General features: G+C 54.4%; 35 protein-coding genes (1 of these 35 only partly in view). 12 read left to right on the top strand and 23 right to left on the bottom strand.

Annotated elements, in window-relative coordinates; all coding sequences use genetic code 11:
• The first annotated feature begins 206 nt into the window (after positions 1-206).
• The 3 genes from L2731_RS19595 to L2731_RS09865 all read left to right on the top strand — a co-directional run bounded on the left by L2731_RS19595 (position 207) and on the right by L2731_RS09865 (position 4,440).
• Positions 207-428 (top strand): phage integrase N-terminal SAM-like domain-containing protein, encoded by a 222-nt coding sequence (locus L2731_RS19595; RefSeq protein ID WP_415837068.1) that lies wholly within the window; start codon positions 207-209, stop codon positions 426-428.
• Positions 429-1,003: 575 nt separating this feature from the next.
• Positions 1,004-1,825: a DUF2797 domain-containing protein gene (locus tag L2731_RS09870; RefSeq protein WP_249252942.1), complete on the top strand. Its 822-nt coding sequence runs from the start codon at positions 1,004-1,006 to the stop codon at positions 1,823-1,825.
• Between the two features lie 482 nt (positions 1,826-2,307).
• Positions 2,308-4,440, top strand: a complete 2,133-nt coding sequence (locus tag L2731_RS09865; RefSeq protein ID WP_249252941.1) for a TonB-dependent receptor — start codon at positions 2,308-2,310, stop codon at positions 4,438-4,440.
• Between the two features lie 91 nt (positions 4,441-4,531).
• Here the strand turns inward: L2731_RS09865 and L2731_RS09860 are convergent, their stop codons facing one another.
• Positions 4,532-5,137, bottom strand: coding sequence for a DUF4136 domain-containing protein (locus L2731_RS09860; RefSeq protein ID WP_249252940.1), 606 nt, complete (start codon positions 5,135-5,137; stop codon positions 4,532-4,534).
• Positions 5,138-5,414: 277 nt separating this feature from the next.
• Positions 5,415-8,321 carry a M9 family metallopeptidase gene (locus L2731_RS09855; RefSeq protein WP_249252939.1) on the bottom strand — a complete coding sequence of 969 codons (2,907 nt, stop codon included), beginning with the start codon at positions 8,319-8,321 and terminating at the stop codon, positions 5,415-5,417.
• A 360-nt stretch (positions 8,322-8,681) separates the two neighbouring features.
• Here L2731_RS09855 and L2731_RS09850 point away from each other — a divergent pair, with 360 nt between their 5' ends.
• Genes L2731_RS09850 through L2731_RS09840 form a run of 3 tightly spaced genes read left to right on the top strand, consistent with a single transcriptional unit; the run spans position 8,682 to position 10,718 of the window.
• Positions 8,682-9,278: a LysE family translocator gene (locus L2731_RS09850; protein WP_239850318.1), complete on the top strand. Its 597-nt coding sequence runs from the start codon at positions 8,682-8,684 to the stop codon at positions 9,276-9,278.
• A gap of 32 nt (positions 9,279-9,310) precedes the next feature.
• Positions 9,311-9,886 (top strand): DUF1415 domain-containing protein, encoded by a 576-nt coding sequence (locus tag L2731_RS09845; RefSeq protein ID WP_345773696.1) that lies wholly within the window; start codon positions 9,311-9,313, stop codon positions 9,884-9,886.
• A 19-nt stretch (positions 9,887-9,905) separates the two neighbouring features.
• A complete protein-coding gene (locus tag L2731_RS09840) occupies positions 9,906-10,718 on the top strand; it encodes a ribonuclease H family protein (RefSeq protein WP_239850317.1) in 813 nt (270 codons plus the stop codon).
• Positions 10,719-10,741: 23 nt separating this feature from the next.
• Here L2731_RS09840 and L2731_RS09835 read toward each other — a convergent pair whose 3' ends face one another.
• A complete protein-coding gene (locus L2731_RS09835; protein ID WP_239850316.1) occupies positions 10,742-12,232 on the bottom strand; it encodes a GGDEF domain-containing protein in 1,491 nt (496 codons plus the stop codon).
• 196 nt (positions 12,233-12,428) lie between these two features.
• Positions 12,429-12,899 (bottom strand): HPP family protein, encoded by a 471-nt coding sequence (locus L2731_RS09830; protein ID WP_249252938.1) that lies wholly within the window; start codon positions 12,897-12,899, stop codon positions 12,429-12,431.
• Positions 12,900-12,996: 97 nt separating this feature from the next.
• Here L2731_RS09830 and L2731_RS09825 point away from each other — a divergent pair, with 97 nt between their 5' ends.
• The 3 genes from L2731_RS09825 (at position 12,997) to L2731_RS09815 (ending at position 15,476) form a co-directional block, all read left to right on the top strand.
• Positions 12,997-13,554, top strand: a complete 558-nt coding sequence (locus tag L2731_RS09825) for a TetR/AcrR family transcriptional regulator (protein WP_239850314.1) — start codon at positions 12,997-12,999, stop codon at positions 13,552-13,554.
• 59 nt (positions 13,555-13,613) lie between these two features.
• A complete protein-coding gene (locus L2731_RS09820; protein WP_239850313.1) occupies positions 13,614-14,042 on the top strand; it encodes an LETM1/MDM38 family protein in 429 nt (142 codons plus the stop codon).
• A gap of 72 nt (positions 14,043-14,114) precedes the next feature.
• Positions 14,115-15,476: a leucyl aminopeptidase family protein gene (locus L2731_RS09815; RefSeq protein ID WP_249252937.1), complete on the top strand. Its 1,362-nt coding sequence runs from the start codon at positions 14,115-14,117 to the stop codon at positions 15,474-15,476.
• Between the two features lie 270 nt (positions 15,477-15,746).
• Here L2731_RS09815 and L2731_RS09810 read toward each other — a convergent pair whose 3' ends face one another.
• The 10 genes from L2731_RS09810 to L2731_RS09765 form a co-directional block, all read right to left on the bottom strand.
• Positions 15,747-17,342, bottom strand: coding sequence for an ABC-F family ATPase (locus tag L2731_RS09810; protein WP_041511532.1), 1,596 nt, complete (start codon positions 17,340-17,342; stop codon positions 15,747-15,749).
• Between the two features lie 214 nt (positions 17,343-17,556).
• Positions 17,557-19,602 carry a S9 family peptidase gene (locus L2731_RS09805; RefSeq protein WP_249252936.1) on the bottom strand — a complete coding sequence of 682 codons (2,046 nt, stop codon included), beginning with the start codon at positions 19,600-19,602 and terminating at the stop codon, positions 17,557-17,559.
• 9 nt (positions 19,603-19,611) lie between these two features.
• Positions 19,612-19,869: a hypothetical protein gene (locus tag L2731_RS09800; RefSeq protein WP_249252935.1), complete on the bottom strand. Its 258-nt coding sequence runs from the start codon at positions 19,867-19,869 to the stop codon at positions 19,612-19,614.
• Positions 19,870-19,990: 121 nt separating this feature from the next.
• Entirely contained in the window at positions 19,991-20,749 is a 759-nt protein-coding gene (locus L2731_RS09795; RefSeq protein WP_011865472.1) for an SDR family oxidoreductase, read from the bottom strand.
• Positions 20,750-20,753: 4 nt separating this feature from the next.
• Positions 20,754-21,653, bottom strand: a complete 900-nt coding sequence (mmsB, locus tag L2731_RS09790) for a 3-hydroxyisobutyrate dehydrogenase (RefSeq protein WP_041511535.1) — start codon at positions 21,651-21,653, stop codon at positions 20,754-20,756.
• 35 nt (positions 21,654-21,688) lie between these two features.
• Positions 21,689-22,819, bottom strand: coding sequence for an enoyl-CoA hydratase/isomerase family protein (locus L2731_RS09785; RefSeq protein ID WP_249252933.1), 1,131 nt, complete (start codon positions 22,817-22,819; stop codon positions 21,689-21,691).
• Positions 22,819-23,592 (bottom strand): enoyl-CoA hydratase, encoded by a 774-nt coding sequence (locus L2731_RS09780; RefSeq protein WP_249252931.1) that lies wholly within the window; start codon positions 23,590-23,592, stop codon positions 22,819-22,821. Before L2731_RS09780 ends, L2731_RS09785 begins: the two co-directional genes overlap by 1 nt.
• Before the next feature lie 15 nt (positions 23,593-23,607).
• Complete coding sequence (locus L2731_RS09775) at positions 23,608-24,765, bottom strand: acyl-CoA dehydrogenase family protein (RefSeq protein ID WP_249252929.1); 1,158 nt, start codon at positions 24,763-24,765, stop codon at positions 23,608-23,610.
• A 141-nt stretch (positions 24,766-24,906) separates the two neighbouring features.
• A complete protein-coding gene (locus L2731_RS09770) occupies positions 24,907-26,412 on the bottom strand; it encodes a CoA-acylating methylmalonate-semialdehyde dehydrogenase (RefSeq protein ID WP_249252927.1) in 1,506 nt (501 codons plus the stop codon).
• 135 nt (positions 26,413-26,547) lie between these two features.
• Positions 26,548-27,738 carry a thiolase family protein gene (locus L2731_RS09765; protein WP_249252925.1) on the bottom strand — a complete coding sequence of 397 codons (1,191 nt, stop codon included), beginning with the start codon at positions 27,736-27,738 and terminating at the stop codon, positions 26,548-26,550.
• Positions 27,739-28,126: 388 nt separating this feature from the next.
• Here L2731_RS09765 and L2731_RS09760 point away from each other — a divergent pair, with 388 nt between their 5' ends.
• Positions 28,127-29,470, top strand: coding sequence for an alpha/beta hydrolase (locus L2731_RS09760; RefSeq protein ID WP_249252923.1), 1,344 nt, complete (start codon positions 28,127-28,129; stop codon positions 29,468-29,470).
• A 31-nt stretch (positions 29,471-29,501) separates the two neighbouring features.
• Here the strand turns inward: L2731_RS09760 and L2731_RS09755 are convergent, their stop codons facing one another.
• The 4 genes from L2731_RS09755 to cobB all read right to left on the bottom strand — a co-directional run bounded on the left by L2731_RS09755 (position 29,502) and on the right by cobB (position 31,885).
• The gene (locus L2731_RS09755; protein WP_249252920.1) at positions 29,502-30,161 is read right to left on the bottom strand and encodes a Type 1 glutamine amidotransferase-like domain-containing protein; all 660 of its coding nucleotides are present in this window, start codon (positions 30,159-30,161) and stop codon (positions 29,502-29,504) included.
• 53 nt (positions 30,162-30,214) lie between these two features.
• Entirely contained in the window at positions 30,215-30,502 is a 288-nt protein-coding gene (locus tag L2731_RS09750) for an antibiotic biosynthesis monooxygenase family protein (RefSeq protein WP_249252917.1), read from the bottom strand.
• Positions 30,503-30,542: 40 nt separating this feature from the next.
• Entirely contained in the window at positions 30,543-30,962 is a 420-nt protein-coding gene (locus L2731_RS09745) for an AAA family ATPase (RefSeq protein ID WP_249252944.1), read from the bottom strand.
• 176 nt (positions 30,963-31,138) lie between these two features.
• Positions 31,139-31,885 carry a Sir2 family NAD+-dependent deacetylase gene (gene cobB, locus L2731_RS09740; protein ID WP_239850299.1) on the bottom strand — a complete coding sequence of 249 codons (747 nt, stop codon included), beginning with the start codon at positions 31,883-31,885 and terminating at the stop codon, positions 31,139-31,141.
• A 310-nt stretch (positions 31,886-32,195) separates the two neighbouring features.
• On the opposite strand from cobB, the gene fur reads away from it, so the two are divergent.
• A complete protein-coding gene (fur, locus tag L2731_RS09735; protein WP_144198831.1) occupies positions 32,196-32,627 on the top strand; it encodes a ferric iron uptake transcriptional regulator in 432 nt (143 codons plus the stop codon).
• Positions 32,628-32,752: 125 nt separating this feature from the next.
• Here fur and L2731_RS09730 read toward each other — a convergent pair whose 3' ends face one another.
• Positions 32,753-33,253 (bottom strand): GNAT family N-acetyltransferase, encoded by a 501-nt coding sequence (locus L2731_RS09730; protein ID WP_249252915.1) that lies wholly within the window; start codon positions 33,251-33,253, stop codon positions 32,753-32,755.
• Positions 33,254-33,472: 219 nt separating this feature from the next.
• On the opposite strand from L2731_RS09730, the gene L2731_RS09725 reads away from it, so the two are divergent.
• Positions 33,473-35,146, top strand: coding sequence for an FMN-binding glutamate synthase family protein (locus tag L2731_RS09725; RefSeq protein WP_249252913.1), 1,674 nt, complete (start codon positions 33,473-33,475; stop codon positions 35,144-35,146).
• Positions 35,147-35,214: 68 nt separating this feature from the next.
• Here L2731_RS09725 and sucD read toward each other — a convergent pair whose 3' ends face one another.
• The 4 genes from sucD to sucA all read right to left on the bottom strand — a co-directional run.
• Positions 35,215-36,087, bottom strand: a complete 873-nt coding sequence (gene sucD / locus L2731_RS09720; protein WP_011865457.1) for a succinate--CoA ligase subunit alpha — start codon at positions 36,085-36,087, stop codon at positions 35,215-35,217.
• Positions 36,087-37,253 carry an ADP-forming succinate--CoA ligase subunit beta gene (gene sucC / locus L2731_RS09715; protein ID WP_011865456.1) on the bottom strand — a complete coding sequence of 389 codons (1,167 nt, stop codon included), beginning with the start codon at positions 37,251-37,253 and terminating at the stop codon, positions 36,087-36,089. The genes sucD and sucC overlap by 1 nt, the downstream gene beginning before the upstream one ends.
• A 103-nt stretch (positions 37,254-37,356) precedes the next feature.
• On the bottom strand, positions 37,357-38,547 hold the full coding sequence (odhB, locus tag L2731_RS09710; protein ID WP_249252911.1) for a 2-oxoglutarate dehydrogenase complex dihydrolipoyllysine-residue succinyltransferase: 1,191 nt from the start codon (positions 38,545-38,547) through the stop codon (positions 37,357-37,359).
• Between the two features lie 32 nt (positions 38,548-38,579).
• On the bottom strand, positions 38,580-41,245 hold the 3' portion of the coding sequence (sucA, locus tag L2731_RS09705) for a 2-oxoglutarate dehydrogenase E1 component (protein WP_249252909.1). Its footprint extends 157 nt past the window's final position; the window shows 2,666 of its 2,823 coding nt (coding positions 158-2,823); the start codon falls outside the window, past its right edge; it ends in the stop codon at positions 38,580-38,582.

Below are 41,245 nucleotides of genomic sequence, written 5' to 3'. Positions count from 1 at the left end.
TTACAGTCAGCTGAGACCACATCAATATAACGGTGGGCTAACACCTAATGAGTCAGAGCGAAGATACTGGCTTGAATACAAAACCGTGGCCAATTTTAGTTGACCACTACAGTTCAATTTACATAGTAGGAAGCAGAATTTTGCCTTTTTCACGACCTCCCATTACAACTGTATAAATATACAGTTGTTGATTTTGAGTGTCTCAGATGAGTAAGTCACCTTTCATTGAATCCATCCGTAATGTGTTGAGAACTAAGCGATATAGCTTAAAAACCGAAAAGGCTTACCTGTATTGGGTCAGGAAGTTTATCTATTTTCACCAGAAAAGACATCCTGCCCAACTGCGCGAAGCAGCCGTTGAACAATTCCTTACACACCTTAAACATCCAATACCGCCAAATCGAAGAGACGTTAAATACCGAGTGTAGATACGCCGGTGAGCTTCCGAAACAGGGATGTTTCGGCAGAGCCTAAAGGGACTTATTCACGGCGTCTCACAGGCGTATCTGCACACCCCCCGCCGGGCAGGCGTTAGATGGCGATGAAGGTACGACCTTCAACTCGCTTAATAGATGAGCATGTCGCCAAGTGCCAACCAAGCAAACTGTAGAAATGTCAAACCTTCATTCTAAGGGCTGCACACTTTGGGGCAAAAATCAGTTAGCTTTCACACCTTAAACATACCAATACCGCCAAATCGAAGAGACGTTAGATACCGAGTGCAGATACGGTCGCTCCATCACATCTGACCCATAAGAACATCAAAAATGTCAGTGTGATGTAGGCAGCATCACAGACCAAGTAATCACGCCATTGATATTTCCATACAGGGCGACGGCCGGCCAGGCCCTTACAATGAAACTCCATCTGACAACAACCTTGATTAACCGGCATTCAGTTAAGCCCCTCCCTTTTTATCTTCTCCCCTATAACTGTTACACTCATCACAAATTAACGAAGAGTCGGCGCCGCGGCGAATGACTCCAACGCAATTGAGAGTGCAATGCAAGGAACTTTGAAGAAAATGCGCACCAGGCTCGATGAGCAGGGCCTGGCCAATTATCAGCTGCTTGTGGGCGACAATGAAGTCGAACTCAACCCCTTTATCGGTAGCAATATCAAACTGGTCCATACCGGTAATATCTTCTGTTGTAACTGCGGCAAGAAGACCAAGAAGAGTTACTCCCAGGGCCACTGCTTCGTCTGTATGAAGAAGCTGGCGAGCTGCGATATGTGCATCATGAAACCCGAGACCTGCCATTTTGCCGAGGGGACCTGCCGCGAACCCGAGTGGGGCGAGGCCAACTGTTTCGTGCCCCACTATGTCTACCTCTCCAACACTTCTGGGCTCAAGGTGGGGATCACCCGCCATACCCAGCTGCCGACCCGCTGGATAGATCAGGGCGCCACCCAGGGCCTGCCCATCCTCAAGGTATCCAGCCGTCAACTCTCTGGCCTGATCGAAGTCGAGCTGGCCAAGATGATTGCCGATAAGACCAACTGGCGCGCCATGTTAAAGGGCAATGCCAACCCCTTACCGCTCAAGGAGCACGCCGAGGAGCTGCTGCCGCAGATCGAGCAACATCTGCATAGCCTGATGATGACCCACGGCGAGTATGCCATCGAACGTCTGAATGAAGAGATAGTCGCCATCGACTATCCTGTGAGCGAGTTCCCCACCAAGATAGCCTCCCACAACTTCGACAAGGAGCCTGTGGTGAGCGGCAAGCTGATAGGGATCAAGGGTCAGTACCTGATCTTCGATACCGGCGTGATTAACCTGCGTAAGTTCACCGCCTACGAGGTCAGCTTCGAAGCCGAGTGAATCGGGTGACAGTTTTACTAGATAAAGCTCGACTAGAATAAATCTCGGCTAGTACCTATCTCGAATAGATTAAATCTCGGCTAGAATGAGCCTCTCTCAAATAAAAAGCAGCAAGCGCCTGCATACGAAAGTGTGCAGGCGTTTTTTTTAATACAAGTTAGAGTGTAAAGGCTTATACAAGTGCTTATACAAGTGCTGATGTAAATGCTACTCCCCCCTCTTCTACAAATGCTTAGGCGCATTCTTAGACAGCATTGTGTGCCAAGTCAAAGGAAAACAGCGCGGCTTTGTTACTTCGAGTAATGATTCCCCCCATCGCCAATCACGCTTACTTTTACAAGCGGTGCCAAGGCTAAAGGCCTAATCAGTTCGACACAAAAATGTAACATATGTAAATCTTGAGCAAACACAAATGATAATCTATATCATTCGCATCAAATTGTTGTTCAACCTTTTTTCCTACATAAACCAAGGATAATTTGATGCCCGCTCACCTTGCTTTAAAAAAATCACCTTTGGCCCTCTATACCAGCCTCTTCTGCCTCGGGCTGATGAGCCAGCAGGCCGTCGCCGCCGATGACAGCATAGAACGTATCATAGTCACGGGGAGCCGCAGCGCCGAGAGCATCGAAGAGGTGCCCTCTTCGGTGACCCTGATCGACAACAAGACCCTGGCCAAGGATATGTTGATCACCTCCGAGCTACAAAACATGCTGGCGTTTCGCGTACCAGGCATGGCGCCCAGCACAGGCACCTCAAGTAATGCAGGCCAGACACTCCGTGGCCGTAAGGCCCTGGTGATGATCGACGGTGTGCCCCAGTCTACCCCGCTACGCAACGGCAGCCTGGGCATTCGCTCCATCGACCCTAGCGCCATTGAGCGCATCGAGGTGATCAAGGGTGCCACCTCCATCTATGGCAACGGCGCCTCGGGTGGCATCATCAACTACATCACCAAGACCCCCAGCAGCGATGCCAAGGCCAGCGTAGAGCTAGGCGCCTCGAGCAAATTCAGCGCGGTGAAGTTTGAAGACAGCGCAGGTTATCGCTACCACGCCAGCATCGACGGTACCCTGGATAAGGTCAGCTACGTGGTCAGCGCCTCCGAGGAGGAAACCGGGCTCGAATATGACGCCGAGGGCGACATCATAGGCCTGATCTACGGCCTGTCAGAAACCAAGTCGCAAAACCTGTTTACCAAGCTGGCCTATGAGTTTGACAGCGAGAAACAGGTACAGCTGACCTACAACTACTATGAGGCGCAGCAAAACGCCGAACTCATGGACGTTACCGGCAGCGTCAACAGCGGCGTGAAAACTTACGCCATCAAGACCAACCAGCCTAAGCCCGGCGTGCCACAGGGTCCGCGAGGCAGCCACAACCTGATGCTGAAATACACAGATCAGGAGATCTTTAACCAGACGCAACTCACCCTCGACGCCTACTATCAGAAGATAGAAAACATGTTCTTCTACTCTGCCGCGCTGGCCAACCCCAGCGAAGGCTACGATGGCGGCCAATCGCTAATTCGCTCTGAGAAGCGCGGCCTGCGGATTAACCTCAACAGCTACGCCGACTGGGACAATGTCTCTGCCAGCTTCATCTATGGTATCGATGCCCTCAACGACGTCAGCTCACAGCCACTGCACGATGGCCGCATCTGGGTACCCGAGATGGACATGAGCAACCTGGCGGGCTACCTGCAAACCAAGTTGACCCTGTTTGATGACTGGATCCTCAAGGCGGGCGTGCGTCACGACAGGGTCGACATCAATGTCGATGACTATAAGACCCTCAAGGTGTGCCGCACCGCAGCGACCTGCTCCGTGCCCTTCGATGTTAAGGGCGGCGAGCTAGACTTTACCTCGACCACCTATAACCTGGGCCTGCGCTACCAGCTAGACGATGCCTTCAGCCCGTTTGTCAGCTTCTCTCAGGGCGCGGATATCTCAGATCTTGGCCGCCTGCTGCGTACCGCCACGGTAAACGATATCTCGCTTATCCAGACTGAGGCCTCTATCGTCGATAACTATGAGGTGGGCTTCTCGGGTCATTATGACAAGCTCAGCTATGAACTGGCGGCTTATCGCAGCACCTCAGAGCTTGGCACCAGCAACGCCTATGACGCGGCAACCGGTGTCTACATGCCGGTGCGCGCACCACAGAAGATCTGGGGCTATGAGGCGCAGCTGGCCTACCAGTGGCTGGATAACCTGAGCACAGACATGAGCTACAGCTGGGTCGAAGGTAAGGACACAGAGAAAGATACCTACTTGGACGGCCAGGTGATCTCGGCGCCTAAATTTACCGCCTCCCTCAACTGGCAGCTGATTGACGATGCGAGCATCGCCATCAACTACCTGTATGTGGGCGATCGCAAGCGGTTCGACCCGGTCGACGGCCAGTACGTTGGCGCTCAGGGACCGATAAGCAACTACCATCTGGTCAACCTCAGCAGCAGCTATCGGCTCAACAACTGGCAGTTCAGCCTGGGGGTAGAGAACCTGTTGAATGAAGACTACTATTCGGCGCGCTCTCAGGCCTTTACCTATTCGGGCTACAACACCAAGGGCCTTGGCACCACCATCAACCTTGGCGTGAAGACACGTTTCTAACCGATACAGCAGCGCCGCCCAAATATTGAGCGGCGCTTTTTTTCTAACTAGCTAACCCTACAGCCTTATCAAGCTTTCATTTCAGGCGAGATCAAGGCTGCCGAGGCAGCGCACCTAGCATCTTATTGATCACCCGGGCAAGCCTTTCATCGGCCTCTTCGCTGGCCAAGGTATTGTCTGAATTTAATGGCGTAAAACCTTGGGCCAATACCCGCCAGCTTGGCGATGCCTGCCTGGGGTCGAACACCAGCAGCAGTACAGAGCCCTTCTCGAAGCGGCCCATATCCACGCCTTGCTCAGATACGCCCGGCACCAGGCCTGCTTTTTGTAAGATCTCACCGTCGCTCATGGTCTCGCCGAGAGCCACACCATAGCCGATCAAGAGATTAGGCGACTCATTGTCGGCCACCTGCCGATAACCCTTGGCCTGCATCACGGCATTAATGGCGCTGCGCATGCGCGATTTAAGCTGATCTGGCTCCACCTCTCCACTCACATTGAGCAGCTCGATATCGGGATGCAGAGCAAAGGCCTGATGATGACTCGCGATAAAACTCAAGTCGCCACTGGCCACCATGGTCAGACGATCCTCGGGTGCCATGGGCAGTTGCAGTGGCTCTTCCTGACTCACGCTGCAGGCGGTCATCCCCGTTATCAGCATCAGACTCAGGCTCAAATTCAGCAAGATAGATTTCATTTCGGCTCCTCGTCCTTAATGGGCAGTCCTTGATGGGTGTTCGATTAGCGGCAGCGTTAATCGGCATGGCAAAGTATAGGCCAAAGATCATGAACCTAAGCTGACAAAGTGTTAACAATCATCTCCCTAGACGCTCCTTGGGAGCTCACTGGACACTCCCTAAACGCTCCCTAGAAGATAGTAGTCCGGCAATAAACAGACTGATAATGGCGATAAGCGACAGATAAAAAAACGCCGGCACCGGGCCGACGTTTTGGCTTTAAATCTACCCTGGGGCTTAGTTGGCCTCTATGGTCACCACCAAGCTGGCACCACTGCTAGAAGGCGCGCCATCGGCACTGACATAGAACCAACCTTCGGCGGGCGATTCGACACGAATATGCTCATCGTTGCCGACATTTTCCGACTTGACCTGATAGGCCGTCGGGCTCGCCCAGGTGGTGGCATTAGCATAGAGATTCAGATCGCCGCTACCATGGGCCGTGTCGATCTCGATAGCCGAGGTATTGGCCGGCACATAGAAGTAATAACTCGAATGCCCGTCGGCCACACACACCGCCTCGCCAAACTCTACCCCACCATAGCTGTATGGGCTTTGACTTAGGCAAGCATCGGCTACCTGGGGCGAACCCTTATCGGGCGCACCGCCCGCACTCTGGCTTATCTTGAGGCTAACACCTTCGAACGGGGTGACCGCTACTGTGGTGAGATACACCCAGCCACGATTGGCTACCACACTGATCAGCTCCTCATTGCCGCTGTTTTGTGACTTCACCTCATAGTCGCTCGGGCTCGCCCAGGTCTGCTGGTTAAAGTAGATGTCCAGATCCCCCTCGCCACCCGTGGTGCTGATGTAGAGCTGGGTATTGTCCTGCTCCACATAGGTATAGTAGTAATTCACCCCAGTGCCCGCCACACACTCGGCCTGCTCCTGAGTGAGGTTACCGTCGCTGAGGGTCGCCGCGCCGCAATGGCTCACCTCTCCACCACCATTGGCCGCATCGGCGTTGTCGCCTATACCGTTGCCATTTTCATCGGCCCACTCGGTCGGATCGTTCGGGAAGGCATCTTCACTGTCTATGACGCCGTCACCATCGCTGTCGACCGGCGGCACCACGCCCCCTTCGAGCGGCGTGTCGTTGCTGGTCACCGTCAGCAGCCAACTGCTCCACTGCGCGTCATAATTAGTAGCGATAGTGTTGTCGATATAGCTGAGCCAGGCCGACGCATCACCAGCGCGGGCATGCACCAACAGCGCATCGACATCGCTTCTGTGCTGCTCAAACAGGAAGCGCACCGCCAGATAACCCCAGCGATAAACTCTGTCGGTGCCGCTGTCATAGGTGTTGGCCAGGATCTCACTCAGGCTGAAGGCCTGGCTGCGGCCTATGTCGATCGCCTCATCGTAGCGATTCTGATGAGAGATATATTCGGCCAGGCCCTCGGCCCACCAAACTGACTTGCCGGTATCGATATCGAAGTAGTTAAACGCGCCATAGAGGTTGAAGCGACCATCTAGATAGTGCACATATTCGTGTCTCAGGTTCCATACCAAAATATCGTCTGTCCAGGTCGCCTCATGGGCGATGAAACGGGCCTGGTTGTTGGGATCCGACGGTGTCCCCTCCAGATACATGCCGCCGTTATCGGTATTGATGCCGAAGATGATCCCCGCATAGGCATCATAGTCTTCATAGCTGTCGAAGATGTTGACCTGTAGATCCTCGTTATAGTCATCGGCCACAGGCACCCCTCCGGTCGCCAGGATCTGATGAAACAAGCCCTCTTCCTCAGCCATGAGATCGCAAGAGGCTTGCAGCTCTGAGTCGGTCAGCTGCTGGGCGCGGATCTTGATGGTATCCGAGCAGCTGTAGTGAATCGCCAGTACGCTGCTCTCTAGCTCATCCTGCCAGCCACAGATCCCAAAGCTGTCACACTGACCCGGGTTGTAATAATCCAGGTAGCCGGCGCCATCGGCCCACTGCTTCGACAGACGGGGGAACTTAGCCATATATTGCTGCACCCCCATGTTAAGGCTGGTTTTAAGGCTTTCGGGAAGCTGCCAGTAGGACTGATACTCATAGAATCGGCCAAACTCGTGGAAGGCATCGGTCGACTCGAAGGCATAGCTTGAGTTGATGATATAGTCTGAGGTCGCCACCTTAAGCAAGGCAGCGCGCAGGGCGTCATATTCCATCGACGCCTTGATATAGGTCTCGTTCCAGCTGCCACGATAGAGGGTGGTCAGCGCCTTGGTCAGCGCCGTCCTGTGATACCAGGAGGCCAGGTGCTGCTCGCTGAACCGATTAAGGTAGTCGGTGATCACCGCCGCCGAATCATAATAGTTATAGGAGCTGTCCCAGGCGATAAAATACTCCTGCAGCGTGTTGCCCTGCATGTCGCTCAGGCTGTTAAACGCCGGGTTCTTGGCATATTCCAGCAACAGGTCGCGCATGGCATTGCTGGCACGACTGTCGCCATAATTAAGGCCGTCGTTGTAGTACTCTATGTAGAAGGCGCCGCGCAGAAAATAGAACAGATTAAGGAATTCACTGCCCGTGCTGCTGTCGTAGCTTGCCGCGTCTGCCTTGGCCAAGTTCGCCACGGCCACCACATTGTCCGCCTGATAGACCTTGACCGCGGTGGCATCGTTACGGGAATAGAGTTCGGAGATGCAGGAAAACTCCGCCTGACGCACAAAGTCATGCAGCGCCTGGCCGCTTAGGTTATCGAACTGACTGTAGCCGTTACAGGGATCGGCCTCGGCCGCAGGCCCCTTGGCTCCCAAGTTGCCCTGCAAACCCATTAGCGCCAGGCTGCCCTGCATACCCGTTAGCCCCGAGCCGCCCTCCACTCCGTGCTCGCTGATCTTATCGGCGTTTTTGGGGCTGGCTTTCTTAAGTACCGAGGGCGCTTGCTCGCCGACGACAACATCCCGTGCGCCAGCGGGCTGAGGCGCCGCCTTTTTAGTCGCATGATTTGAACGAGCCCTATTCTGACCTTGGTTGCTTGGCGACTGCTGCGCCTTAAGCGGAGCTGCTTGAGTCGGTGGCGCTACCTTTGCCGAGTGCGAGTCTTGGGCTTGAAGCGCCCAGGGTGTGGCCAGCAGCGAACAGGCCAGAGCGAGCGCCGTGGGCGTGAAGCGGCGTGCATGCGCGCCGCGGGCTAATCTGTTGATTGTCATAGTGGTAGTCATAGTAGGTGGTCTCCAGACCGACAGGCCCATTAAGGCCTGACATTACTCAGGTTGATGAGACTCGACTCACCTTCTTCGAGGCGTCCTGCCGAGCGATTAGCACATCCTTGTTAACCTAGAGTTAACAATTTATGGCAAGACTGTTATATTTTATACAATATATTATTGCAAGTGCTCGGCAGGAGATTTACTTTAGCAAAGTACAAATTACCTAGGGGATAATCTGACAAAATCAATTTTTACAGTGAGTTATAACGAAATTGAGATAATGAAAAAAATTTGCTGGTCAGCAGAGACGCTGCCTGAGATCATAGCGATTCGACTCATCACCCGAGAGACACGCCGTTAATGGAACTGGTTTTCGCCATCGCCCTATTTGCCTTCTCCTCTGGCATCACCCCAGGCCCCAACAACATCATGTTGATGACCTCTGGGGTAAACTTTGGCATCCGCCTGAGCCTGCCCCACCTGGCGGGGATCTGCATCGGCTTTCCCTGTATGGTGCTAGCCATCGGTCTGGGGCTGAGCGCCGTGTTTCAGACCTATCCCCTGCTGCACCTGGTCATCAAGTATGTCGGCATCGCTTATCTGCTTTATCTGGCGTGGCTGATCGCCAACAGCAGCAGTCGTATGGAGGGGAAACAGACGGCAAAACCGCTCTCTTTTCTGCAGGCCGCAGCCTTTCAATGGGTCAACCCTAAGGGCTGGATCATGGCCGTCGGCGCCATCGCCACCTATACGGTGATGGACAAGCCGCTCACCCCCCAGGTGATCACCATCGCCAGCGTCTTCCTGAGTGTCGCCCTACCCTGCGCCTTGGTATGGCTAGGGTTTGGGGTAGCGCTCAAGCGACTACTTAAGCATCAACGCCAGCAAAAAGCCTTTAACATCACCATGGCGCTCTTGCTTGTGGCCTCTATCATCCCTATGATCGCTCCTCAATAACACACAGAAAAACCAGATCATACGGAGCAGCCGTGGCAGCGACAGAGTGCAATCACAACGCCGAAGATAGAGGCGTCGCCTTAGCCACCCAGAATTGGGTCGAGAAGGTGATCATGAAATACAATATTTGCCCCTTCGCCCGCCGAGAAGTGGAGCGCAACAGCATACGCTACAAGGTGGCCGAGCAGCATCAGCTGGAGGCCGTGTTAAACGAGCTGGTCGACGAATGCCACTACCTCGAGGAGCATCCGCAAACCGAAACCACACTGTTTATTCTGCCGCGTGGCTTCGAGGGGTTTTATCAGTATCTGGATCTCGTAGATATCGCCGATGCCCTGCTGATCGATCAGGGATTCGAGGGGGTATTCCAGCTGGCCAGCTTCCACCCCGACTACTGCTTCGAGGGCGAAGAGTCATCCAGCGCCGCCAACTACACCAACCGCGCGCCCTATCCCACCTTGCATATCATACGTGAGGCCAGTATGGAGCGTGCGCTAGCCGACTATGACGACCCCGAGTCGATCCCCGAGCGCAACATCGCCTTCGCCGAACGTAAGGGCGAGGCCTTCTTCGTCAAGCTGCTGCAAAGCTGTAAACAGGCCGATTAATTCAAGGGAAGAGCATCCGATGGCAAGCAAATATTATGTGGTGTGGGCGGGACGCGAGACAGGCATATTCACCAGTTGGCCCCAGACCAAGGCCTTGGTCGACGGCTTTGCGGGCGCGCGCTACAAATCCTTTAAGACACAGGCCGAGGCCGAGGCCGCCTTTAAGGGCGGACAGAGTAAGGCCGGCAGTGCAAGATCTGCCTCCTACAAGGCCAGCTCAACAGCCAATTCAACAGCCAATACAACAGCCAATACAACAGCAAGTAAGCCAAAATCGGGCGCGAGCAGTCAGCAAAGCACGAGCGAGCATCCCGACAGCGATATCGATATCTATACCGACGGCGGCTGTGAGCCCAATCCCGGTGAGGCCGGTTCTGGTCTGGCACTCTATCGCCAAGGCGAGTTGGCCGAACTCTGGTATGGACTCTATCACCCCATGGGCACCAACAACACCGCCGAACTCAACGCCCTGCATCAGGCGCTGTTGATGGCCAAGCATTATCTGCAGCAGGGACAGAGCGTTCATATTCACAGCGACTCCCAATATGCCATCAAGTGTATCTCAGTGTGGGCCTATGGCTGGAAGGCCAATGGCTGGCGTCGTAAGACGGGGGAGATCGCCAACTTAAGCGTGATCCAGGAGGCCCACGCACTTTACGATAGCTTAAAGGCGAAGCTGAAACTCAGTCATGTGGCGGCCCATGTGGGGATCGAGGGGAATGAGCTGGCCGATCGCATGTCTATCTACACCCTGGAAACCAAGCAAGCCCAATTCTGTCGCTACCAGGAGCCGCTGGATATCCCGGCGCTGCTAGCACTGCGCGCCGGGTAGACACCTTGCTCTTAGTGGTCGTTTTAAATCACGACCACACAATCGCGGCCACTCTCCTTGGCGCGGTAGAGTGCCTGATCGGCGTGATTGAACAGGCACTCCTTGTTATCGTCGCGGCAATAGACAGACACTCCGGCGCTTAAGGTAATGGCGACGGGGAAGTCGCTCTCTAGGCTGCGGCGCTTCACCTCTTCTCTGAGCTTATCGGCAAAGTGCAAGGCGCCGTCTCTGTCTGTGTCTTCCAGGATGATCACAAACTCCTCGCCCCCCCAGCGGCCGACAAAGTCCGTCTTACGCACGGCATCGCTGAAGATCTTGGCCACTCGCTGCAACACATCGTCACCCACCAGGTGACCATGTTTATCATTGACCGATTTGAAGTGATCGATATCGAAGATACACACGGCGAGCGGGGTCTGCTGACGATTGCTGCGACTGACGGCCGCCGACAGCTGGCGGTTGATGGCACGCCGATTGGCGACCTTAGTGAGGGGGTCGGTATTGGCCTGGGACTTATATTGCATCTCGTCGCTGAGATCTTTGATCACTACAATGCTGTGCTTCTCATCCCCCACCCCATAGGTGGCGATGGAGATGCTGGCGGGAAACACGTCGCCATTGAGCTTCTTGCCGTAGAAGATGGTGTTGCGCTGAGACATGGGCTGTACCCTGTCGGACTTTTGAAACTCCAGGCGCAGCTTCTTATGCTTCTCCTTAGTGCCGCTGGGCACCAGATCGTCCACATTAATTCTGTTCAGCGCCCGCTTAGAGAAGCCAAATAGGCGCATGGTCTCGCGATTGGCGGAGATGATGGTGCCGTGCTCATCGACCGAAAAGATGGCGTTAGGCGCGCAGCTAAAGATCACCTCGAGATCCTTAAGCTTGATCGCCAGTCGTTTGTTGACATAACGAATAAAACTAAACACCAGGATGCTCACCAACACTAAGGCGCAGAGGATCACCAGCAGCATCTGATTCACCCTCTGGTGGGCGCTGTCGGCATGGGCAAAAAGCTGATTCGGGCGCTGGGCATGGCTGGCAAGTATGGTCTCTATCGCCGCTATTGCCGGGGCATCGTCGACCCTGACCACGGCGTCGATCGCCTCCGCAGACTGCTTTTCCTCCAGCATATGCCTCAGACGCGGCAGGTTGTTACGGTACTGGCTCACCACAGACTGTATGGCTCTTACCTCGGCCTCATGCTCAGGCGAGTGTTGCAGGTACTTTTGCAGCGAGTCTAACCCAACTTCAATCTCGGTTTCGGCCCTTCTCAGGTAACTTAAGTCCCGGCGAATCACCGCATTCTTAAAGTCATGAATAAAGCCGCCATAACCCAAGACCACCATGGCGTCATTGAAATAGGCGGTCTTTTCCAGGGCCTCATAGGTATGGCGTTTCCAATCCTGCTGAGACTGATTGATGCTGGCCATCAGAATATAGAAGGCCGCCACAAGAAAGACGACATACAAGATGGCCAGACTAAAGATTTTGAACGGCTTAAATGGGTGACGCATTCACTCTTCATCCTTTTGCCAAGCAACCCGCGCTGACACGCTCATCCCTAACGAGCCTGGGTACACTCAGCCCCACCCAAGCTCGACGTCAGGCCCGAACCACTCACTGCTCACGAATGAAAAGTATAGTCTATACCAATCTAGCCTACTGAAATTACGCACAAAAGTTGTAACAAGTAGGATTCGTAGGAAAAAACTAGTCCAGTGCCGCACGCTGTTGCCGCTCGAGACGCTTGTGCATCAGGGCGATAAGCTTACCCACTGCCACGATAATCAAGGCGCCGGATAATACGGGCGAGATCAGAAAATCCCAGTCCTGACCCGTTAACATCACTAGCAGCGGCGTGGCACCTGCCGGTGGATGAGTCGTCTTGGTCAGCAGCATGCCACTGACCGCGAGCCCTGCCGCCAGCGCCAGGGTCAGCGGGGTCACGCCGACGAAATGGACAAAGTAGAGGCCGATGGCGCAGGTCAACAGGTGACCGAAAATCACATTCTTCGGCTGAGCCAGGGGGCTGTCCGGCACCCCAAACACCAATACCGCGGTGGCGCCAAAGGGCACCATGAGCAACACAACCTCCGACTGCAAGGTTTCCGCGAAGGATAATAGCCCTATGGCTAAGGCGGCGCCCAGGCCGGAGATTAACGCAAATGCCAGTTTATTCATCTTGATCTCTTTACTCCCTTATGTAGACAAGTCTGTCTACCCGCAAGAGTAGACAACTTGGTCTACCAATGTCAAGATATAAAAAAGCGAGGAAAAAATGACAGATAAGAGACAACTGCTAATCGACACCGCCCTCAGCCTCTTTACCGAGCGGGGCATCAATCTGGTGGGGATCAACGAGGTGCTTAAGGTATCCGGGGTCGCCAAGAAGACCCTGTACCATCACTTCAGCAGTAAAGAAGCCTTGATCGTGGCGGTACTGGAGACACGCCACCAGATCTTCATCCACTGGCTGGAGGAGCGATTGGCGCAGGCGCAGGACGATCTTAGCCTGATCGACGCGCTGTTTAGCGCACTGGATGACTGGTTCAACGACCGCGTGCCGCAACTGAGCCAGTTTCACGGCTGCCTGTTTATCAACTCTGCCATCGAATGTGGCGACTGTCGCTGCCAGGTATCACGCTTCGCCAAGTTTCACAAACAGGCCGTCAGAGAGTTGATTGAGCAGCGTCTTAGCCAGCCAAATGAGTCCCTGGTGGATCTGATCTGCCTGATGAAAGAAGGCGCCATCGTCTCTGCCATGGTGAGCCAGGACAAGGCCGCCGCCCTTCGCAGCCAGGCCCTCTTGAAACGACTGGCCCCCTCCCTTATTTAGGCATAAAAGTGCGTCAGGAAAAGATAGGTCTTAAGCTGGGCTTGTGAGACAATCGCGCCATGAAAATTTATCGTAAATTACACAAGGCCCCCTTCAGGGTGCTGCGCATCAGTCGCCGCCGCTTCAGTCTGCGTTTAAAACGTGACATGTTGGTGCTTAAAGATGCCCTGGCCCAGGAGAAACAGGAGACCAAGGATATGCTGGTCGCCTATGGTCGCTACACCCGCAAGCAGGCCAGCAAGGAAGAGCTGCGACTGGCCAACCAGCAACTGGCAGACCTCATCAAGGGCCTGGGCCTTGGCGTGTTTGCCGTGCTGCCCTTTGCCCCCATCACCATCCCCGTGGTCGTCAAACTGGGTAAACTGGTCGGCGTCGAGGTACTCCCCAGCTCCTTTAACAATCTCTCCGAGCGCAAGGCCCAGCTGAGCCGCGAAGCCCAGGCCAACAAGCGTGCCCTGGAGGCTGTCGAAAAAGTCAGCAACGAATAAGGCGCCGCTTTCACCGACAGGGGCTAACATGCTAGTCTAAGTTGAATTTTGACCTCAACAAGATGATGCCCAATGACTCAATTACTCCTCTCTGGTTCCGAAGGGATCCCACTGACGCTGCTGGCGGCAAGTGACTACAACGACTGGCTAAACAGCCAGGAAAAACCGGTACAAAACTGGCTTTCAAGCACCCAATATCAAGGCAAAGGCCTGAGCCTGATCCCAGGCAATGACGGCGCCCTCAGTCAGGTGCTATTTGTCACCGAGAACAAAGACTCCCACTGGATGTGCGGCGATCTGGTCAACGAGCTACCAGCGGGCCAGTACCTGCTCGACAGCGACGGCCAGACCTGTAAGCTGGCGGCCTTTAGCTGGGCCATGGGCGCCTACAAGTTCGATCGCTACAAGGCTAACGAAAAGGTTTACCCTCAACTGGTGCTGCGCGATGCCGAACTGGTTGAGCAGACACTTAAGATGGTGCGCTCGGTCGCTATCGTGCGCGATCTGGTCAACACCCCAGCCGCCGACATGATGCCCCAGCACCTGGGCGAAACCATGGAGTCACTAGCGGCCGAGTTTGGCGCCAAGGTCACCCAAATCGTCGGCGACGACCTGCTGACCCACAACTACCCCACTATCCACATGGTTGGCCGCGCCAGCCATAACGCGCCGCGCCTCATAGACCTCACTTGGGGTGATGAAGATGCCCCTAAGGTGACTCTGGTCGGTAAAGGCGTCTGTTTCGACTCCGGCGGCCTGGACCTTAAACCAGGTGCCGGCATGCGCCTGATGAAGAAAGATATGGGCGGCGCCGCACATGTTATCGGTCTGGCCCATCAGATCATGGCCGCCAAGCTGCCGGTGCGCCTGCGCGTATTGGTGCCTGCGGTAGAAAATGCCGTCTCGGCGAACGCCTTCCGTCCTGGCGATGTGATCACCACCCGCAAGGGCCTCACGGTTGAGATAGACAACACGGACGCCGAAGGCCGTCTGGTGCTGTGTGATGCCCTGGCCGAGGCCAACAGCGACAAGCCTGAGCTGCTGATCGATTTTGCCACCCTGACAGGTGCCATGCGTATCGCCCTAGGCACTGAGCTGCCTGGCTTCTTCAGTAATGACGATGAAGTCGCTGCAGGCATCACTGCCTCGGGCCTGAACGTTGAAGATCCTGTATGGCGCATGCCGCTGCACAAGCCTTACTTCGAGTTGACCGGCAGCGATATCGCCGATCTGGCCAACTGCGGCAAGGTGCCTTTTGGCGGTGCGATCACGGCGGCGCTTTATCTGGAAGCCTTCGTCGATGAGGAGATCAGCTGGACCCATTTCGACGTCATGGCCTGGAACACCCGCAAGCTACCGGGTCGCCCCATCGGCGGTGAGGCATTCGGCATCCGCGCCGTGTTCGGCTACCTGGCAGAGCGCTTCGGTAAGTAACGCCCGCTCTAGTCGCGCCCTAGTCACTATCCAGTCACTGAGAGTGAGATCAAAAAAGCCCGAGCTATGACTCGGGCTTTTTATTTAGAAACATCTAACCGGCGTTATTATACCAATCGTAATAAATAATTAATCATTCTAGCTTGTTAAAACGCTCGATAACTGTATTAGTATTTTTAATTGTAGAATAACTACTTATCTAAAAATCCTGCTTTGTTCTCAAGCGTTTTTCCTGCGCTATTTCTGATCACATATTTACTGTGATTGGTATTACTCTTCGACGCCCTTGCTGCGCAGGAACTCATCATAGCTTCCCTTGAAGTCGTTCACGCCCTGCGGGGTGATCTCTATGATACGAGTCGCCAGTGATGACACGAAGGCGCGGTCATGGCTGACAAAGATCAGCGTGCCCTGGTACATCTCGAGTGCGTTGTTGAGCGACTCGATCGACTCCATATCCAAGTGGTTGGTTGGCTCGTCCATCACCAGAATGTTCGGCTTTTGCATGATAAGCTTACCAAACAGCATACGGCCCTTCTCACCACCCGAGAGCACGCGTACCGACTTCTTGATGTCGTCGGCGCTAAACAGCATACGACCGAGGTAGCCACGCACACTCTGGTCGTCATCTTCAGGTTTACGCCACTGACTCATCCACTCAAACAGTGTCATGTCGTTTTCGAAATCGGCTTCGTGATCCTGAGCATAGTAACCAATGGATGAGTTTTCAGACCATTGAATGGTACCTGTGTCCTGAGGGATGTCGTGGATCAGGGTACGCAGCATGGTGGTCTTACCCACACCGTTTTCACCCAGCACGGCGATACGCTCACCCACTTCGGCGATCAGGTTAAAATCTTTAAACAGCGGGCCTTCGTCATATCCCTTAGAGAGATCCTCAACCACCAAGGCGTTACGGAAGAGTTTCTTCTCTTGCTCGAAACGAATGAAGGGGTTAACACGGCTAGAGGCCTTAACCTCATCAAGCTTGATCTTCTCGATCTGCTTGGCACGAGAGGTCGCCTGTTTCGCCTTAGAGGCGTTGGCTGAGAAGCGCGCCACGAAGCCCTGTAGCTCGGCGATCTGCGCCTTTTTCTTGGCGTTGTCAGACAACAGACGCTCGCGAGCCTGGGTCGCCGCCGTCATATATTCATCATAGTTACCCGGATAGATGCGCAGCTCACCATAGTCGAGATCCGCCATATGGGTACACACAGAGTTGAGGAAGTATCTGTCGTGCGAGATGATGATCATTGTGCTGTTACGCTGGTTAAGCATCTCTTGCAGCCAGCGGATGGTGTCGATATCCAGGTTGTTGGTCGGTTCGTCGAGCAGCAGCACATCGGGATCGCTAAACAGCGCCTGAGCCAGCAGCACACGCAGCTTGAAACCTGGGGCAATTTCGCTCATCAGGCCGAAGTGTTGCTCCAGTGGAATACCCACACCCAACAGCAGTTCACCGGCGCGGCTTTCGGCGGTGTAACCGTCCATCTCAGCGAACTCCATCTCAAGCTCGGCCACCTTGATACCATCTTCTTCGCTCATCTCAGGTAGCGAATAGATGCGGTCACGCTCTTGCTTCACCTTCCACAGCTCGGTATGACCCATGATCACGGTATCGACCACGTTAAACTCTTCGTAACCAAACTGGTTCTGACTCAGCTTACCCAGGCGCTCGTTCACATCCAGAGAGACGTTGCCCGATGTTGGCTCGAGTTCACCGCCAAGGATCTTCATGAAGGTTGATTTACCACAACCGTTGGCACCGATGAGGCCGTAGCGGTTACCGCCGCCAAATTTTACTGAGATGTTTTCAAACAGCGGCTTAGAGCCAAACTGCATGGTGATGTTAGCTGTCGTGATCAATGTGAAATTCCGAAAATAGTAGTTAAGCGAAGTGACGCCTGTTTGAGTCTAGTACCCAGCCTCAACAAACACCCTATCGGCTGCCGATGACAAGCTGATGAAAAACTGCGCTAAAGGGATATTTTAAAGCGCGCTACTATAGCCACTTTGGGGCATTTTATCAACTTAAGCGGGCGATTTTCCGCCGCTAACATGGGTGAAAACGGCGGTGCTCTTATTGCGCTAGGGCAGATGCGTTGTCTATAGCTAATCGGGTCTGTTCATCGGCAGGCATAAAGCCAAACACCTGACTGTAGAACGATAATTCTGCGTTGAGCGCGGCGATACGATTCAGGGGTTTCTTCACCCCATGGCCCTCATCGTCAAACTCCAGATAGGCCACAGGCACGCCGCGCCCCTTGAGGGAGGTGTAGATTGCCTCTGACTGACTCGCCGGCACGATAGGGTCTTTCGCGCCCTGCACCAGTAGCAGCGGCGCCTTGAGGTCGTCCAGATGATATAGGGGCGAGCGCTGGCGATACAGAGGAGAGTTGGGCGTTAGCTCGCCCACCAGATGATGCAGGTAACCCTGCTCAAACTTATGGGTTTCTCTCTCCAGCGCCTCGAGATCGCTGATCCCCGAATAGACTACGCCGGCCTTAAAGGTCTGATAGAAGGCCAGCGCCGACAGCACGCTGAAACCGCCGGCGCTCATGCCACGAATGGCCACCTTATCCGCATCGACCCAGCCCCTGTCGGTCAGATATTCGGCCGCCTCGATGGCATCTTCCACCTCCGCCCGGCCCCACAAACCATAGAGACTCTGACGATAGGCCCGGCCAAAACCCGAGCTGCCGCGATAATTGACATCCAGCACGGCAAAGCCACGACTGGTCCAAAATTGAATGTCACGGCGAAAACTCAGGCTGGCCTGCCAGGTCGGGCCACCGTGCAGCATGACGATCAAGGGCGGACGCTGGTCGTTTGGCGCAATATACTCTGGATTCATGGGACCATAAAAATAGCCATAGACGGGCAGTCCACTGATATCGGAGATAAACTGAATCGGCTCGGCGCGGGAGATATAGCGAGGATCCAGCGCCGTGACCTTAGGCGCATACACCAGCTCGACGCCCCGGCCGCGAATGCGATAGATCCCCTTCTCCGGCGTTGTCTTACTGCCGATGAAATAGATGCCGTCCGGCCCCTTGACCAGCTGTTTCACCTCGGCAAACTCGGCGGCGATCGACTCTGTGACCCCAAGTTTCATATAGAAGCGCAGCAAATCAGTCTTACCTTCATGCTGCACACTGACGATCAGTTGATCCTCTGTCTCAAATGCATAGCTGTGATTACCCAGCTGCCAATCTGGCTTGGCAAACTCCCCCGCCAGCTCGAGCACAGCTTCGGCCTTGCCCTCGGGCGTTACCCGATAGAGGTTCCACCAGTTATTGAAATCGGCCACCACAAAGAGCTCGCCACTTGGGCTGTAAACAGGCTGAGTGATCGCACCTTGCAAATTGCTAAGCAGTCGTCTCGGTTGCGTGATGCCGCCCTTGGGGTCGAGAGCGGCCACCCAAAGCTCGGTATTGTCCCAGGGCATGTTGGGCTGCTGCCAGCTGATCCAGGCCAGCTGACGATTATCCGGTGAGACCCGCGGCGCGGCGTAAAAGTCGCTGCCGCTGACCAGTGTCTCGCCTTCATTTTCAAAGTTGAGGTTTAAGGCCACTATGCTGGCGGTGGGCGCGCCCGTCTTGCGGTGATCTTCGCGCACACAGATAATCCGTGAGCCCTTAGGGTAAGAGACACAATCGGCGTGGCGAGTATTAATAGGGGTTAAGACCACAGGCGCCTGATTGGGGGCGATACGGTATAGGCGCTGATCGTCGCGTTTCACCGCAAACAATGTGCTGCCGATGGCCAGCATAGGCGCGCCACCATACTCATGCACTCGGCTTTTCACATCGAATTCGGGATTGATGATGCGTGTCACTTCACCCTCTGGGGTAAGCTTATTGACCCCCACCTTACCGCCGTGACTGGCGTCGGTCTGGGTGAAATAGAGGCCGCCCTCTATGGGTCTCAGCACGCCAAAGCTGTCTGAGGGGGCGTAGACCAGTTTGGCCGAGAGCACTGAATGCCAGCTGCCGTAGTCGGCGATCAGCCGGCCGCTACGTTTATCACGAGGCAGCTCGGGAGTCTCCCCCCGAAAAAGATGCATAGCAAGCATGACGGCCACGGCCACCATTACCAGAATCAGGTTTTTGAACCGCCGCGTCATAAACTTAGTTCACTTGAATTTACGCCAAAAGAATAACTTACGTCGCAACCACAGAAGCGTGAGCCTCTGCTTCTCTGCGCTCAGGCCAAAGTAGATGCACAGCCAGGGGGAGATCAGAATATACCAGGGTAAGAAACTGGCCGAAGACTGAGTAACCAGCAGAAAGAAGAAGCCCGCGTAGATCACCACCCCCCCAAGGACACCCACAATCAACATCAGCGTCTTGGTTGCTTGTTCAAACCATATCATCTTTCTTTTCTTACTCATAAGGTTAGATTACATCAAGTGGCGCACCTTCGCACATTGCAATTTCGCACAATGATTAAGGATAGGGGCCGCAATAAAAAAACGGGCACTGGGCCCGTTTTACACTGGGATAAGCCAGCGATTAGATGCGGATACCGCCGTCGATCTCGAACACACGACCGTTGACATAGTCGTTTTCGATGATGAACTTAACGGTAGAGGCGATTTCGCTTGCCTGGCCCAGACGTCCAACCGGTACCATCTTCTCTAGACGCTCTAGCGCCTCTGGCTTCATGGCCGCCGTCATCTCTGTCTCGATCACACCCGGCGCAACGGCGGCACTACGAATGTTGTAGCGCGCCAGCTCCTTCGCCCAACCCACAGACATGGCAGCAACGCCAGCCTTAGAGGCCGCGTAGTTGGTCTGGCCAATATTGCCCGCCTTCGCCAGGCTAGAGATGTTGACGATCACACCTTGCTGCTTCGAGGTGATCATGGCCGCCGCCGCTTCACGACCACAGAGGAATGAGCCCGTCAGGTTAACATTGATCACCGCCTGGAACTGCGCCAGCGACATGCGATCTGTTACCTCACCCTCTTTGGCCTTCACCAACATGCCATCGAGCAGGATACCCGCGTTGTTAACCAGCACGTTGACCTGGCCGAAATCTTCGAGGATGTAACCGAAACCCGCTACCACATCTTCTTCATCTGTGATATCGAAGGCGTAGCCTTGTACCTCGGTGGTATCGCCGATATCGGCACAGGCACGCTCTAACTTCTCCTGATCCACATCGATAAGCGCCAACTTGGCACCCGCAGCGGCAAGTTCTTGTGCCATCGCAAAACCTAAACCACCGGCACCACCTGTGATGACTACAACCTTATCTTTTAAATCCATCAACTTACCCTTTTTTATTAAACTGCTCAAAAATACTGGAGAAATCACGCTTACCATTTCCCTGACGGGCATGATTCACGTACAGGCTACGGGCCAAGGCGCCCATTGGGGTGCTCGAATTAGAGAGCAGGGCCGCCTCCTGGGACAGACCTAAGTCTTTCACCATGAGATCAACCATGAATCCACCCTGGTAACCATTTGATGATGGCACGTTTTCCATCACATCTGGACAAGGATTATATTTATCTAGCGTCCAATTACCACCACTACTGACCTTCATGATCTCAGAAAGCACCTTAGGGTCCAGTCCATGGTCTATCCCCATCTGGATTGACTCGCTGGTGCCAACCATGAGCACAGACAGCAGCATATTGTTACAGATCTTGGCCACCTGACCGGCACCCGGGCCGCCGGCATGGAAGATATTGGCGCCCATCACATTAAGTACGCCCTGAGCCTGCTCGAAGGCGGCATCGCTGCCGCCGCAGATAAAGGTCAGGGTGCCGGCCGCCGCACCTGCAGTGCCGCCCGATACCGGCGCATCGATAAATTCGAGTCCCTTGGCCTTGGCCTGCTCGGCGACGAAACGCGCACTCTCGGCGTCTATGGTAGAACAATCGATAAGCAAGGTGCCATCGGCCACTACATCGATGATCCCCTTATTCTGCTCATCTCCCAGATAAAGACTGCGCACATGCTTACCCGCAGGCAACATGGTGATCACCACATCGGCCGCAGCCGCCGCGGCGCAGGCGCTGGGTGCCTGCATGGCGCCCTGCTCGACCACATGGTTCAGGGCCGCCTGAGAGAGATCGAAGGCCTTGACCGTATAGCCAGCCTTCACCAGGTTGACCGCCATAGGGCCACCCATGTTACCTAATCCGATAAATGCAACTGTATTCATGTTTTGCTCCTTTTCCTCAGGCTTTACCTGAAAAATTATTGGCCTAAGGTGCGCAGTGGATCGTTTTGCGGATCCCATGGCGAGGTCATCAGTGACTTGACCATCTCTTGAGGCACCGCCTCGACGGTCTCATATAACCAGTTTGGCTGACGGTCTTTGTCGATAAGCAGCGCTCTAACCCCTTCGGCAAAATCGCCGATAGCGCAGCAGTTACAGCTCAGTCCCAACTCCAGTTGGAACACCTGGCTCAGACTCAGCTCAGTCCCCAGCAGCGACTGCTGATACACCAGGTGCAGACTCAGCGGGCTGCCGGCCAGCATAGTGCTGAGGGCGCGCGCCAGCCAAGGCTCGGCATCTTCTACCGCCTTCACTCTGGTCATTATCTCATTGAGTTCACCGTCCATCAGGGCATCGATCTCGGCTTGATGCTGCTCGAGGATACTCTCGCCCATTGGCTGGGCGCAGCGGCTCGACATCGCCTCAAGCAGGGCGTTTAGCTTGCCGTGGTTGGCGCAGACATCGCTTTCCCAGTCGATGCTTGAAAGCGCATCGAACAGCGGCTGCTTGTCACTTGAATTCAGGTAGTGATTACCCAGGCCAACATAGAAGGCGTCGGCGCCATCCATGTTGTAGGCGGTCATGCCCAAGAAACGTCCCATATGACCCGGCATACGGTTGAGGAAATAGCTGCCGCCCACGTCGGGATAGAGGCCGATAGTCACCTCTGGCATGGCGATGCGAGAACGCTCGGTCACCACGCGGTGGCTGGCACCGGCCATCAGGCCCAGACCGCCACCCATGACGATACCATCACCCCACACAAGCACTGGCTTGTCGAAGGTATGCAGCAGATGATCGAGAAAATATTCTCGGGTAAAGAAGTCCTGGGTCACCTCTGGGATCTCGCCCGGCAGCTCACGGGCGGCCTGATAGAGGGCGCGCACGTCGCCACCGGCGCAGAAGGCCTTCTCACCCGCACCGTCCAGCACCACCATGGCGATGGCGTCATCGTCGGCCCAGGCGGTCAACTGACTAGTCAGCGCGCGCACCATATCCATGTTGAGGGCGTTGAGCGCCTTCTCCATGTTGAGGGTCGCAACGCCCACCAGCTTACCCGATAAGGTCCCTAAGGTCTGAAAGACCACACAATTTGTCTGTTCAGTCATTAGCGATTCTTCCAGTTTGCTTTGCGCTTCTCCAGGAAGGCGTTAACCCCTTCGGCTTGATCTTCTGTGTCGAACAGACCGACAAACAGCTCACGCTCCAGCGGCAAAGCCTGGGTGCGCGGCATGGCGCGGCCAGATTGGATCAGCTGCTTACATACTGTCACGCTGCTTGGGCTCTGATTAGCCACCTTCTCGGCCAGCGCCATGGCGGCATCTAAGGCTTGACCCTTTTCGACCACCTCTTCGATAAGCCCTATGCTGAGCGCCTTGTCGGCGTTCACCCGCTCGCCGCACAAGATCATGCGCTTGGCCCAGCCCTCACCTACCATGGCGGTGAGGTTTTGGGTGCCACCGGCACAAGGCAGCAGGCCAACAGTGGCTTCAGGCAGTGCCATCACGGCCAGCGCCTCGGCGATGCGGATATCACAGGCCAGCGCGACTTCCAGGCCGCCGCCCATGGCGTAACCATTGATAGCCGCGATAGAGACGCCGCGAAATGCGCTCAGCGCCTCGAAGGCCTCACCAAAGTGTTTTGCTATGGTGGCCGCGTTACCCTTGTCACCGTCGGCAAACAGCTTGAGATCGGCACCGGCGCTGAAAAACTTCTCGCCTTCCCCGGTCAGCACCAGGGCATAGATCTCCTTGTTGGCGTTAAGCTCGGTCACCTTCTGCTTGAGTAGCGCCAGGCTATCGGCCGTCCAAGTATTGGCCGGTGGGTTGTTCATGGTCAGTACGGCGGTATGGCCGATGATCTGTTCAACTATCGCTGTCATCTTTGTTCTCCCTGACTATAAGATTGGGCTGGCGTTTTCGTCGAGTAGACGGCGGGCGATGATGAGACGCATGATCTCATTGGTGCCCTCTAGGATCTGGTGGACGCGCACGTCGCGGAAGTGACGCTCCAGCGGGTATTCGCGGATATAGCCATAGCCACCGTGTAGCTGCAGCGCGCTGTCACACACCTTGAAGCCCACGTCGGTGGCAAAGCGTTTAGCCATGGCGCAGTAGGCGGTCGCCTCTGGATCACCAGAGTCGAGTTTGAAGGCGGCCAGACGTACCATCTGACGGGCGGCTACCAGCTCGGTTGCCATATCGGCCAGCTTAAATTGCAGCGCCTGGAAGGCGGCAATCGGCTTACCAAACTGCTGACGCTCGTTCATATATTGCTGGGCACGCTCCAGCGCCGCCTGGGCGGTACCGACCGAGCAGGTCGCGATGTTGATACGACCACCGTCGAGCCCCTTCATGGCGAAGGTAAAGCCCTGGCCCTCTTCACCCAGAAGGTTAGTCACAGGCACGCGCACCTTGTCGAAGGTGATCTCGCGAGTCGGCTGGGCGTTCCAGCCCATCTTGTCTTCCGCCTTGCCGTAGCTGATGCCCTCGGCATCGGCTGGAATAGCAATCGCCGAGATCCCCTTAGGGCCAGCGTCGCCTGTGCGGCACATGACGACTAATAGCTCGGTAGAGCCTGCCCCAGAGATAAACATCTTGGCGCCTGAGATCACATACTCGTCGCCTTCGCGTACCGCCTTGGTCTTGAGTGATGCCGCATCGCTGCCCGCACCCGCCTCGGTCAAGCAGTATGAGGCCAGTTTGTTACCTGTGGTCAGCGCCTCAGACCACTCATCGCGCAGTGTCTGAGAACCGAAGCTGGTCACCATCCAGGTGGCCATGTTGTGAATGGTCAACATGGCGGTGGTGGCGGTACAGCCCATGGCGAGCTGCTCGAAAATAATGGAAGAGTCCAGACGCGACAGGCCCATGCCCCCTTCCGACTCGGGCGAGTAGAGTGAGCAGAAGCCCAGCTCACCGGCTTTTTGAATCACGTCTTTGGGAAAATGATGTTCTTCGTCCCACTTGGCGGCAAAGGGTGCCAGCTCTTCCTGGGCAAATTGGGTAGCCAGTTCGGCAAACTGACGTTGGTCGTCATTCAGATTAAAATCCATCTGATCTCTCCTTTCGCGCCTTTGTATTTGCCTTAGTCGGCTTATTTATGGCGGCGCGTTAACTTGTTGTAGGCTAGTAATGATAAAAGCGATTCGGCCCCGGCCTTATCGCTTTTACCTTGCAAGGTCTCTTGCTATCCCTTATTTCAGGGCAATGGTCATGTTAGGCGCATGGTGCTCCGCCTCGACGATATCTGTCTCGAACCAACGAGCGGTGATCGTCTTGGTTTCTGTATAGAAACGCACCGCCTGCTTACCGTAGGCGTGTTGATCGCCGTAGAAGCTGCCCTTCCAACCGGTGAACGAGAAGAAAGGCAGTGGCACAGGAATAGGCACGTTGATCCCCACCTGACCCACTTCGATGTTGTGTTGGTACTTACGGGCCGCGGCGCCGCAAGCGGTAAAGATTGAGGTGCCGTTACCGTATGGGCTGGCATTGACGACCTCGATAGCCTCCTCAAGCGTCTCGGCTTCCATGCAGCACAGTACAGGGCCGAAGATCTCTTCCTTGTAGATGCTCATGTCGGTGGTCACATTGGTAAACATGGTTGGGCCAACCCAGTTGCCGTTTTCGTAGCCTTCGACGGTAAAGTCGCTGCCGTCCAGCAGACACTCGGCGCCCTCTTCCTTACCTTGGGCGATTAGCTTGAGCACGCGCTCCTTGGCCGCCGGGCTGATAACCGGGCCATAGGCCGCATCTTTATCGTCCCACACGCCGGGTCTAACCTTGGCGATGGCATCACGCAGCTCTGGGATCCACTTCTTGGCTTCACCGACAAATACCGCTACCGACAGCGCCATACAGCGCTGACCGGCCGCACCCACAGAGGCACCTACCAGGTTGTTGATCACCTGCTGCTTGTTGGCATCTGGCATGATGACACAGTGATTCTTGGCACCGGCGAAGGCCTGTACTCGCTTGAGGTTGTCGGTACCCGTCTTATAGATGTACTGACCCACACCCACAGAGCCGACGAAAGAGATCGCCTTGATATCCTGATGGCTCAGCAGCACGTCTACGGCCGTCTTGTCGCCATGTACCAGCTGCAGTACGCCCTTAGGCGCGCCAGCCTCTTCGAACAGCTCAACCAGACGCTGCGGTGTCATAGGATCTTGCTCAGACGGCTTAAGCACGAAGGTGTTACCACAGGCGATAGCCAGCGGGAACATCCACAGCGGGATCATCGCAGGGAAGTTAAAAGGGGTAATACCGGCGCACACACCCAGGGGCTGAGTGTAGCTATAGGTATCTATGCTGCGGGCAACGTTTTCAACAGTTTCACCCATGATCAGGCTGGCGATATTACAGGCATGCTCGGCCACCTCGATACCGCGCCATACATCGCCCTTGGCATCTTCGAACGTCTTACCGGTTTCCTGAGCCAGGATGGTGGCGATCTCATCATGATGCGCCTTGAGCAGGTGCTGGTAGCGGAACATCACACGCGCACGCTCAGACACAGGCACCTCTTTCCAGGCAGCAAAGGCTTGCTTGGCGCTGGCGATCGCGGTTTCAACTTCTTCTACCGTAGCGGCGTTGATGGTGGCAATCACCTCGTTGTTCGCCGGGTTGGTGACAGAGATCTGTTGCTGGCCGCTACCTAAAATAAACTGACCGTCGATGTAATGTTTTACTTGAGTTGTCATATCGCTTTCCTAAATACGTCTAACAGGCCTGGGCGAATGCCGCTGCCTGATGATCTGCTATGTAAGTGACAGCAAAAAACTCACATAATCATGGGTGAATGCATGGGCTCGCGGTAGCGAGCCCAAATAACGGGATTAAACTTCGATTGCCATGGCAGTGGCTTCGCCGCCACCGATACAGAGCGAGGCCACGCCGCGCTTAAGACCTCTGGCCTTCAGGGCGTGAATAAGCGTCACCAGTACGCGGGCACCCGAGCAGCCGATAGGATGGCCAAGTGCGCAGGCGCCGCCGTTGACGTTAACCTTGGCCTCGTCTAGCCCAAGCTCAGAGATAGCCAGCATGGTGACCATGGCGAAGGCTTCGTTGATCTCAAACAGATCCACCTCGTCTTTCGACCAGTTCACCTTATCCAGTAGCTTATTCATGGCGCCGACCGGGGCTGTGGTGAACATCGAAGGCTCTTGTGAATGTGTGGTATGCCCCTTGATGGTGGCCAGCACCTCCAGGCCACGCTTGCAGGCCTCTTCGGCGCTCATCAGCATCAATACCGCCGCGCCATCTGAGATAGAGCTAGAGTTAGCGGCCGTGATGGTGCCATCTTTGGCAAAGGCGGGACGCAGAGTTGGGATCTTCTCGGGTCTGGCGTTACCTGGCTGCTCGTCGGTATCGACAACAAGATCGCCTTTGCGGCTCGCCACGGTAACCGGCACTATCTCGTCCTTAAAGGCGCCAGATTCGATGGCAGCGTTGGCTTTTTGCAGCGAGCCGAGGGCAAAGTTATCCATCGCCTCTCGGGTAATACCGAAATCATCGGCCGTCTTCTGGGCGAAGGTGCCCATGGCGCCGCCCGTGTAGGCATCTTCGAGGCCATCTAAGAACATGTGATCCAGCACCTTGCCATGGCCCATACGCATGCCGCCACGAGCCTTATCCAGCAGGTAAGGCGCCTGGCTCATGCTCTCCATGCCACCGGCGATCACGACATCGGCGCTGCCGGCCTTAATCAAATCATGGGCCAGCATGACTGTCTTCATGCCTGAACCGCACACCTTGTTGACCGTTGTGGCGCCAACAGACAAAGGAAGATCCGCACCTAAGGTTGCCTGACGCGCAGGGGCCTGACCCAGGCCTGCCGGCAATACGCAGCCCATCAAGACTTCGTTAACCTCATCGCCCTGAACGCCGGCCGCGTCCATGAGTCCCTTGATCGCCGTGGCGGCGAGTGTCGGTGACGGCACGCTGGAAAGGGCTCCCTGGAATCCGCCCATAGGGGTGCGTTTTGCCGCGACAATCACGATTTCTTGGTTAGTTTGCTCTGTACTCATCTTCCGCTCCATTCAAGGTACTTATGCGCTCACATCACACGACTCCCTCAGGGAAGCGTGATCATGTTCAAATAATATCACTCTGACGTTTACGCGAACGTAAAGCAAGCATTAACTGGTCGAATTTCACTAACTTTAGTCTAATGTCTTGTCAGGCTGCATTTACAGCGTGGAGACAAGATACTGTTTTTGGTGGTATGCGCAACAAGGGGAATAGGCTAGCATGCTGCTGCAAAACAAGAGTAAAGTTGTTAAAAACAATGACTAATGAATAGCAAAGGCAAGGTGCAGCGTTTTTTGGCAAGACATATGCGACTATTTACTGGTAAAAATAAGGTTAAAAATATAAGGCTATCGGCCTACTAGTTTCACATGGACGGGACGAATTATGACACCAATACCTACGGCATCAGTACCTACGACATCAGTACCTACAACACCAGAACCAATAAGAACAAATACCCCTACAGCCCTGGGAAAATGCCTTTCCCTCTGCGTCTGCCTACTATTGACCCTGACCCTCACCCAGGCATGGGCCGAGTCGCCAGCTAATGTAGACATCACAGCAAGTGGCAATGCCATCATCGCGGGACATGAGTTCAGCCATGACTCGCGCGAGTTTAAGGCGCCAAGGCGCTACATGGTCTCCCTGCCCGAAGGCTACTATGGCAACACGCGGCACTACCCCGTGCTCTATGTGGTGGATGCCGACTTTCAATTTCAACATGTATCGGCCCTGGCACTGCATCTGGCGCGCATGGGCAAGATAGCGCCCATGATAGTGGTGGGCATCGCCAATCAAGGCCAGAGCGATTATCTCTACACCACCACCTGGAAGAGCGACGAGGGCGAGGCCTTTGGCGGCGCAGACACCTTCTATCGCTATCTGACCAAGGAGCTAGTACCCACTATAGACAAGCAGTTTCGCACCAATCCCCACAAGGCGCTGGCGGGCTACTCCATGGGCGGCCTATTTACTCTCTATGCCATGACACAAGCAAACAGCCCCTTCGATGCCTATCTGGCCATGAGCCCGAGCGTTTGGTATGACAAGATGAGTTATATCGAGCGACTCGATGAGCGGCTCAAGCAAGGTGCGATAACGGCGCCACTCTTTCTGACCTTGGCCAACGAGCAAGAGATGGGCGTGGATGAACTGGTAACTGCGCTCAAAGGCTATGACGCACAAAAGATCCGCTGGCAATTTAAGCACTACCCCGACGAGAACCACTTCACCACCGCCCTGCCGGCACTCAATGACGGCCTGCTATTCTTATCCCCCGACTATGGCCTGGATGGCGGCGAGATGCTGGCCCTTGGCGACTACCGCGCAGTGCTGGATTATTTTGCCAAACGCAAGGCTAACTGGGCCGGCTTTCATATCGAATGGCTACAAGCCTACCAATTTGCCAAGTATCTGTTCTGGTCCAAGCAGCTCGATAGACTCGATGAGGTTTTACAGGCGGTAAAAGCCGAGTTTCCCGACTCGCTCACCATGGTGACGGTTCAGGTGGCCAAGGGCTTTAACATCAAGGGGCAAGCCGAAAAGGCCAAGGCCATGCTCGATAGCGTGGCCAAACAGGGAGAGGCCTCGCCCTACTGGCACAGAGAGATGAGCCTCTACTATCAAGGCATGGGGGACGAGGCGAATGCCAAGCGCCATCAGGACAAAGCCTTAGCACTCGCCGAGGAGTATCGCCTCAACACCTGGGAACTTTGGGAGCTGCAGTAGCGTGCCTATCCGCCGATATCCTAGCTTTGTTCTAGGCCAGTGCCATTAAGCCCACACCATCAAACAGCAGTGGCTGCCCGAAACCGCGCAGCCCTGTCTTGGTGGCGATGACGGCGTCCTCATCGCTACACAGAATCAAGGGATACTCGGCCAGCGTCGACGCCTCCAGTAGGCTGGCGGCCTGCACGCTAAGCGCTACCCCGCCATCGCTGAGATCGCTATGGGGCAGGAATTGATAAGGAAGCAAGGCTAAAGCCCCTAAGTCGCTCAGTCCCAGAGGATTCACATCACCGCACAGGGACGCACTGGCGATGGTCGGCGTCATCAGCATGGCCCCGGCGCTAAGACCAATTAGGATCCCGCCGCAATTAAGATAGGCCTTAAACGACTCCATCAGGCCGCGCGCCTGCAGCTGAGCTAAAAATTGAAAGGTATCGCCACCGGCGAGGTGGATAGCCTGGCAACTCAACAGTGTATTCAGCCCCGCCAGCGTATAGCCCTGCTCGAGATCCAGATAGTGACACAGGCTCACCCCCAATTCGGCATATTGTTTCTGAGTCGCACCGTAGTAACTTAACTCTGGTTCATGGCCTGAGGCCAAATAGCCCAGGCTGGCGCCTTCACCGAGCACTTCTGTTATCGCAGCTTGACTTGCTGCGCCGCTAAGATCGCTAATCAATACCAGTGTCACCTGACTTCTCCTTGTAAGTTGTTTGCCTTCCCAGCGCGACTTCGACTTCTAGGTTAGCCCTGATATTGACGCTTTATCTCGACCACCTCGACCTGATAACGCTCATACCAGGTGCTGCGGCCGAGTTCTTGGGCGATTTGATGTTCGCTGTCTTGTTTCCAGGCCAAAATGTCGGCCTCACTTTGCCAATAGGAGATGGCAATCTCCTGCTCCCCTTCGGTCACGGCGACAAAATCGACGCAATGATATTTATCCATCGCCACCTGACGCATCTTAGCAGCCATCTCTGAGTATCTGGCATCTAACTTGGCCACCTTGGCCCGAAATATCACGGCAAACATCTTGCTCCCTCAATGGATTAAAAATAGAAGATTGCAGCCATTACAGCTGCTGGAATTGACTCGCCATCGCCTGGATCTGCCTGAGCCCTAGGCCATGTTGATTACGCTCGGCGCACAGTGCTTGATGAGCCTTATCGAGAGGATCACCAATCAACAAGATGCGCACCTGGTAACCCATCGCCTTGGCGGCGGCATCGTAAGCCATAAACTCCCAATGAGCCATGTTGGTGTTATCGCAGATCACCACAGGTTCATGGCGAGACAATGCCTGAATAAATCCGGTGAGATTAAGCTGATGATATTCAGACAGCTTGCTGGCGTCGAAACGGTACTCACCCTCGCAGATAAAACGATCATCGGTAGAGAAGTAGCCGCGACGGCGAATCGCCTCGCCGTCGCGGCGAGCGGCAATGAAGCAATCGACCCAATGGCTCTTGCCGCTACCCGGCAGCCCCCGCATGATGATGGCCAGTGGACAGTTAGGACTGTCTTCGCCCCTTATCGCTTCTTGTGTCTGCGCTTCTTGTGTCTGCGCTTCTGGTGCCTTCTCTTCAGGTGCCTTCTCTTCAGGTGTTTGCGCAGCTTCTATCTGAGACAACTCCCCTGCTGGGCTCGCCTCAGTGATCACGCGATGACTCACGCCTTGGAGACGCCCGGTAAGGGCTGGTCGCTTATCACCTCACCAGCCAGGATCTGCTCCACCAGTTGTGGCACTATCTCGCTGGCCTTACCCTGCAGATGATACTGAAACTGGCTGTGGCGATCGGCTGGCATCAGGTTAACCTCAACCGTCTGGGCACCATGATGATTGGCGGTATCGACAAAGCCGGCGGCGGGATAGACGGTGCCCGAGGTGCCGATGGCGATAAAGAGATCGCAGGTATCCAGCGCATGCTGTATCCGATCTAGGCCGATAGGCATCTCGCCAAACCAGACCACGTGGGGGCGCAGGCGCTGGGCGGGAATACAACAGGTACAGGTATGGTTGACGCCGAAGTGATCGGTCAACAGAAAGGTTTGGTGAGAACGTGGGCAACGACCCTTAGTCAACTCACCATGCATGTGCAGCAAGCGACGCGAGCCGGCGCGCTCATGGAGATCGTCGATATTTTGCGTCACCACCAACAGCTGACCGTCGAACTCCTGCTCTAGCCTCGCCAGCGCCTTATGGGCGGCGTTGGGTTCAATTTCACCATTATGGAGCTGCTGCCAGCGCTCGTTATAGAAGCGCTCCACCATTTCGGGATCGCGGGCATAGCCTTCAGGCGTCGCCACGTCTTCAATTTTATGCTCTTCCCAGAGCCCATCTTGATCCCTAAAGGTTCTCAAGCCAGATTCAGCTGAGATCCCTGCCCCAGTTAACACTACGATCTGCCGATACATCCCTCTTCCTTATTTTAATGCTTATGCGGGCGGCTGGCACCCACAGGATACAGGTTAACCAGATTTCATCCTGCCTGATAAGTCGCCGTTGGGCTATTAGGCATTAGTCTCAATAACATTACAAAAAGTACGCGTTAAATTCAGCCTAAATCACACAGGTAGGGCCAATTTAGAACAAATTTCTGCCGATGCGAACAATATGCAAGATCAAAGGTTTAAGTTTTCAATTTCACCCCCTATAATGGTTCTCAACATCAACTACTGAACCACTATTGGCATTGCTAATGGTTCTTCAATCCAGAGATTAATGATGACAGATGGAAATCAAGCGCTAAAGAAAGCGGGATTAAAGGTCACCTTACCACGAGTCAAGATCCTCGAGCTGATGCAGGAGCCCGAAAACCAGCATATCAGTGCAGAAGAACTATATAAGAAACTGCTCGATATTGGCGAAGAGATAGGACTGGCAACGGTTTACCGTGTACTGAACCAGTTCGATGACGCGGGTATCGTCACCCGTCACCATTTCGAAAGCGGCAAGGCGGTGTTTGAGCTGGCCTCGACCCACCATCATGATCATCTGGTGTGTCTCTCTTGCGGCAAGGTGATCGAGTTCTCTGATGAAGTGATCGAGAGACGCCAAGACGAGATTGCCATGAAGCACAACATCAAGCTGACCAACCACAGCCTATATCTCTACGGTGTCTGCACCAACGACGAGTGCGACCACGGCGACGAATAATTCGCAGGCATACAGCCGATACAAAAAAACCAGCATCATGCTGGTTTTTTTGTATCTTTTTTGTATCAAAGGTTTATCTCTGGCGAGGACTAACGCCTTCATCACAACACCTTAGCCAAACCGTATCACAACACCTTGTGAAATACGTTCACCTTGTGGCCCATAAACTTGCTGCGTTCACGCTCAGCCATGCCCAGCTTACGCGCCACCCCTTCGGAGCCCTTGTTGCCCAGCAGAATGAGCGCTATCGCCTCATCGATGCCGTGATCCTTAAAACGTGACAGCGCCGCCTGCCCGGCCTCGCTACCTATCCCCTTGCCCCAATATTCAGGCAGATAACGATAACCCAGCTCCACCTCATCAAATTCTTTAATATAAGTCGGGCCACAGAAACCTATTACCTTGTTATCGGCCTTATGCTCCACCGCCCAGCGGCCAAAGCCACGTTCGCGATAATTTTTGAGCAACACGTTTTCAAGAATATCCTCTGCCTGTGAGCGACAGGTCATGGGCGCGCCAGGAATATAGGTCAGCACCTCAGGAATGCTATTGAGCAGGAATAGGCTCTCCACATCCTTGGCCTCGAATCGACGTAATATCAGCCTCTCTGTTTCCGCGATGAACACAACTTACTCCTTTTTTCTCCCATCCAGCTCACCAATATACCCACTACAGGGTAGATTAGAAAGTATTAATCTAAGCTTTTGTCGACACAGCTTTACACTAAGCCCGCTTAAAATAAGCAAAATTCATCTAGCACCTACGCCATGGCCGATTGCCAAAGCCGCCGCAATAACGTTCAATAGATGGATAAATGATAAGTGTCTGCAATACAGGAATGCGTTATGACAATCATGCAAAAGGTCTTTTGGCTTATCGCCACCCTAGGCAATGGCGCCGGGCTCTATTTCTATCTCAATGACGGCGGCATGGGCGCGGCCATTTTTCTGGGCTTTACTCTGCTCTACACCTTGGTCGGCACCTATGATCTGCAATTTAGCTCACACACGCTTAACCGCCTCTACCCCGTGGTCGCCTACCTGCGCTACTTCCTCGAGTCTTACCGGGTAGAGATACAGCAGTATTTTATCGCCAGCGATACAGAGGAGACCCCCTTTAACCGCGAGCAGCGCTCCTTGGTCTATCAAAGGGCCAAGAACGTACGCGATACCATCGCCTTCGGCACCCAGCGCGATCTGTTAGAGGAGAACTATCTGAGCCTGTGGCACTCGCTGTCACCGAAACATATCGATGAGCAAGCCAAGCGGGTGCGTATCGGCGGACCTGACTGCACCCAGCCCTATGACGCCTCCTATTTTAATATCTCGGCCATGAGCTTCGGCTCCCTCAGCGCCAATGCCATCGAGGCTCTCAACTTGGGCGCCAAGAAGGCGGGTTGCTATCACAACACGGGCGAAGGCGGGGCCAGCCCCTATCACCTCAAACATGGCGGCGATCTGGTATGGCAGATAGGCTCTGGCATGTTTGGCTGTCGTGATGATGAGGGTAACTTTAATCCGGACAGCTTCGAGAAGATGGCCAAGCGTCCACAGGTCAAGATGATAGAGATAAAACTCAGCCAGGGCGCTAAACCCGGCCATGGCGGCGTGCTACCCAAGGCAAAGATCACCCCGGAGATCGCCATGATCCGCCATATCCCCATGGATAAAGACTGTGTCTCCCCCGCGGTCAATCCCGAGTGCACCACGCCCATCGCCCTGCTTAACTTCGTCAAACGCCTGCGGGAGCTCAGTGGCGGCAAGCCAGTGGGCTTTAAGCTCTGTATCGGTAATCCGGTAGAGTTTCTCGCCATCTGTAAGGCGATGCTAAAGACAGGCATCACGCCAGATTTCATCACCATAGATGGCGCCGAGGGTGGCACCGGGGCGGCGCCGGTAGAGTTCAGCAACCGTCTGGGCATGATGTGTCTCGAAGGGGTCTACTTTGCCAATAATGCCCTGGTTGGCGTAGGGCTGAGACACAAGATCACCCTGATCGCCTCGGGTAAGACAGCCTCCAGCTTCGATCTGCTGACCAAGATTGCCATGGGCGCAGACTTAGTCAACGCCGCCCGCACCATGATGCTGTCTCTGGGTTGTATTCAGTCGAGACATTGCAACACCAACATGTGCCCCACGGGCATCGCCACCCAGGATCCGGCCCGTTCCAAGGCACTGGATGTCGAGGTGAAGAGTGAGCGGGTAAAGAACTTCCACCATAACACCTTAAAAGCCTTCTATGAACTAGTGGGCAGCATGGGACTGGATAACCCCAACAAGCTAAAGCCGAGGATGATCAAACGCCGCTCTCCCTATGGCCTACTGATCTCCACCGGCAGCCTGGTGGCTCCCCTCACCCACAACGCCATCATAGAAGAGAAGCTGCAAGGCACCGCCTGGGCGTCATGGTGGCAGCAGTGCACCGCCGAAGACTTTTACTGCGAGGACACCTATATCCTGACCCCGGCCGAATTCGGCCTCTCTCGCCGCAGAGACAGCACATTCAAAGACAGGGCTTGAGCGATATTTTACAGAGATCAAAAAAGGCGCCCTAGGGCGCCTTTTTTAATGCTTACCGACTCGCTTGATTACCAACCAGTCTTAGCACGCAGTGCACTGCCGATGTCGGCCAGTGAACGTACGGTAGTCACGCCTGCCGCTTCTAGTGCAGCAAACTTGTCTTCAGCCGTACCTTTACCGCCAGCGATAATCGCGCCAGCGTGGCCCATACGCTTACCAGCAGGTGCAGTTACACCGGCAATGTAAGAGACGACAGGCTTAGTCACGTTAGCCTTGATGTAGGCCGCCGCTTCTTCTTCAGCAGTACCACCTATCTCGCCGATCATCACGATAGCTTCGGTCTGTGGATCGTTTTGGAACATTTCCAATACGTCGATGAAGTTAGTGCCTGGGATTGGGTCACCACCGATACCAACACAAGTTGATTGGCCGAAACCTTCATCGGTAGTTTGCTTAACCGCTTCATAGGTCAGAGTACCAGAGCGAGAAACGATGCCCACTTTACCTGGCTTGTGGATGTGACCTGGCATGATACCGATCTTACATTCGCCCGGAGTGATAACACCTGGGCAGTTTGGACCGATCATGCGAACGCCAGTCTCTTCCAGCTTAACCTTAACTTCCAGCATATCCAGAGTAGGAATACCTTCAGTAATACAAACGATTAGCTCGATGCCGCCGTCGATAGCTTCTAGGATAGCGTCTTTACAGAAAGGCGCAGGTACATAGATAACGGTAGCTGTCGCACCGGTTTCAGCCACAGCATCTTTTACTGTGTTGAATACTGGCAGACCCAGGTGAACCTGACCGCCCTTGCCTGGCGAAACACCGCCAACCATTTGCGTACCGTAAGCGATTGCTTGCTCAGAGTGGAAAGTACCTTGACCGCCAGTGAAACCCTGACAGATAACCTTGGTATCTTTGTTAATTAATACAGACATTATTTGCCCTCCGCAGCAGCAACAACTTTAACAGCAGCGTCGGTTAGCGACTCGGCTGCAATAATGTCAAGACCAGAGTTAGCCAATACTTCGCGACCTAGATCTGCGTTAGTACCTTCTAGACGAACAACCACTGGCACTTCAACACCCACTTCTTTAACAGCGCCAATGATACCTTCAGCGATCATGTCACAACGTACGATACCACCGAAGATGTTTACTAGCACTGCTTTAACGTTTGCGTCAGACAAGATGATCTTGAATGCTTCAGCAACACGCTCTTTAGTCGCGCCGCCACCAACGTCAAGGAAGTTAGCTGGCTTGCCGCCATGCAGGTTAACGATGTCCATAGTACCCATTGCTAGGCCGGCACCGTTTACCATGCAGCCTACGTTACCGTCTAGGGCAACATAGTTCAGCTCGAATTTCGCCGCGTGTGCTTCACGAGCGTCATCCTGTGAAGGATCGTGCATGTCACGGATCTTTGGTTGACGGAACAGTGCGTTGCCATCGATACCAATCTTACCGTCTAGACAGTGGATGTTACCTTCGGTAGTGATAACCAGAGGGTTGATCTCAAGCAGTGCGAAATCATGGTCGGTGAACATAGTCGCCAGACCCATGAAGACTTTAGTGAACTGCTTCATCTGAGTTGGGTTTAGACCCAACTTGAAGCCAAGATCACGTGCCTGGTATGGCTGAGGACCAGTCAAAGGATCGATAATCGCCTTGTGGATCAGCTCTGGTGTCTCTTCGGCAACAGTTTCAATCTCAACGCCACCTTCGGTAGACGCCATGAAAACAACGCGACGGGTCGCACGGTCAACAACGGCACCAAGGTACAGTTCGTTTGCGATATCAGTGCAGCTTTCGACTAGGATCTTAGCAACTGGCTGACCTTTTTCGTCAGTCTGATAAGTCACCAGGTTCTTGCCTAACCAATGCTCAGCAAATGCTCTGATCTCTTCTTTATCGCCGGTAACTTTTACGCCACCTGCTTTACCACGGCCGCCTGCGTGTACTTGACACTTAACAACCCACATATCTCCGCCAATATGGCCAGCCGCTTCTACCGCCTCTTGAGGGGTATCACAAGCATAACCTTCTGACACTGGTAAACCATATTCGGCAAATAGGGCTTTTGCCTGATACTCATGCAAATTCATGATGATCTATCCGTATACTTCTAATCTAATCCAACCGGCTCAGTTGAGTCGGTAGCGAGGGGTGATGCCTACCGTTGCCGATAGGCATCGAAACAACATCGTCTTACAGGTCTAATAGTAGACGAGTTGGGTCTTCCAGGAAGTCCTTAATGGCAACCAGGAAGCCAACAGACTCACGACCATCGATGATACGGTGGTCATAAGAGAGTGCTAGGTACATCATAGGTAAAATTTCTACCTGACCATTAACCGCCATTGGACGATCTTTGATGGCATGCATGCCCAAGATAGCGCTTTGTGGCAGGTTAAGGATAGGGGTAGACATCAGCGAGCCAAATACGCCGCCGTTAGTCACGGTGAAGTTACCACCAGTCATGTCGTCAACAGTCAGCTTACCGTCGCGGCCCTTAATTGCCAGCTCGCGTACGTTACGCTCGATGTCGGCCAGGCTCATGGTGTCTGTGTCACGCAGTACTGGAGTTACCAGGCCACGAGGCGTAGAAACCGCGATGCTTACGTCGAAGTAGTTGTGGTAAACGATATCATCACCGTCGATAGAGGCGTTCACTTCTGGGAAACGCTTCAGGGCTTCGGTCACGGCTTTCACGTAGAAAGACATGAAACCAAGACGGATGCCGTGCTTCTTCTCGAACAGCTCTTGATACTGCTTACGAATGTCCATGATAGGCTTCATGTTCACTTCGTTGAAGGTCGTCAACATAGCCGTTGAGTTCTTCGCTTCCAGCAGACGGTTTGCGATAGTCTTACGCAGACGCGTCATAGGTACACGCTTCTGGCTACGCTCACCCAGTGGCGCAACAACGGCTGGCGCTGCAGCTGACTTAGCAGCAGGTGCCGACTTGATGAAGGCTTCCACATCTTCTTTAGTGATACGACCGCCAACACCTGTGCCCTTGATCTTAGCTGCGTCCAGGTTGTGCTCGGCAATCAGACGACGAACAGATGGGCTTAGGGCATCGTTAGTCTCTTCGCTCTCAGCTGCCTGAGGCGCTGCCGCTTCGGCTTGTTCCTTAGAAACTTCCTGACCGGCAACCGCACCAGCAACAAACTTCGCGATAACGGCTTCGGCCAACACTGTGTCGCCCTCTTCAGCCAGGAACTCAACGATTGAACCATCTTCTGGCGCAACCACTTCTAAAACGACCTTGTCGGTTTCGATATCGACCAGGTTTTGATCACGAGACACTTGCTCGCCAGCTTTAACATGCCATGTGGCGATGGTTGCATCAGCAACGGATTCTGGCAGTACGGGTACCTTAATTTCGATACTCATGGAAAGCTATCCTTTTTATAAATTGTCTATTACTACAGTTTTAATGCGCTATTGATTAAAGATTCTTGCTGCTGGGCGTGCAGGGCCGGATAACCACATGCTGGCGCGGCCGAGGCTTCACGACCCGCATAGGTTAATTGAGCACCGGCAGGAATGGCTGCCCAGAAGTGGTGCTGGCTGCAATACCAAGCGCCCTGGTTCTGAGGCTCTTCCTGACACCAAACGAAATCTTTAACGTGCTGATACTGGGCGAGGATCTTTGCCATATCTTCGTGTGGGAACGGGTACAGTTGTTCGACACGGATCAGAGCAACATTATCCAGCTTCTCTTTACGACGCTTCTCGAGCAGTTCGAAGTAAACCTTACCACTACAGAAGACTACGCGATCGACCTTGCTGCTATCGAGCTCGTCGATCTCGGCAATCACGTTTTGGAAGGTGCCTTCGGCAAGCTCATCCAGGCTAGACACCGCCAGCGGATGACGCAGCAATGACTTAGGTGACATCACCACCAGAGGACGACGCATAGGGCGCACCACCTGACGGCGTAGCATGTGGTAAACCTGCGCCGGCGTCGATGGGACACACACCTGCATGTTGTGGTTAGCACAAAGCTGCAGGAAACGCTCCAGACGTGCACTCGAGTGTTCTGGGCCCTGACCTTCGTAGCCATGTGGCAGTAGCATAGTCAAGCCACATAGACGGCCCCACTTCTGCTCGCCAGATGAGAGGAACTGGTCGATCACCACCTGGGCACAGTTAGCGAAGTCACCGAACTGAGCTTCCCAAATAGTCAGGCCGCCCGGCTCAGCCGTCGCATAGCCATATTCGAACGCCAATACTGAGGCTTCAGACAATACCGAGTCAGAGATATCGATAGGACCTTGCATGTCAGACAGGTGACGCAGCGGCAGATAAGCGGTCGCATCATTTTGGTTGTGCAACACGGCGTGACGGTGGAAGAAGGTACCACGGCCAGAGTCTTGACCCGTGATACGCACGCGCTTGTTGTCATCCAAAATAGAGGCGTAAGCCAAGGTCTCGGCAAAGCCCCAGTCCACTAGCTTATCACCGGCGGCCATGGCCACACGGTCTTTGTAGATCTTAGCAACGCGCGACTGTAGCTTATGGCTCTCTGGCACATAGCTGATCTTCTCAGCCAACGCCTTCACACGCGCTAGCGGTAGCTCGGCAGGATAAGCCTCGTCCCACTCGCGGTTGAGATAAGGAGTCCAGTCAACCGTGTGCAGCGTCATTGGGCGCCACTCTTTCACCACGCAATCGCCTTTATCCAAGGCGTCACGGTAGTCGTTGATCATCGCTGTCACGTCATCGGCACCTAGCGCCTTCTCTTCGATCAGACGGTCGGCATAGATCTTACGTGGCGTTGGATGCTTCTTGATCTTGGCATACATCAGCGGCTGAGTTGCACTCGGCTCGTCGGCCTCGTTGTGGCCGTGACGACGATAACAGACCAGATCGATCACTACGTCACGCTTAAACTCGTTACGGTAATCAACCGCCAACTGAGCAACGAAGGCGACCGACTCAGGATCGTCTGCATTCACGTGGAAGATAGGTGCCTGTACCATCTTAGCAATATCGGTACAGTATTCTGTAGAACGGGTATCTTCGGTCAGGTTGGTAGTAAAGCCTACTTGGTTGTTGACCACGATACGGATACTGCCGCCCACCTTGAAGGCACGGGTCTGAGACATGTTGAATGTCTCTTGTACTATGCCCTGACCTGCGATGGCGCTGTCACCGTGAATGGTGATCGGCATGACCTGAAGGCCCGTCTTACAACCGCGGCGGTCCAGACGTGCTCTTACCGAGCCCATGACCACAGGGTTAACGATCTCAAGGTGCGATGGGTTAAAGGCCAGTGCCAGGTGCACGTTGCCGCCCGGTGTTTCGAAATCTGAAGAGAAACCTTGGTGATACTTAACGTCACCCGAACCATTAAGCTCATCACTGTGCTTACCGGCGAACTCGTCGAACAGCTCAGATGGCTTCTTACCTAAGATGTTAACCAGCAGGTTAAGACGACCACGGTGAGCCATGCCCACGACGATCTCTTTGGTACCGGCTTCACCTCCACGGTAGATGATTTCACGCATCATAGGGACGAGCGCGTCACCACCTTCCAGTGAGAAACGTTTTGCGCCGGGGAACTTGGCGCCGAGATACTTCTCCATACCTTCGGCGGCGTTGAGGCCCTCGAGGATACGAGTCTTGGTGTTCTTATCGTAATTCGCTCTACCTAATGATGGCTCCAAGCGTTGTTGGATCCAACGCTTCTCATCAGTATCTGTGATGTGCATGTATTCAGCACCGATAGCACCACCATAGGTCGCTTTCAGTGCTTTAACCAGGTCACCTAGCTTCATGGTGTCACCACCGTGAGCGAATGAACCTGTGTTGAATTCACGCTCCATATCTTCGCTGGTTAGGCCGTGGAAGGCCGGGTCCAATTCAGAGACGGTATCGCGCTTCCATAGCCCGAGGGGATCCAGATTCGCATTCTGGTGGCCGCGGAAACGGTAGGCGTTGATCAGCTGAAGAACTTTAACCTGTTTGGCATCAACTTCGGGATCGGTCACACGAGCAGCGCTCTTGTGACGACCGTCTAGCGCCAAACTACGGAAATATTCACGTACTTTAGAGTGGGCAGCTTCGGGCACATCTGCTGTTGCAC

The organism is Shewanella aquimarina (assembly GCF_023349185.1).
GTDB classification, from domain to species: Bacteria; Pseudomonadota; Gammaproteobacteria; order Enterobacterales; family Shewanellaceae; genus Shewanella; species Shewanella aquimarina.
Note: the sequence above shows the minus strand (reverse complement) of the source record. Positions and strands in the feature narration are given on the sequence as shown.

Excerpts from the sequence above, each read along its gene's own strand:
- L2731_RS09815 (WP_249252937.1), top strand. The coding sequence starts at position 14,115 with ATGACTCAATTACTCCTCTCTGGTTCCGAAGGGATCCCACTGACGCTG.
- L2731_RS09765 (WP_249252925.1), bottom strand. The coding sequence starts at position 27,738 with ATGAGTACAGAGCAAACTAACCAAGAAATCGTGATTGTCGCGGCAAAA.
- L2731_RS09840 (WP_239850317.1), top strand. The coding sequence starts at position 9,906 with ATGGCAAGCAAATATTATGTGGTGTGGGCGGGACGCGAGACAGGCATA.
- fur (WP_144198831.1), top strand. The coding sequence starts at position 32,196 with ATGACAGATGGAAATCAAGCGCTAAAGAAAGCGGGATTAAAGGTCACC.
- cobB (WP_239850299.1), bottom strand. The coding sequence starts at position 31,885 with ATGTATCGGCAGATCGTAGTGTTAACTGGGGCAGGGATCTCAGCTGAA.
- L2731_RS09850 (WP_239850318.1), top strand. The coding sequence starts at position 8,682 with ATGGAACTGGTTTTCGCCATCGCCCTATTTGCCTTCTCCTCTGGCATC.
- L2731_RS09830 (WP_249252938.1), bottom strand. The coding sequence starts at position 12,899 with ATGAATAAACTGGCATTTGCGTTAATCTCCGGCCTGGGCGCCGCCTTA.
- L2731_RS09860 (WP_249252940.1), bottom strand. The coding sequence starts at position 5,137 with ATGAAATCTATCTTGCTGAATTTGAGCCTGAGTCTGATGCTGATAACG.
- L2731_RS09770 (WP_249252927.1), bottom strand. The coding sequence starts at position 26,412 with ATGACAACTCAAGTAAAACATTACATCGACGGTCAGTTTATTTTAGGT.
- L2731_RS09760 (WP_249252923.1), top strand. The coding sequence starts at position 28,127 with ATGACACCAATACCTACGGCATCAGTACCTACGACATCAGTACCTACA.
- sucD (WP_011865457.1), bottom strand. The coding sequence starts at position 36,087 with ATGTCTGTATTAATTAACAAAGATACCAAGGTTATCTGTCAGGGTTTC.
- odhB (WP_249252911.1), bottom strand. The coding sequence starts at position 38,547 with ATGAGTATCGAAATTAAGGTACCCGTACTGCCAGAATCCGTTGCTGAT.
- L2731_RS09750 (WP_249252917.1), bottom strand. The coding sequence starts at position 30,502 with ATGTTTGCCGTGATATTTCGGGCCAAGGTGGCCAAGTTAGATGCCAGA.
- mmsB (WP_041511535.1), bottom strand. The coding sequence starts at position 21,653 with ATGAATACAGTTGCATTTATCGGATTAGGTAACATGGGTGGCCCTATG.
- sucC (WP_011865456.1), bottom strand. The coding sequence starts at position 37,253 with ATGAATTTGCATGAGTATCAGGCAAAAGCCCTATTTGCCGAATATGGT.
- L2731_RS09800 (WP_249252935.1), bottom strand. The coding sequence starts at position 19,869 with ATGAGTAAGAAAAGAAAGATGATATGGTTTGAACAAGCAACCAAGACG.
- L2731_RS09855 (WP_249252939.1), bottom strand. The coding sequence starts at position 8,321 with ATGACAATCAACAGATTAGCCCGCGGCGCGCATGCACGCCGCTTCACG.
- L2731_RS09795 (WP_011865472.1), bottom strand. The coding sequence starts at position 20,749 with ATGGATTTAAAAGATAAGGTTGTAGTCATCACAGGTGGTGCCGGTGGT.
- L2731_RS09865 (WP_249252941.1), top strand. The coding sequence starts at position 2,308 with ATGCCCGCTCACCTTGCTTTAAAAAAATCACCTTTGGCCCTCTATACC.
- L2731_RS09805 (WP_249252936.1), bottom strand. The coding sequence starts at position 19,602 with ATGACGCGGCGGTTCAAAAACCTGATTCTGGTAATGGTGGCCGTGGCC.
- L2731_RS19595 (WP_415837068.1), top strand. The coding sequence starts at position 207 with ATGAGTAAGTCACCTTTCATTGAATCCATCCGTAATGTGTTGAGAACT.
- L2731_RS09820 (WP_239850313.1), top strand. The coding sequence starts at position 13,614 with ATGAAAATTTATCGTAAATTACACAAGGCCCCCTTCAGGGTGCTGCGC.
- L2731_RS09825 (WP_239850314.1), top strand. The coding sequence starts at position 12,997 with ATGACAGATAAGAGACAACTGCTAATCGACACCGCCCTCAGCCTCTTT.
- L2731_RS09870 (WP_249252942.1), top strand. The coding sequence starts at position 1,004 with ATGCAAGGAACTTTGAAGAAAATGCGCACCAGGCTCGATGAGCAGGGC.
- L2731_RS09835 (WP_239850316.1), bottom strand. The coding sequence starts at position 12,232 with ATGCGTCACCCATTTAAGCCGTTCAAAATCTTTAGTCTGGCCATCTTG.
- L2731_RS09745 (WP_249252944.1), bottom strand. The coding sequence starts at position 30,962 with ATGCGGGGGCTGCCGGGTAGCGGCAAGAGCCATTGGGTCGATTGCTTC.
- L2731_RS09725 (WP_249252913.1), top strand. The coding sequence starts at position 33,473 with ATGACAATCATGCAAAAGGTCTTTTGGCTTATCGCCACCCTAGGCAAT.
- L2731_RS09785 (WP_249252933.1), bottom strand. The coding sequence starts at position 22,819 with ATGACTGAACAGACAAATTGTGTGGTCTTTCAGACCTTAGGGACCTTA.
- L2731_RS09780 (WP_249252931.1), bottom strand. The coding sequence starts at position 23,592 with ATGACAGCGATAGTTGAACAGATCATCGGCCATACCGCCGTACTGACC.
- L2731_RS09775 (WP_249252929.1), bottom strand. The coding sequence starts at position 24,765 with ATGGATTTTAATCTGAATGACGACCAACGTCAGTTTGCCGAACTGGCT.